Raw genomic sequence first — 57,671 nt, forward strand, 5'->3', positions numbered from 1 at the left:
CACCCGTCCACGCCTGGACGGCGCCAGGGCTTCGATCTGTGCGTCATCGATGACGGTCGCCTCGCTTTGCATGGCGCGCCGCAGAATCTGGTATAGCGCATGGCGCGCCAGCGGCCGGGCCTGTTGTATCAGCGGGGCGAGGGCGGCGGCTTCTTCGCTGGGCATGAAGCTGCCATAGGCGGTCACCAGCAGGATCGGTGCGTCAAAGGTTGGCCGCAGGTTGAACAGGCATTCCGGGCAGTCGGTAATCAGTACATCGGGTGTGAGCCCCAACAACCCGTCATCGATGGAGCGCTGCACATAATCCAGGCCCCATCCCGGCAACAGCATGCCCAGCAATTCGGCCAGGCCGCTGCTGCTGCCGGTGATGGCGACGACGTTGCCGCGCAACGGTTCGACCGGCGTTGCCGGGAGATGGCAGGGCAGGGGCAGGTCGGCACAGAACTGACTGCCAAAGCCGGCTTCGGAACTGATCGTCAACCGGCCCTGCATGGCTTCGCAGAGGTTGTAGGTCAGTGCCAGGCCCAGCCCGGTGCCACCGAACTGGCGGGTAATCCCGGCGCCGGCCTGGGTGAACGGTTGCAGGATTCTTGCCTGGGCTTCCTGAGGAATGCCGATACCCGTGTCGCAGATCTCGATGCGTACGCCGCCCTCGTAATGACTCAACTTCACGTCGACCCGGCCGAAGCGCGTGAATTTCAGTGCGTTGGACAGCAGGTTGCTGACGATCTGGCGCACCCGGGTCGGGTCGCCGAGTACTTGCGCCGGGAACTGCGGGTCGATCAGGCAGGCCAGTTCGACACTGGGGGCCGCGTTCTGGGAAAGCAGGTTGGCGGTATCCTCCACCAGGGAGCCGAGGTCGAACGGGATGTGTTCGAGCTCCAGTTGACCGGCGTCGAATTTCGACAGGTCGAGGATGTCGTTGAGCAGTTCGACCAATACCTTGCCCGAGTCATGGGCAATCGATAGCTGTTGCTGTTGTTCGGCCGTCAGGGGGCCGTCCAGGGACAGGGCGATCATTCCCAGCAGGCCGTTCAGCGGTGTGCGTATCTCGTGGCTCATGTTGGCGAGGAACGCAGAGCGGGCCTCGGCCATGTCCAGGGCCGTGCGCCGGGCCACTTCCAGTTCCTCGTTGGACTGGCTGAGGCGGGCGTTGCTGGCCTTGAGTTCGGCGGTGCGTGCCGAGACGATGTTTTCCAGTTGCGCGAGGTATTCGGTGAGGCGATTTTCGGCCGTGCGCCGCTGCTGGATTTCGGTGGAGATATTTTCGAACTGCTGGTTGGCGACGGATACCAGCACGCCAATTTCATCGGACTGGTGGCCGGTGGGGCATTCCAGGCGGCTCTGCTCGTTGCTGCTCGGGTCGCGGCTGCTCAGTTCGCGGATGACCCGCACCAAGGGCTTGGTCAGCATCACGTAGAACAGTGCCAGCAGCAGGCCCGTCAGGATCAGGCTGCGGGCGAAACCGTTGAGCAAGGTGACCTCGGCACGGCGCAGGAAACGACTGCCGAACGCAAAAGTGTCGACGTCCAGTCGCAGCATGCCCAGGGATTCGCTGGGCAAGTGATCCAGGTAGAGCCGGTCCTCGAACTGACGCTGGGCGCCGAACAGAAAGTCGCTGATGAACCGGTAGCTGCTTTGCAGCTCGGGCCGCTTGACGCTGGCGAGCACCGTATTGTTGTTGTCGATCAGCTCGGCCCCGATGATGGCCGGTGAGCGCAGCAGGCCCATGGACAGCTCTTGGGCGAGCTCGGCGTCGATGTTGTAGGCGATGCGCGAGGCCGGGTTATGGCTGATTTCCAGCAGCGAGAGGATTTCACGGTTGATCGACGCGTCTTCGCTGGCATAATCGATGCCGATCTGCATCAGGCTGAGCAAGGTGCCCAACACGAAGCCCACCAGGACGGTCAGGCGGGCCTGCTTATAGGAAAGCCGTTGGGTGAATCTGATGTCCATTGAGTGATGAACCACTTACGTTTCCCTTCGCCGGTCAAGCATAGCTGATCATCTCTGAAATCCGGTGCAGCCGGTGTGTATTGTGTGAAGTAGACCCGCCATTGGATACGGCGTTTCGTAGCTCGAGCGCCATCATTACTGTGAACCTGTCCGAGGAGAAGACGTGGACTCGCGATTGAATGCTTTTCTTGAGCGTGCCGATGCCGTGCTGGCCCGGATCGAACCTTTGCTGCCGGCGCCCCGGCCCACCATCGATTGGACCCAGACCCTGGCTGCCCGCTGGCAGCGTGACGGCCGTAGCGGCTACCTGCTGCCGCTGCAGGTCAGCCTCGACATGCGCCTGTCGGACCTGATCGGCGTGGACCGCCAGGTCGAACAACTGGGCCGTAACACCCGGCAGTTCATCGATGGCATGCCCGCCAACCATGCCTTGCTCTGGGGCTCGCGTGGCACCGGCAAATCGTCCCTGGTACGCGCCTTGTTGGCTGAACATGCCCCGCATGGCTTGCGCTTGATCGAGATCGAACGCGATCACCTGGCCGATTTGCCTCGGGTGGTCGAGCAGGTTGCGAAACTGCCCCAGCGCTTCGTGTTGTTCTGCGATGACTTGTCGTTCGAATCCGGTGAAGGCGATTACCGCGTGCTCAAGAGCGTGTTGGATGGATCCCTGGAGCAGGCGCCGGACAACGTGCTGCTGTATGCCACCTCCAACCGTCGTCACCTGGTGCCGGAAAAGGAAAGCGACAACGAGAATTGGAAACGGGTCGACGGCGAACTTCACCCCAGTGAAGCGGTAGAGGACAAGATCGCCTTGTCCGACCGCTTTGGCCTGTGGCTGTCGTTTTATCCGTTTACCCAGGAGCATTTCCTCAACGTGGTGGAGCACTGGATCGGCGAACTGGCGGCCAAGGCCGGGCTGGCCTGGCAGCGCGACGAAGCGCTGGATGTGCTGGCGGTGCGCTGGGCAACCGGTCGCGGCAACCGCAACGGACGTTGCGCCTATCAGTTTGCCCGTTATTGGGTAGGCCTGAAATTGTTGGAGCACAAGGCATGATCGATTTGAAGGACACCGGAGTCGGCCTTGACGGCTACGCGTTGTTATCGGCACAGCTGGAATCCTTGCTGGCCGATGAGCGTGACTTCATTGCCAACGCCGCGCAGTTCTCGGCTTTCCTGTCCAGTCAGCTGGATGATCTGAACTGGGCCGGTTTCTACCTCAATCGCAACGAAGAGTTGGTCCTGGGACCGTTCCAGGGCCAGATCGCCTGCGTGCGGATCCCCTTTGGCCGCGGCGTGTGCGGTACGGCGGCCGCGACCCGGCAGACCCAGCGCGTCGAAGACGTCCATGCCTTCGCCGGGCACATCGCCTGCGACAGCGCGTCGAACAGCGAGCTGGTAGTGCCGCTGGTCAAGGACGGGCGCCTGATCGGCGTGCTCGACCTGGACAGTCCGAAACCGGCGCGTTTTACCGAACATGATCAAGCCGGCATCGAGCAGTTGGCCGCGATATTCCTGCGCCTGACGGATTGCTGATCATACCTTCAACCCTGCCTTGACCAGCAGGCTGTGGGGATCGACTTCATCGATCTGGTGTGGGGCGAGGAACTGGTTGGCGTAGCTCTCGTAGATTTTTTCTTCGATGAACAACCCGAACAGCTCGGGATCGATATGGGCGTCACGGCACATGGTAGCCATGATGCCCAGGGCCTCGCTCAGTTTCTTCGCTTTCTTGTAGGGGCGGTCGGCTGCCGTCAGCGCTTCGAAAATGTCGGCAATGGCCATCATGCGTGCCGGCAGGCTCATCTCTTCACGTTTGAGGCGCTTGGGATAACCGCTGCCATCCATTTTCTCGTGATGACCGCCAGCGATCTCCGCGACATTGTCCAGGTGACTGGGGAAGGGCAGCTGACTGAGCATCATGATCGTCTGCACCATGTGATGGTTGATGACGTAGCGTTCCTCGCGGGTCAGCGTGCCTCGCGTGATGCTCAGGTTGTAGAGCTCGCCGCGGTTGTATTTCCAGGCCGGTACGTCGAGCTGGAAACCCCACGGGTTGTCCGCCGGGATCAGTTCGGCTTCGTGGTGTTCGAGCAGGTGCTCGGGCTTGTCTGCCAACAGCGGCTCAGTGACCGGTAGCGACGGCTTGGGTGTGCGATTCTGGCGTCGGTGCTCTTCCCAGGAAACCCCAAGGCGATCGTCGAGGGTCCGGGTCCATGGGCGTTGGGCAATCTGTTGCAAGCGTTGCAGATCGGCCTCGGCCATGGCTTCGCAGCCCAGGTTGCAGCGTGCGACGAAGGTAAAGTCGTCATCCAGGGCCGTCAATGTCGCGTCGCGCTGCTGTGCCAGGGATGACGGCTCGCCGCCGCTTGCCACGGCCTGCCAGTAATCGACCCAGGCGTCGCGCTTGAGCACTTCGAAGCGAGTGCGTATCTCGTGGATCCGGTCGTTCAGGGTTTCCAGCTTGGTGGCCTTGTCGACCACGTATTCGGGGGTGGTGACCTTGCCGCAATCGTGCAGCCAGGCGGCGATGTGCAGGGCTTCCCATTCATCCTCCGTTGGCCGGTAGGCGTCGAATGCCGGTGCCTGGCTGGCAGCGGCCGCCTGGGCGAGCATCAGGGTCAGGACCGGCACCCGCTGGCAATGGCCGCCGGTGTAGGGGCTCTTGGCATCAATCGCGCCGGCCAGCAATTGGATGAAGGCGTCCAGCAACTGCTTTTGCCTGTCTTGCAGGCGCTGGCCCTCGATGCTCACGGCGGCGGCACCGGACACGGCCTGCAGGAAGGCGATGCGGTCGGGCTGCAGTTTTTCCAGGTCGGCTTCGGTGCCGCTGTCTGTGATCAACAGTACCAATACGCCGACGGTTTCCTGGTGTCGATTGCGCAGGCGAATACCGATCAGATGGACCCGCGGCGAGTCCAGTGCCTGCAGGACGCTCTGCAGATCGGCCGCCTGTTCGAAGCCCAGGGAGGCCACGAGGTTGTCCGAGGTGGCCAGTTGCTGGAGCCATTGCGGACTGTCGCCAGCCTGTAGTTCATGACTGCGCAACTTGAAGGCGTCGAGGTCCCTGGGTGTTCCATTGATTATCAGCCCATACGGCTTGACCCGGTTTTCGTCGTTCTCGCGCAAATAGATCAGGCCGGCCTGGGCCTGGCCGATTTTCACGGTTTCAAATAACACCCGTTCCAGCAACGGGGCGAAGCGGGTTTCGGCGCGCAGGCTGGCGGTGATTTCAAAGAAACTCGCCAGGGTCTCTTTCATGCGCGCCATTGATACGCCCAACTGATCGACTTCCAGCACCGGGGAGCGACGGGACACTGGGTAGTTGAAGTCAAAGCTGCGAATGGCATCGGCCTCCTGCACCAGGTCGCCCAAGGGCTTGACCAGGATCCGGGACGTCAGCCAGCCCAGAGGCAGGCACAGCAGCAGGGTGGCGAGGGTGATGAGCGCGCCTTGCCAGCGCATGCGATAGGCATTGTCCAGCAGCTCATCTTCAGGGACCAGCAGCGCCAGTTCCAGGCCCTGGGGCCCACCTTCCTGCATGTGGCTGCGAGAAACGATCCACTGGCGTCCGGCCGCTTCCAGGCGCGTGGTGTCGGTGTTGTCGTCGAGCGCGGCGGCGATAGCCGGACTGAGGTCGCGGGCCTTGGTCAGGCGTGCCGACTGGGCGTCGGCGAGCAGCCGGCTGCTGTCGGGATAACCCACTGCGTTGCCCGTGGGATCGAGCAGGACGACTTCGGTGCCGGTGGTCACCTTATGCTTGGCCAGGGTCTGGGACAGGGCCGCCAGGGTCAGGTCGGCGCCGATGACCGCCTGCTCGCCACTGCGCCGGGCAAGGGTGGTGCCGACGTTATGGGTGGAGAAAAAAACGTAGGGCTCGGTGGTGATCTGCTCGGTGCTGCCGGCGGCGCTGCGAAACCAGCTGCGGCTGCGGGGGTCGTAGGTTTCGTCGGCAATGTCCCGGCGTCCGATGAGCGTCAGCGTCTCGTCGTAGAACAGCGACTGGGAATGAACCGGGCCTTGCTCGGTTGTCCGCTCCACCGTCCAGACCTGGTAGGCCGCGTCGGTCGGTGCCTGCAGGGCGGCTTTCAGGGCCGCGGTGCGCAATGGCCGGACCATCAGGAAGTTGCCCTGATGATCGCCCAGGTACAACGACGCCAGGTTCGGGTTGTCCCGCAGTGCCTGACTGAAGGGCACGAGCAGGGCCAGGCGCTGCGCCATCTGGGGCGTGCGCGTCGCTGGATAGTCGGCCAGCAGGCTCAACAGGTGACGGATGGGTTCGTAGGTGTCGTACAGATCCAGGCGCACATCCTGTTCAATACGGTTGAACAGCTTTTCACTGCTGGACAGGATGATTTGCGTGGTTTGCCGGTAATTGAAAATCCCCAGCACCACCCCGGTCAGCAACAGAAGCAGGGTAAACATCACGCTGATATGAACGTGCAGGGGGAACCGGCGTTTTTCCGGACGCGGTGCGCTGGGCATTGCAGTCACTCCAAGTGTCAGGGGGCGTTCTCGATGGGTATTCCCGCGTGCAGGGGAAACCGCTCGAGAACCCCCCAGGTACGCACTGCTGAGCGAATAGCATAGTAAACGCTGGATTATTTTGCCTTGGCGATCTCCGTTTCGAGGGCCTGCTCCAGTTCGCTCATGGCGCGGTCGAGGGCGTCGATGCAGTCGCTGATTCGCCCAGGTGCTTGCGGCTGATGACAAGCGCGCTCCAACGCCTCGCACCGCTGGATCAGCGAGGTCGCCTGGACGATGCGGGCGACGCCTTTTATCTTGTGCGCCATTTCGCTCAGCGCTTGCCGGTTTGCGCCGCGGGCGACGTCGAGCAACTCCTGGCGGTCCGAGCGGCTGCTGCTGAGCAATTCGGCCAACAGGCGCCGGTTGGACGAAGGGTCGCCGCCAGTCAACGCCTGCAGGCTTTGTACGCTGAAAACCGCTGGGCGGCCGGTGGGTTTGACCGCGTTGATCCATTGGCTCAACGCGCTCAGGCTGATCGGCTTGAACAGGCAGTCGTCCATCCCAGCGTCCTGGCAGCGCTGTTTTTCCTCCGGTTGGGCATTGGCAGTGAACCCCAGGAGGGTGCAGGGTGGCCGTTGCTGTTCGGATTCAGCGCGACGAACCGACCGGGCCAGTTCATAGCCGCTCATGATGGGCATGTTGCAATCGGCGATGACCAGATCGAAATGTTTCTTTTGCCAGACCTCGAGTCCGTGGGCACCATCATGGGCGACCTGATAGTGATGGCCCAGGTATTCCAATTGCTGCGACATCAGCAGGCGGTTGGCGGGATGATCGTCCACGATCAGGACGTTCAGGGGGCCAGGGCCGTTTCGATGACCGGCTCAGGTGGGGGGCGAACCGGGGCTGTCGACAGGACGGTCAGTTGCAGGCGTACCTGGACCTGGGTGCCGGTGCCGGATTGGCTGTTCATGTGCAGGCTGCCACCCATCATCTGGCACAAGTTGCGACTGATCACCAGCCCCAACCCCGCGCCGTTGCGGGCCATCCGGCTGGTGTTATCGACCTGGGCGAAAGGTTCGAACAACCGTTGCAGGTCCGCCGGGCCAATACCGATGCCGCTGTCGTTGACCTCCAGGTGCATCTGCAGAGCGTCGTCCCGGTCGGTTGGCGACAGCCGGACCTTGATCGCTACCTGGCCCTGCTCGGTAAATTTGAGGGCATTGCTGATCAGGTTCGACAGCACCTGTTTGAACCGCAACGGGTCCATCAACACGTCAGGGCTGCCCTCGGCAGCGTCGAACTGCAGGGACAGCGCCAGGTTTTTCTGCCGGGCCACGCCCTCGAATACTCGTATGACCGATTGCAGCAGGGCCCTGAGATTGACGCGTTCGGGGGCCAGGCTCAAATGGCCGGATTCGATACGGGCGATGTCCAGGATGTCGCCTATCAGTTCGAGCATGCCGGAGGCCGATTCGTACGCGACTTCGATAGTCGAGCGATCCACGTGGCCTTTGTCGGCGTGTTTCAGGGCCAGTTCAAGCATGCCGATCACCGCGTTCATGGGGGTGCGGATTTCATGGCTCATGGTTGCCAGGAACGTGCTTTTGGCGCGGTTCGCGTCGTCGGCCCGTTGCTTGGACGCGCGCAGTTCCTCGAACAGCTGGCGCCGCTCACTGATGTCGATCCAGCCGCCGATGATGCCTTGCACTTCGGCGGCGGAGTTTCGGTAGGGGAGGATCCAGTGGTAGATCGTCAGTTGCCTGTCCCCGATGTGCAGGGGCCGATCCACGATCAGGGCGGTGCCTTCGGCCATGACGCGTTGGTAGTCCGCCTGGTACTCCTGCGCTTCGAAGGCGTTGCTCATGGAACCTGGCATCAGGTTCTTGCCGATGACGTCTTCGCGTTTGACGTCGAACGTTTGCAGGTAGCTGTCGTTGCAGCTTTGCAGGATGCCGTTGCGATCTCTCACGTAGATGGGGTGAGGGGTGCCGTTGAGCAGCGAATGCATGAATTCGAGCTGATCATTGAGGGCCAGTTCCGCCCGTTGACGCTGCCTGATCTGGCGCTGCATGTAGGCATTCCACGCCAGGGAAAACAGCAGCAACAGGCCAATGCCCGCGCCGACCTGGAGGAACAGGCGGTTGTAGGTGCGCCAGGTGTGTTCCGAGGGCGAGACGTAACCGCGCCAGCGGTTGTTGATGACGCCAAGTTCGTCGGGGTCGATGCTGGTCAGGGCCTTGTCGAGGATGGCGTTCAACTCTGTGGCGTTTTTTACCGTGGCCAGCGCGAACATGGCCTGTTGGGTGCCCACCGTGCTGCTGATTTGCAACCTGTCGCGCCACGCATAGGAGGAGATGAAGTAGTTGGCCATCACTTGCGAGTTCACGCTGCCGTCGACCTGGCCATGGGCGAGCATTTCCACGGCGCGCAAGGGGCCGTCCGTTTCGATGATTTGAATGTTCGGGACTGGCTGCGTAGCCATTCAATGACCGGATTGCCTTTGGCGATTGCCAGGCTGGCGTGGCCGAACTGATCGAGTGTCGTGGGCGTGTCGGACTGTTTGCGGGTCAGCAGGACGAACGAACTGTCGACGTAGGGGCGGCTGAACTTCAACTGGAGTTGTCGTTCGCTGCTGGGCAAAAGTGCGGCAATCATGTCGGCTTGATCGTTGAGGACCGCAGCGATCATTTCGCTGTCGTTCTGGCGGCGCTGGATGTCCAGGCGCAGGCCGGTGCGCAGCCTAATCAGTTCCAGCAGGTCGGCACTGATGCCGCGAAAGTCCCCATCCGCATCGAAGAAGGTGAAGGGCGCGGAGGTTTCGTTCACCACCACCCGTACCACCGGATGCCTCGCCAGCCAGCGTTGCTCGCGGTCGGTCAGTTGTATCCTGTGGTCCGTGAGGTACAGGTCGCTGCCTGCACTCCAGCGCTTGGAGATGGCGGCTTGCTCGGCAATGGAGACCTGGTTCAGCGTAGCGTTGATGACCTCCAACAAACGGGTGTCGTTACGTCGTACGGCAAAACCGAACCCGTGGGATTCATGTTTGCCGAAGCTGGCCATGCGGATATTGCTCAAATAGCCCTTGTTGATCATGTAGTGGGTGGAGAGGGTATCGCCGAGAAATACATCGGCCTGACCGAAGGCGACGGCATTGATGGCGTTCTGGTAGGACGGGTAGGTGGTAATGAGTGCCTTGGGGTAGAGTTTTTCAATTTCCCGTAGCGGCAGGTAGTGATAGACCATGCTCAGCCGCAACCCCTCGAGATCGTCAGTCAGGGATCGGCTTTCATTCGTTCGGGTGACGAGAACGGGTTGGTCCACTGCATACGGTGTCGACAGTACAATGTCGGGGTTGCGCGCCTCGAAACCGTTGGCGGTGCCAAGCATATCGATTTGCCCATCCTTGAGTGCGGCCATGGCCGCCTCGCGGGAGTCGAAGCGCAGGACGCTCATGGGCAGGCCAGTGGCCTTGGCGATGATGTCGGCGTAATCGGCCGTCAGGCCTTCGTAGTCGCGTCCGCTGGTGGAGAGATCGAAGGGCGGGTAGTCCGGGGCTGAAGTTCCCAGGACCAGCGCTTGCCGATCCTGTAGCCAGGCGCGGTGAACATCATCCAGCTTGACCTCGGTATGGGCCATGGACGAGTGGCCCAGCAGGGTATATTGCTCGGGCGCATTCGCCGCCGCCGCGAGCATTCCTGTATATAACGCCGCACTGATCAGCAGGAGACATTCGGTTATGCGTCTGAGCATCCTGTTTTTCTCACACCAGCGCGTTGCGCTTCGCCATTTCAATCAGATCGACCAAGGACTTGACCTTGAGCTTCTGCATCAGCCGCTTCTTATAAGTACTGACGGTCTTATTGCTTAGAAACATTCCCTTGGCTATTTCCTTGTTGGTACGACCCTGGGCAAAAAGTTGCAGCACCATCAGTTCTCGATCATTGACACTTTTGAAAAGGTCCAGCTCGATACTGCGTGGATCATCCGGGCGTACCGGATTCAGCGCCTGGCTGGGAAAATAGTTATAGCCGGACAATACTGCTTTGATTGCGCTGACAAGTTCGCTGAGGTCTTCCTGTTTACAAACGTAACCAGAGGCACCCGACTGCATGCATCGAATGCCGAAAAGTGTCGGCGACTGGGCCGTGAGCACCAGCGTCTTGAGAGGAGTGGTCATGGCGTTGAAGCGCGAGAGGATTTCCAGCCCGTCGAGTTTGGGGATGCTGATGTCCAGGATAACCAGGTCTGGCATGCATTCGCGCACCATTTGCATCGCATCGACGCCGTTGTCAGTTTCACCTACGACCTTATAGCCTTCATGCTCCAGAAGCATGCGAACAGCGAGGCGGATGACCGGATGATCGTCGACAATGAAAACGGAGTTCATGAATAAATTACCCTGCGAACTTGAATAAAGCGCGCACCTTAGCCCACTTACAACCGGGGTCGTACGAAGAGACGGGCATGCAACTTCAATTTCAGAAGTTTCCTACAAAAAAAGAGGCAACGTATTACGATGTAATCGGTTTTTTAGTAGGCGGGTGGCAACAGGAGGGGGAAGAGTTGGCTGTGTGTGAAGGGATATTTCTTTGATAGTGTTGTTTGTGCAAACAAAAGAAGCGTTTTAATCGAGATTTTTTGTAAGCCATATAGTTATTTATCTACTTCAAACTCCTTGTGGCGCAGCGCTACAAAATTCACATTCACCGCCAATCCCTGTGGGAGCGAGCTTGCTCGCGATGACGGTGGCACATCCTGCATTGATGCGCACAGATCCACTGCCATCGCGAGCAAGCTCGCTCCCACAGGTTTTGTACCAGGTGCAGCACACCGTCGATCCAGGCCTTTTATTGGCGCGTGCGGCCGGTCATTTCCTGGGCCATTTCGCTGGCGTAGCTGTCAGTCATCCCGGCGATGAAATCGATCATTCGCAGGAAAGCGCTATGCAAAGGGCCATTGGGGTCCGGCGCGTTGTTCCCCAGCAGGTCGAGAATGCGGCGATTCTTGAACGAAGGCGTGCGGCCCCCGTGCTGTTCAAGGGCCGCTCCGCAAAATCCGTTGAGCAGGATTTCCAGCGTGGTGTAGGCGCCGATTTCGTGCAGGGTCTTGCGCTTGTCCTGGAAAATTTTCCGGCGCGCCATGTCCTTGGCATTCAACACGCAGCGTTTTGCCGGGCCGTGCATATGCTCCACCAGATCCCCGGGCAATGTGCCGGCAAGCAATGCTTCCTGCTGTTCGACAAAAGCCCGGGCGGCGGCGTTGGTCAGGTGTTCGATGGCCTTGCCTCGCAGGATCGCCAGTTTGCGTCGCCGCGAGTCCAACGGCCCCAACTGCCGGTAGGTGTCCGGAAGATCGTCGCCCACCAGGTCCAGGAGCAGCGATTCCACCTGGGGGTATTCCAGGAGATCCATCTCCACGCCGTCTTCCAGGTCGATCAGCGCGTAGCAGATGTCATCGGCGGCTTCCATCAGGTACACCAAGGGATGCCGTGCCCAGCGTTGATCCTCGATCTGTGGCAAGCCGAGCTTGTGGGCAATCTGCTCCAACAGCGGCAATTCGCTCTGGTAGCAACCGAACTTGTGCTTCTTGTAGCCCAGCGAGTCCGCGTGGCGGGCAGTCCAGGGGTATTTCAAATAGGTGCCGAGGGTGGCATAGGTCAGCCGCGTTCCTCCGTCGAACTGATGGTATTCAAGTTGAGTGAGGACGCGGAATCCTTGGGCGTTGCCTTCGAAGTTGAGGAAGTCGTTGCGCTCGGCTTCGCTCATTGCATCGAGCCACCCACGGCCGGCGGCCTGCTGGAACCAATAGCGGATAGCATCCTCGCCGGAGTGACCGAACGGCGGGTTGCCAATGTCGTGGGCCAGGCAGGCCGATTGCACCACCATGCCCAGGTCGCTTGGCTCGCACCAGTCAGGCAGGGCATTGCGGATGGTTTCTCCCACGCGCATGCCCAGGGAACGCCCGACGCAGCTGACTTCCAGGGAATGGGTCAGGCGCGTATGGATGTGGTCGTTGCTGGAGACCGGATGCACTTGTGTCTTGCGTCCGAGGCGGCGGAAGGCGCCGGAAAAGATGATGCGATCGTGGTCCTTGTGGAAAGGACTGCGGCCCAGCTCTTGCGGACTGTGCAGCGGTTTTCCGAGGCGTTCGCGAGTCAGCAGGGTGTGCCAATCCAAGGCCGGTTGCTCCGTTTGATGATGTCGGTGTCCTAGCTTCCCGGTTCGTGGGCTGCCCTGCAAGGCCTATGGGCGTGCACAGACCGGATACATAACCCTGTGGCGAGGGAGCTTGCTCCCGCTTGAGTGCGAAGCACTCACGGAAATAGGCCTATATCGCAGTCCAGCGGGAGCAAGCTCCCTCGCCACGGATGTCGTCCTCAGGGCTTGCGCAAGTCCTTGGCCAGCTTGACCAACGGCAGCAATGTCGTTGCCAGGCGGATCAGGCCAGTCAAGCCACCGCCACCGCCATTGCGGGTCCGTTTGCCGGTGATGAAACCGAGCAGGGACACCGCCGCCACGCCCCACAGTGGCGCGTGCTTGATGCCGAAGCCTTCGTGCCAGCTTTGCGTCAAGCCGCGCACCCGTTGCAAGGGCTGCAGCAACTGGCGCGTTTCCTGACGGATTTCCTGGCGATGCATTTCCATCCGCAGACGCACCAGCGCCTTGCGCATTTCCTGTCGTGTCCGGGCTTGAGGAATATCAGGCAGGCTCATGGCAACAGGCGCTCCCGGTCATTGGCCAGTTCTTCGAGGGTGGCATGGAAAGGAGAGGACTCGTCGTAGATCGCTGCCTTGAGCCGGAGCCCGCAGAACAGCGCCGCCAGCAGATAAAACAGGCACAGGCCGATAATGCCGGCCAGACGATAGGTGTCCCATACCAGGATCAGTACCAGTGCTGAAAGCCCGACCAACAGCAGCAGGCCGAACACCAGCGCAAGGCCGGCGAACAGCAGGAGGCTGACGGTGCGTGCCTTCTGTTCCTGCAACTCCATGCCGAACAATTCGACGTGGCTATGCAGCAAGCCAAGGAACGCCGCACCCAGGCGGCGTGCTGTAGGTTGTGTGCCCGCTTCGGACGAGCCGGATTCGTCGATGCCCATCATCAGCGCCGTGTCGCCAGCAGACCAATCAGAAAGCCAACGCCTGCCGCAATGCCCACGGATTGCCAAGGGTTGGCCTGTACGTATTCCTCGGTGGCGACCACCGCAGCCTGGCCGCGTTCGCGCATGGAGTCTTCCGTCAGCTTGAGCGTTTCGCGGGCGCGCAGGAGGGTTTCGTGAATCTGGCTGCGCAGTGCATCGGCTTGATCGCCTGCCAGCGTCGCGGTGTGATCGAGCAACCGTTCCGTGTCGCTGACCAGCGTCTGGAAATCTTCCATCAGGGTTTCTTGAGCAGTCTTTGCCTGGGTTCTGGCCATCAGTGAATCTCCGTAAGTGACGTCTGAAACGTTCGAGTATGAGCCTTGCTGGAAGGTTCAGTACAAGTGACTGGTACAACTTTTGCTCAGGCTTTTGCCATGTACTGGTGCATCAGCCTGCGCCAGTGCGCTGAAGCTGGGCGAAAGCCCGAAAAACCTTAACCCAAATAATCAAAACCCGCGAAGCACCTCCAAGCGGGATTTCGTTTTGACCATTCTTGCGCACCAAAGCGGTTCACCGGCCTGCGTCTGGCCAATGGGTCGTTTCAACTTGGTGCGTTCGCAAGGCAAGCGAACCGGTTTGGTGCTTTTTTCAACTTTTTCAGGTCTGCCAATACCATGGAAAATATGCAAAGTGCCGTGGACGGTCTGGTCCACAGCTCCAACACGCTGTTCATCCTGCTCGGCGCAGTCATGGTCCTGGCCATGCATGCCGGCTTTGCGTTTCTTGAAGTGGGAACGGTCCGGCAAAAGAACCAGGTCAATGCGCTGTCGAAAATCCTCAGCGATTTCGCGGTCTCGACCCTGGCCTATTTCTTTATAGGCTATTGGATTGCCTACGGTGTGACCTTCCTGCAACCGGCGGCGGTGCTCAGCACCGATCATGGCTATAGCCTGGTGAAGTTCTTCTTCCTGCTGACCTTTGCCGCCGCGATCCCGGCCATCATTTCCGGCGGTATTGCCGAACGTGCCCGGTTCGTACCGCAGTTGTGCGCCACGGTGCTGATCGTGGCGTTTGTCTATCCGTTTTTCGAAGGCATGGTCTGGAACGGCAATTTTGGCTTGCAGGCCTGGCTGCAAGCCCGGTTCGGCGCCAGCTTCCATGACTTCGCCGGCTCCGTGGTGGTGCATGCCATGGGCGGCTGGCTGGCGTTGGCTGCCGTGCTCTTGCTCGGCCCGCGTAACGGCCGCTACCGGGATGGCCGCCTGGTGGCGTTTGCGCCTTCGAGCATTCCTTTCCTGGCCCTGGGTTCGTGGATCCTGATTGTCGGCTGGTTCGGTTTCAACGTGATGAGTGCCCAGACCTTGCCCGGGGTGAGCGGGCTGGTGGCAGTCAATTCGTTGATGGCCATGGTGGGCGGTACCGTGGCGGCCTTGATTGTCGGGCGCAATGACCCAGGCTTCCTGCACAACGGCCCGCTGGCCGGTTTGGTGGCGGTCTGTGCCGGTTCCGACCTGATGCACCCGGTCGGTGCGCTGGTCACGGGGGCCATTGCCGGTGCCTTGTTTGTCTGGTGCTTCACCGCGGCCCAGGGCAAGTGGAAGATCGACGATGTGCTCGGCGTCTGGCCGCTGCATGGGCTGTGCGGGGTCTGGGGCGGCATCGCTTGTGGCGTCTTTGGCCAGAGCGCCCTGGGCGGCCTGGGTGGGGTCAGCCTGGTCAGCCAATTGATCGGCACGGCGCTGGGAATTGTCGTCGCCCTGGCCGGCGGGTTTGCGGTCTATGGCGTGATCAAGGCCGTGCTGGGGCTGCGCCTGACCCAGGAAGAAGAGTATTACGGCGCCGACCTGTCGATTCACAAGATCGGCGCGGTCAGCCAGGACTGAGCGTCGCACTATGGCTCCTTGTCCTGGTTGCCGGGATAAAAGCCGTGGAGCAGGCGATAGCGGTCATGACGAACCTGATCCACATGATGCCGGACCTGCTGCTCGGGCAGGCCGAGCATGATCAGGGCGTGGGAGGCCAGCATCAGGCTCGACTCCAGCAGCTCCGGGACCACTTCGCTGGCCCCGGCAGCCTGCAGCTCGGCCAGTTGGCTGTCGTCACGGGTGCGCACCAGGATCGGTACCTGGTGGTTGACCTGTCGGGCCGCCTTGAGCACGGTGATGGCGATGTCGGTCTTGTCCACTGCGATCACCAGCAACCTGGCGCGGCTCAAGCCAACGGCCGCAAGCAGGTCTCCTCGTCGCGAATCCCCATAATGCACGCAGTTTTCCCCGACGGTGGCTTCCTGGATGATCACTGGGTCGTCATCCAGGGCGACGAACGCCTGGCCTTCGCGACGCAGGAACCGTCCGATGGATTGACCGACGCGCCCATAGCCGCAAATGACCACATGGCCCGACAAGCCGGCATTGAGTGCGCTGATCTGGTCCAGTTGCGCCTCTTCGTTGGGTTTGCGATGCAGGCGCGCGGCGATGCGTGGCGCGGCGCGCAGCAACAGCGGGGTCAGTAGCATCGAGCAGAATGTCGCGGCCAGCAGCAGGCCGCTGATGTCGGCGGGCATGAGGCGGTTCTGCTGCATCAGGGCCATCAGGGCAAAGCAGAATTCACCGCCCTGGGCCAGCGCCAGGCCACTGCGCCAGGCGGTTTCAACGTCGCTGCCGCGCCATTTCACCAGGACGGCGACCACAAGGCCCTTGATGAGCATCAAGCCGAGGGTCAACCCCAGGATCAACAAGCCGTCATCGAGGAACAGCTGCAGGTCGATCAGCATGCCGATGCTGACGAAGAACAGCCCCAGCAGGATGTCGCGGAACGGACGAATGTCGGCTTCGATCTGGTGCCGGTAGTGGCTTTCCCCCAGCAGCATGCCCGCCAGGAAAGCGCCCAGGGCCGGCGACAAGCCGAGCAGGTGGGTCAGCCATGCCGTCAGCAACACGATCACCAGAGCCAGTAGCACGAACAGTTCTGCGGACCGGGACGCCGCCACCTCATGGAACAGCCGGGGCAACAGCAGCCGGCTGGCCAGCAGCAGGCCGCCGAACAGAACCAGGGTCTTGCCCAGGGTCAAGGGCAGCGCCCAGTACCACGGGTGGTCGCTGCTGCCCGCGAATACCGGCACCAGGGTCAACAACAGCACCGCGACAACGTCCTGGAACAACAACACGCCGATGGCGTTCTGGCCGTGGCTGCTGAAGATCTCTCCCAGGCTGGTCAATTCCTTGCTGACGATGGCAGTGGAGGACAAGGCCAGTCCTGCGCCGAGCAACAACGCGACGATCACAGGCGCGCCGGCCAACGCCAGCAATCCCGCCAGGACCGCCCCCGAGCACAGCACCTGCAGGCTGCCGAGACCGAACACGACCCGACGCAGTTCGAGCATTTTCGACAGGGAAAACTCCAGCCCCAACGAGAACAGCAGGAACACCACCCCGAGCTCGGCCAGGTCAGGCAGTTCTTCGCTGTCGTTGACCCAGTCCAGCGCGGTAGGCCCGACCGCCAGCCCGACGCAGAGATAACCCAGCACGGGTGGCAGGCGCAGCCGCCTGAACAAGGCGATGACCACCAGGGACGAGGCAAGGATGATCAGCAGGTTGGCAAACAAGGGGAACTCCGTTTCAAGGCTACAACGCACAGCGTAGAGGGGAAAATGCGACAAGCGTCGCTGGAAAAGCATTGGCGCTCAGTGATTTGCATCAGCGTTTTACCGAAACACCTTGAAGCGAGCCAGCGACTCGACGGTTTCCCGGGTCGGGCCTAGAATGACCGTCTATCTTTTTTGGGTCTACCCGCCATGCTTCCTGAATGCCAGTTGTTCGGCACCCTGGGGTGTCATCTATGCGAAGTTGCCGAAGGGGTGTTGATGCCTTTCGTCGAACATGGATTGTTGGTGGAACTGGTGGACATCGCCGAGAACGAGGCCTGGTTCGAAGCCTATGAGTTACGCATCCCGGTCCTGCGCAGGATCGATACCGGGGCGGAGCTGGAGTGGCCTTTCGATGACTCCGGCCGGGTGGCTGAATTTCTGCGTTGACCCATTTCCTGGCTTGCCTTCACGCGAGGCCATTGGCGAAAGTCGCATTCTTCGGTTACTGTATGTTTATACAGTTATCTGGAGTGCATCCCCTTGGTCAATGTCGAACAACTGAAAAGCAGCGTGAACAGGATGTCCGCGGACGTTGTGCGCGAGGCAGTCCTGGAGCTGCGCCTGGATGGCTTGGTCACCGAAGGCAAGACCCCCTTCAACAAACTGCATTTCAACACCTGTTTCGCCGAGATCGAAGCGTTGTTCCAGCGTGCCGGCTATCACAAACAATTGGATGTGGTGGGTTACCAGGGCCTGTTGTACGCGCTGTACGATCCAGGTCGCTGGGAGGCGGTGGAAGTGCTGCGCTGGTTGAAAGAGTTCACCGAAGCGGCGGCAAAATCGACGTCAGTCACCGCGTGAGCAATCATTGCTGGGCTGGCCTGTGCGACTGTCGGATAATACCGCCTCGCAACAATGCCTAAGAGTTTTCAATGTCCGGTTCATCGTTTTCCGCCGCTCATCATCAGGCCAGTACGCTGTACCTGCCGCCCGGTTCCTGGCAGACGGTGCTGGAGTGCCTGTGCGAGCATTTCAGCACCATCAGTCGCGAGCAGTGGCTGGACCGGATCGCTCGGGGCCGGGTATTGGACGGGGAGGGCAAGGCCATCCAGGTCGACTTGCCGTACCGTGAAGGCCTGCGCATCCACTATTTCCGTGAAGTGCCCGATGAGAAGCCGATCCCGGTGGTGGAGTCGATCCTGTATGCCGACGAGCACCTGGTGGTGGCAGACAAACCGCATTTTCTGCCTGTCACCCCGGCGGGCGAATACGTCGAGCAAACCTTGTTGCGACGGCTGATCCGGCGGCTGGACAATCCTCATCTGGTGCCCCTGCACCGCATCGACCGGCACACGGCCGGGCTGGTGTTGTTTTCGGCCAACCCGAACACCCGCTCGGCGTATCAGTCGTTATTCCCGACGCGGCAGATCGAAAAACGCTACCAGGCCATTGCCCGCGCATTGCCCGGGCTGACCTTTCCGTGGGTGCATAAAAGCCGGATGATCGATGGCGAACCGTTCTTCCGAATGCAGGAAGGGCCAGGCGAGCCCAATACCGAAACGGCCATCGAAGTGCTGGAAAGGAACGGCGAGTTGTGGCGCTATGGCTTGTATCCGGTTACGGGTAAGAAGCATCAGTTGCGGGTTCACATGAATGCCCTTGGGGCGGGGATCTGCAATGATCCGTTTTATCCTGATGTGCTTCGGGATGTTGAGGATGATTACTCGAATCCTTTGAAGCTGCTGGCTCAAGGGTTGCGTTTTGTTGATCCGGTTACTGGTCAGGACCGGGTGTTCGAGAGTGATATTGTGTTGCGGTGGTAGTTTTTTGTTCGGGGTATGGTGTGTATATCCGTTACCAAAAAAAACGGATATACACCCAAAACCAAGCCCAAAAAAAAACGGCGCTCCCCTCTTCAGGAAGCGCCGTTTTTTCTAGCGACTTAGGGCAGCAGCGTTACAGATTACAAATCCTTAACGGTACGAACCTGATCTTTGTTCACGCGAGTCTGCTTGCCATCCAGTTGCTCGAATTCGTAGAAGCCGCTTTCTTCATCGTAATGTGGGGTATCGACGGCCTGGATTTCGCGACCGTCATTCAAGGTGATCACTGTTGGCGAAGCGCACCCGGCAAGGGTGGCGAGGCCCAGAGCGAGCATGAACGTGGCGAGGGTCCGTTGTGTCATGGTGTTTCTCCGAAATGGATTCTTCAAGTTACTGACCTTCAGACGTATACATTGCGCGCAAGTTCCTGGCTAGTGTCAATCTGACACGCCTTTGTGTTGGGCCAGCAGTTCCGGGGTGTTCAGATTTGCCAGCCGCGGATCGTCGGCAGGGCATTGCAATGCAACCGCGTGCAGTGCGCGCATGATACGACCGGGGCTGCGTTCGCCTTCGCGCCAGGCTTGTTCGAAGCTTGATGCCAGGAACAACGGGATGACACACAACAGCGGCTCCCAATGCTCGCCGTGCCGCACCATCAGCGGCTTGTCGGGGTGCTGGCTGGCCGTCTTGCGCATGTTGTCGAGCAGGCTCGAGTCGATTTGCGGTACGTCGCACGGCAGCACCAGCAAATACGGATGCTTCGCAGCCTTGAGGCCTGCCCGGATACCTGCCAGTGGCCCGGGAAAGTCGCCTTCCTCGTCATGCACCAACTGATCGGCATACATCGCATAATGTTGCGGGTTGCGGTTGCAGGAGATGATCAGGTCATCGCTCATGGCCCGGGTCTGGCGATGCAGATGGGCAATCAGCGGTTCGCCCTGCCACGGCACCAGGCCTTTGTCCTGGCCGCCCATGCGTTGTCCGCGCCCGCCCGCCAAGAGCAGGATGGAGCAGGGTGGCAGTGACGTATTCGAGGTCATGGCGTGTCTCCGCACGGGCGAAAAAATGAAGCGCTGTGATATAACACCGGGCTGTTTCCTTCACAACTGGACTAGCCTATGAAAGCCAAGGCTGATGTACCTTTCGTGCCGCTCAATATCGCGGTACTGACTGTCAGTGATACCCGTACCCTGGAAACCGATACGTCCGGGCAGCTCTTCGTCGATCGGCTCACGGCGGCCGGCCACAACCTGGCGGAGCGGGTCCTGCTCAAAGATGATTTGTACAAGATCCGGGCGCAAGTCGCGACCTGGATTGCCGAGGACGTGGTGCAGGTGGTGCTGATCACCGGCGGCACCGGCTTCACGGGGCGTGACAGCACGCCGGAAGCCGTCACGTGCCTGCTGGACAAGCAGGTCGATGGCTTTGGCGAGTTGTTCCGACAGATATCCGTGGCCGACATCGGCACTTCCACCGTGCAGTCCCGCGCGCTGGCAGGCCTGGCCAATGGCACGCTGGTGTGTTGCCTGCCGGGTTCGACCAACGCGGTGCGTACCGGATGGGATGGCATCCTGGGCGAACAACTGGATGTGCGGCATCGGCCGTGCAACTTCGTGGCTCATTTGAAACAGGCAGCGCCTTGTGAATCTCGCGGGTAAACCGGGCAAGGCCGGCGCCTTGATGGCCGTTGAGGTCGCGTTGGAGCGACTGCTCGAGATGGCTGCGGCCACGCCGATCGTCCAGCGCGAGCATTTGCCTTTGGCCGCGGCGCTAGGGCGAGTGCTCGCCGAGGATCTGGTGTCGACCCTTGATTTGCCGCCATGGCCCAACAGCGCCATGGACGGTTATGCCTTGCGGCTGGCTGACTGGAACGGCGAGCCGTTGAAGGTCAGCCAGCGGATTTTTGCCGGGCAGGCCCCGGAGCCGCTGGCCGTTGGCACGTGCGCGCGGATCTTCACCGGGGCGCCAGTCCCTGCTGGCGCCGATTGCGTCGAGATGCAGGAAAATGCCGTGGTTGAAGACGACCAGCGGGTGCGGTTTACCGAGTCCATGGTCGGCGGACAGAACATTCGCCCCCAGGGGCAGGAAACCACCGTCGGCGAGCAGGTTCTCTCTGCCGGTACTCGCCTGGGGCCGATCGAGCTGGGGCTTGCGGCCTCCTTGGGCTGTGCATCGCTGGACGTGGTGCGCAAAGTCCGCGTCGCAGTCCTGTCCACGGGGGATGAGTTGGTCGAACCCGGTCAGGCCTTGGGCCCAGGCCAGATCTATAACAGCAACCGCGTGCTGCTGTGTGGCTGGCTGCAACGCATGGGTTGTGACGTGATTGACGCGGGTATCCTGCCCGACGATTTATCGGCCACCCGCGAGCGTCTGGCACAGCTGTCTGATGTCGATCTGATCCTGTCCACCGGTGGAGTATCGGTGGGAGAGGCGGACTTCCTGGGCATCGCCTTGCGCGAGGACGGCGAGCTGGCGCTATGGAAACTCGCCATCAAGCCGGGTAAGCCGCTGACGTTCGGGCATTACCGTGGCGTGCCGGTCATAGGCCTGCCTGGAAACCCTGCCTCGACCCTTGTGACTTTCGCACTGCTGGCGCGGCCCTACCTGTTAAGACGCCAGGGCGTTCTGTCGGTGGCGCCGCTCAAGTTCAAGGTGCCGGCCGGTTTCGCCTGGCCGAAGGCAGGCAGTCGACGAGAATACTTGCGAGGCCGCATGGAGAATGGTCGAGCGATCATCTACCGCAATCAAAGCTCGGGTGTCCTGCGCAGCGCCGCCTGGGCCGAAGGGTTGGTCGAAGTGCTCGAGGGACGGACGCTGGTGGAGGGCGATGAAGTGGGCTTCATTCCCTTGAGCGAAGTCCTGGGCTAACACTGTGGCAGGTGTTCTGCGGCCCGAGCCGGATCCTCGGGCCTTCACGCGCCTCACCTTCATCGTGTGAGCAGCATCACCACCTGATCGAATCGATTGTTCGCAATCCAGCCCAGCAGGCCGAGCACCACCGCTGCAGCGCCAGCCGAATAGGCCAGCCTGTGGCGGATCACCTTTACGTCGGTGCGAATTTCATCCATGTCTTTGCGGATGTATTTGAGGTGGGTTTCCAGTTCAACGACGCGCGGTTCCAAATCAATTCCTCCAACGGGATTACTGCAACTTTTGCATTCGTTCTGAGTATCGGCCCGCCCGCTTCCAAGGGGCGCGCGCTGCTGGGGCAACAGCTTGTATTCACGGTTATGCATGGGACGGATCATCCCCTTGGCCATAACTGTTCGAACGACTGATCCGGCCCCAGCGGGCCGTGACGTATCCATCCATGGGTAATTGCTTCCTTGTCTGATGAGGGTTTTAGCGTTCCAGCAAAACAGAAGACCAAGGTGTCTCAATACCGCTAGAGGGTCAATTGAGCTGATTCGCCAGATCTTGTAAGAAAACTCTTCGAATCAAGACGTCCCGGTCGAACGAGCTGCCCTGCGGGTTTTCTCCCGGGGGCAAGCCTTCCTGCTTTTTTAATAAATTGAGATGTTTCGGGCTTTTTCGCTCGAATGAGCGGTCCCATTTCCTGAACCTTCCAATGACGGAGACAACGATGAGCAAAGGCAAGGCGCTGTTGATTTTGCATGGCAAGCAAGCGCTCAACGAAGAGGTTCGCGCGGCAGTGATGCTCAAGCGCGAGCAGGGCTGGGACCTGGCGGTACGGTTGACCTGGGAGGCGGGTGATGCCCAACGATGCGTCGATGAGGCGCTGGAGGCCGGTTATACGCAACTGATCGCCGGCGGCGGTGATGGGACCTTGCGTGATATCGCCGAAGCGATCGTCCTCCATTCGAGTGATGCCAGCCTGGTACTGCTGCCGCTGGGCACTGCCAACGATTTCGCCCGGGCGGCCGGTGTTCCGTTGGAGCCTGCGCAGGCCCTGGATTTGCTCGACGTTGCGCCGCAGGTCGTGGATGTGGGTGAAGTCTGCGGTCGGATTTTCCTGAACATGGCCACCGGCGGATTCGGCAGCCAGGTGACGGCGAACACCTCCGAGGACCTGAAGAAAGTCCTGGGAGGTGCGGCCTACCTGTTCACCGGCCTGTCGCGATTCAGCGAGCTGAGTGCCGCCTACGGTGAGTTGCAAGGCCCCGATTTCCACTGGCAGGGCGATTTGCTCGCGCTGGGTATCGGCAATGGCCGGCAGGCAGGGGGGGCCACGTGCTGTGCCCGGAGGCGTTGGCCAATGATGGGTTGCTGGACATCAGCATCTTGCCGGCGCCTCAGGAAGTGGTCAGTACGTTGAAGGACTTGCTGGCGGGTGGCCTGGGCATCGACAACATGTTTGTCCGCGCGCGCTTGCCATGGGTGGAGATCAAGGTCGCGCAAGGCCTGGATATCAATCTCGATGGCGAGCCGTTGCAGGTAGACACCCTGCGCTTCACTGTCCACCCGAAAGCGCTGCACGTGCACCTGCCGCCCGATTCGCCGCTGTTGGGCGGCGCGACGGCGATCAATCGTCCAGGCTGATGATCTGTTCGCGCACCGCGAACAGCACAAGGCCGGCCACGTCATGGATCTGCAGGCGCTTCATGATTTGCGCCCGGTGGGTTTCCACGGTCTTGATGCTCAGGTTCAGGCCATTGGCTATTTCCCGGGTGGACTTGCCGCGCACGATCAGCCGCAGTATTTCCAGCTGGCGTGCCGTCAGGTTATGGGCCCGGGCAGGGTCCGACTGATGCTTCTGGACGCGGGTCAGCGCCTGGTTGATCACGGTATGGGCGATGGCCGGGCTCAGGTAGCGTTCGTTGTTGCGCAGCGCCTCCAAGGCGTGTTTCAGCTCATTGGCGGTGGTGTCCTTGAGCAGGTAGCCATGGGCGCCGGATTCCAGCGCCTGCATGATCAGCGCTGGATCCGTATGCATGGACAGGATCAGTACCTTGCTGTGGGGGCGTGCCCGCTTGAGCTGTTGCAAGGCGTCCAGGCCGCAGGTGTCCTTCATGGAAATGTCCAGCAGCACGATATCGGGGTTCAGCCGTTCGACCAGTTCGACCAATTGCGTGCCATCACTGGCTTCGCCAATGACGGCATAGCCCGGGATATCCATGACCAGCGCGCGTACGCCGGCCCTGATCAGGGAGTGGTCATCTACCAGAAGCAAATTACAAATCAAAGGAAAACCTTATTCTTACTGGCTCGTTCCAGGGCTCGCGGTGCCCAGGGGAAGCGTGCTTCGATGTGCGTGCCTTTTCCGGCCTCGCTGATGACCTTGAGGGTGCCGCCCAATTGTTCGACCCGCTCCGACATGCCGGCCATGCCCCGTTGACCTTCGCGAGCGGGGTGGGTGGCCGGGACAAACCCCTGGCCATCGTCGCTGATCAGCAGGGTCAGGCCGTCAGGCAGGCGTTGCAAGCGTACCAGCAGATTCGTCGCTCGGGCATGACGCAAGATGTTGGTGACCGCTTCCTGGGTGATCCGGAACACCGCGACCGACATTTCCTCCGGGATGCCAGCCATGCGCTGTTGGCAATCGAGGCTCCACTTCACCGGGGCATTGGCCAGCGTCTTGAGCAGGTGCGCCCGCAGGCTGGCCTCCAGTCCGAGGCTGGTCAGTTGCCGGGGGTTGAGGATCGCCGATACGTCGCGGACCTTGTTGAGGGTTTCGTCCAGGGTCTCGCAGAGTAGCGTGCATTGGCCTTGCAATTCTTCCGGCATCCGCCGCTTGAGCCATTCGCCTTGCAGTTTCGCCGCGGTCAGCAACTGGCCAATGTCGTCGTGCAATTCGCGGCTGAGGCGATGACGCTCGTTTTCCTGGACCTCAAGCAACCGGTCGGCCAGTTCCTGGGGCTGGAACTTGATGGATTTGCGTGACAACCGATGGTGGATCCAGACACAGGTCATGGCCGCCACATTCAGTGCCAGCAGGCTCAACGGCACCGTAGGGGCGAACAGGTAGGCCAGCAGGCAGCCGACGGCCGAGCAAATGCACAGTAATAATGTGAAGCGACGGGCGTTTTCTCGGGAGGGAGGCCAGGTGATGAGTGACTTGAGGCTGGCGTACATAGCGGATGGAGCCAATGAATGTTCGCTGCGGGCTGGCCGGTCAGCGCATCTGACAGGCCCGGTCGGGTAAACGTTTCAGGTCGAGGGCAGCTTCGGTCGGCGGCTTTTACGGCGCTGTCTTGAAGTGGCTGACGCGCGAGATAGTACCACTTCACCTATCGTTGGTCGCGCTCGGCATGGCGCGGTGTAAGCGCTACGTACCAGGGACGCGGCACTGAGCCGGCATCATCGTCTCAGGCTTGTTTCTGGGGGTAGGGTACCAACGCCAGCGGACGTGACGCTGCCGATGCCTGGTCGGGGCTCTGGCCTACCTGGAAAGCGAATGCCTCGATCAACAAGGTCTGTTCGCTGCTGTCCAGGCCCAACTGGCCGGTGGTGTGATCGACCAGTTCCAATTGCCAGGCCATCAGGGTCAAGCAATCCTTCAGGGCGTCCAAGGCCTGGTCATGCAACTCCATGTGGTTTTGCGCGTGACTGAGCAAGCCATGAATATGCAGTGAAAACTCCGAAACGGCTTCCAGTGCCAGGGCATTGGCCTTGTTCGACAGTTTCAGCAAGGTGCTGAGCATGCAATCGATGGCGTCCTTGTCGTTGTTGATCAATTGCAGATGGCTCAGGCATTCCTCCGACTTGGCCAACAGTGTCTCGGCCTCGATCAGAAGCTCGGGAAGACGCTGACTCCAGTTCCTACGATCGTTCGGCATGCTTATCTCCACAACATCATGTCAGGCGAAAGAAAACCGCTTATGGCGAACGGCTGGATCTCAAGGTCGACCGCGGTCGGACGCACAGCGACACTTCCCTGCCGTTTAGCGAAAGTGAATTCGCAAACAATTGCACGGATGGGATCGGCCGAAAGGCTGGAGGTCCGATGTCCTGTGGTCGCGCACAAAAGCCTGACTCCGTTCAGCAATGAGAATGGCGTCACATTAATGGCTATTGGATAACGGGAATATCAGGTTGGACCTGATTGTGCCTAGGGGAATCCCTTAGACAGGGGAACTTTGCACGCAAACCAGGGTCGCGCGGCAGAGAAAAATTGCAGATGAAGTCATGAAGCCAGTAAAGCATGATGTTAATGTGACATCAATGCCCCGCGCTTGTATTTTATCCGGGGGTCAAGATTCGGCTCATGCAGCCGATATCTCATTCATTGGATTCATCCGAACAAGCCCAGGAGTCATCGATGGCCGGCATTCTCGACACAGTAGATCAACGAACCCAACTGGTGGGTGAGAATCGCCTGGAAATTCTCATGTTCCGCCTGGCGGGTCGACAGTTGTTCGCCATTAACGTGTTCAAGGTCCAGGAAGTCCTGCAACTGCCGAAACTGACCCTGATGCCGCAGCGCCACCCGTTCGTGTGCGGCGTGGTCAATCTGCGGGGCCAGACGTTGCCGGTGATCGACCTGTCCCAGGCCATTGGCATGCGTCCGCTGGTGCCGGGCCCCAACAGCACCATTATCGTGACTGAATACAACCGCTCGGTTCAGGCATTTTTGGTGGGCGGCGTCGACCGCATCGTCAACATGAACTGGGAAGCCATCCTGCCACCGCCGACCAGCGCTGGCCGTGAGCACTACCTGACGGCCATCAGCAAGGTGGACGATCAGTTGGTGGAAATCATCGACGTGGAAAAAGTTCTGGCCGAAATCGTTCCGTACAACGCCAAGGTCTCCCGGGACAAGCTCGAAGACCCGGTGCTGGAGCGCGCCCGTGGTCGCGAAGTGTTGCTGGTGGACGACTCCAACGTCGCGCTCTCGCAACTGCGCGATACCCTGGGGCAACTGGGCGTGAAAATGCACATTGCCAGCGACGGCCTCAAAGCCCTGAACATGCTCAAGGCCTGGGCCGATACCGGCGAGGTGATGACCGATAAATTGCTGATGATCTTCACCGACGCGGAAATGCCGGAAATGGACGGCTACCGCCTGACCACCGAAATCCGCAACGACCCGCGCTTGCGTGGGCTCTATGTCGTACTGCACACCTCGCTGTCCGGCAGCTTCAACGATTCGATGGTCAAGAAGGTCGGTTGCGACAACTTCCTCTCCAAATTCCAGCCGGACAAGCTGGTCGATGTGGTGCGCCAGCGGCTGATGCTCGACTGAAACCGATGGTGGTTTGCTTCAATGGCCGGCTCGTATAAGGTGGCATTTTTTCGCCACCAGGGAAGTTGACCATGTTGCGGCTGAGCGCGCTGTATCGGTATCCGTTGAAGTCCGGCAAGGGCCAGCCCTTGCAAGGGATCGGCCTGGACAAGCTCGGGCTGGACGGTGACCGACGCTGGATGCTGGTGGATGAGGGCACGGGGCGTTTCCTGACCCAGCGCGCCGTGGCGAAGATGAGCCAGCTCTCAGCCTCGTGGAACGAAGCGGGCGGCCTGACGCTCAGCGCGCCGGGCCATGGCGCCATCGACGTGCCGCTACCACCAGTGGTGGAGGAACAGCGGCGCGGGGTGATCATCTGGCGTGACACCTTGCGTGTGCCGGATGCCGGTGACGAGGCCGCGGCCTGGGTCAGCGAATTCATCGGCAATCCTACCCGCCTGGTGCATGTGCCGGTGGATCTGGCGCGTACCACTGCCGCCGGTTATGGCAAGGATGACGACAAGGTTGCCTTTGCCGATGGTTTCCCCCTGCTGCTGATTGGCCAGGCGTCCTTGCAGGACCTGTCGAACCGGGTCGGTCGTTCGCTGGAAATGTTGCGCTTTCGCCCCAACCTGGTGGTCGAGGGCAGCGAGGCGTTTGCCGAGGACGGCTGGAAGCGCATTCGTATCGGCGAGGTTGAGTTCCGGCTGGTCAAGCCATGCTCACGTTGCATCATGACCACGGTCGATCCGCAAACCGGCGAACGCGATCCGAATCGCGAACCCTTTGCCACGTTGCAGCAATACCGTTCGACACCGGACGGTGCGATGTTCGGCCAGAACCTGGTCAACGACAGCAACGGTCGGCTTGAAGTCGGCATGCCGGTTGAAGTGCTCGAATAAAAAGATCCGTAAACAAAAATGCCCGTGTCACTGGACACGGGCATTTTTGTTTATCACGCAACCGCTTTTGTGATGAGGGCAGGCTTAGCCGCGGTACTCACACAGGTAAGCGGTATCGACGGCCACTTTGAGCTGGAACTTGCTGTTGGCCGGAACATTGAACTGGCTGCCGGCCTCGAAGATTTCCCAGTCGGTGCTGTCCGGCAGCTTCACGGTCAGCGCGCCGGAGACCACGTGCATGATTTCCCGTTGGGCCGTGCCGAACTCATATTCGCCCGGTGCCATGACGCCGATGGTCGCAGGGCCTTCGGCTGTGCCGAAAGCGATCGACTTGACGGTGCCGTCGAAGTACTCGTTGACTTTAAACATGGGCGATTCCTCGAAAAAGGGGCTGAAAAAGGCCGGCCAGTATGCACAAGGCTGCAACATTCGTCATCTGCCGCACTGGGAGGTGGCTTACGCTCAACCCGGAAGCACCAAGGGCAACAACCGCGCGGTATTGCGCGCGTCTTCCAGCGCACGGTGCTGTTGACCGCAGAATTGCAGGCCAGCCAGTTGCAGCGCGCCATTGAGCCCCAACGGTCGCTCCAGCCGACGGGCCTTGGCGAAGCGTTGCTTGAGGTTCATGTGCGGTACCTGGCCGAGGACACTGTGCAACTGCTGGTGCTGCCATTCCTGAAGCAGTTGCTTGCGGTCGTAATCGCCCCAACTGACCCAGCTTTCCAGCTTCGACTGATACGGCGTCAGCCAGCGCTCGAACGCCGGCCAGACCTCGGTCAAGGGCGCGGCACTGTCGATATTGGCCTGGGTGATGTGGGTCAGTTCGCGACAGAAGGGCGTGAGCAGCGGTCGCCTCAGGGGCCGCACGAAGCGCTGGAAATGATCCACTTCGCGGCCGTCACGATTCACCAGCGTGGCGCCGATTTCGATAATTTCCATTTCGGTTACCGGCCAGCCACCTTCATCGGTGGTGGCCTCCAGATCAATCACCAGCCAGTGAGGCATTGCAGGGTTCCCGGTATCGGCGTGCTGATGGGTTTGAGCGTAGTCAAACCCTCGGCATCCGACTAGTGGGCTGTTTCAACGCGCAACAAAACCTGGCGGTTTTTCACCTGGTCCCCCGCGTGACCTGCAATTGCCTGACCACGCCGTCGACGCCTGCCTTGAGTGGGTGCTCCATTTTCATGGCTTCAAGCACCATGAGCAGTTGGCCTTGGCGCACCGTGCTGCCTTCGCGGACCAGCAGCTCGATAATGGCGCCGTCCATGGGCGCCTTGAGCGTGCCGTCGCCGGGGCTGGTCTTGGCGGCGATGGGGGACAGGGTTCGATCTTGCAGGTGCAGGCCGCCAGGGCGGGTGAACAGCCAGAGATCGTTGCCATCGAGGCGCCAGGAATGCCGCCGGCGAATCCCATCGATCATCAGTGTCGCGCCATGGGGATCAGCGTCGAGCAGCCTCAGTTCGATCACGCGCCCGGCACTGCGGATATTGAGTGTGCCGTCGGCTTCGGCCACCAGGCTCAGCGTCCAGTCGTGCTCCCCGACGCCGATCCGGTAGTGCAGCGCCGCGCCGATGCTGTTGCGCCATCCGCCCAGGCCCGGTGCGCGTTGTGCTTGCGAGGCCAGATAAAACGCCGCCGTGGCGATGGCGAGTTGTTCGGCAGAGGGATCGAGGGGCTGGAGCGCCCCATGATTGGCAAAGTGCTGCCCGATGAATCCGTTGCCGAAGTCGCCGTCGATGAACCGCGGGTGTGCCAGCAACCCGACGAGCAATCGCTGGTTGCTCTGCACGCCAAGCAGTACGCAATTTTCCACCGCTCGCAACAATTTGCGTCGGGCCTCCTCGCGAGTGGCGCCGTGGACGATGAGCTTGCCCAGCATCGAATCGTAGAACGGCGTGATGGCCTGGCCCTCCAGCAGGCCGTGGTCAATTCGCACGCCGTCCCGTATGGGCGGCTCCCAACCGATCAACTGCCCGGTCTGAGGCAGGAAATCGGCCGCCGGGTCCTCGGCGTACAGCCGCACTTGCATGGCATGGCCGCTGAGCGTCACCTGCTCCTGGCGTAGGGGCAGCGGCCTGCCGGCGGCGACGTCCAATTGCCAGGCCACCAGATCCAGGCCGGTGATCAACTCGGTGACCGGGTGTTCGACCTGCAGGCGCGTGTTCATCTCCAGGAAGTAAAACCGACCGTCCGCAGCGAGCAGGAACTCCACGGTCCCGGCCCCGACATATTTCACTGCGCGCCCCACCTTGAGTGCCGCATCGCCCATGGCCTGGCGCAGGTCGGCGGTCATGACCGGGCAGGGCGCTTCCTCGATGACTTTCTGGTGGCGCCGCTGGATCGAGCAGTCCCGTTCGCCCAGATGGATCAGCTGACCGTGGTGGTCGCCGAAAATCTGCACTTCCACATGCCGCGGATCGATCAGGGCCTGTTCGAGGATCAACTCGTCGCTGCCAAAACCGTGCAGGGCTTCCGAGCGCGCGCTGCGCAACTGCTCCAGCAGGTCCTCGGCCCTCTGGACCAGGCGCATGCCTCGGCCCCCGCCACCGGCGCTGGCCTTTATCATCAACGGGTAGCCGATGCGCCCGGCTTCGCGCTGCAGCGTGTCGTCGTCCTGGGCGGCGCCCTGGTAACCGGCGATGCAGGGAACGCCGGCTTCAATCATGGCGATTTTTGCCCGGCGCTTGCTGCCCATCAGGTCGATGGCCTCGGGGCTGGGGCCGATGAACACGATGCTGGCCGCTTCGCAGGCCTTGGCGAACCCGGCATTTTCCGAAAGAAAGCCGTAGCCGGGATGGATCGCATCGGCACCGCAGCGCCGGGCTGCATCGAGAATCGCCGAGGGGTTGAGGTAGGACTGCTGCACCGCGGCCGGGCCGATCGGCACGGCTTCATCGGACATGCGCACGTGCAGTGCATCGGCGTCGGCCTCGCTGAACACCGCCACCGTGCGATAGCCCAGGGCCTGGGCGGTGCGCTGGATCCGGCAGGCGATTTCGCCACGGTTGGCGATGAGGATTTTGCTGAAGGCGGGCATGGGGTCATTCCTGGGTTTTTGCGGTGTCTGTCTGGGCCTCATCGCGAGCAAGCTTTGCTCCCACAATGCCCGGTGAGTGCATTCAGCTGTGGGAGCAAAGCTTGCTCGCGATGGCGGTCTGGCAGGCGATGTACTCAGTTTTTCTTCCCCGGCAAAATCCCCATGAGCTTGCAGATGATGCCCAGCATGATCTCGTCCGCACCGGCACCTATGGACACCAGCCGCACGTCGCGATACGCCCGGGCGACCGGGTTGTCCCACATGAAGCCCATGCCACCCCAGTATTGCAGGCAACTGTCGGTGGTTTCCCGGGCCAGGCGTCCGGCCTTGAGCTTGGCCATCGACGCCAGCCGCGTGACGTCCTGGCCGTTGATGTACTGCTCGGTGGCCTGGTAGACCAGCGCCCGCAGACATTCGATCTCGCTGGCCAGTTCCGCCAGGCGAAAGTGGATCACCTGGTTGTCGATCAGGGCCGTGCCGAAGGTCTTGCGTTCCTTGCAGTACGCGATGGTGCTGTCGATGCAATGCTCCAGGCCCTTGAGCATGTTGGCCGCGCCGAACAGGCGTTCTTCCTGGAACTGCAGCATCTGCATCATGAACCCGGCGCCTTCCTGGCCGATGCGATTGCGTTGTGGCACCCGCACGTCGTCGAAAAACACCTGGGCGGTTTCCGAGCTGCGCATGCCGAGTTTGTCCAGGTGCTGGCCGAGGCTGATGCCGGGGCTGTGCATCGGCACCATGATCAGCGATTTGTTGACGTGGGGCTTGTCGTCCGAGGTGTTGGCCAGCAGGCAAATGAAATCGGCGCTGGGTGCATTGGTGATCCACATCTTGCTGCCGTTGATGACGTAGTCGTCGCCGTCCTTGCGCGCCGTGGTCTTGAGGCCGGCGACGTCGGAGCCGGCGCCGACCTCCGAGACGCCGATGCAGCCGACCTGTTCGCCGCGGATGGCCGGGCGCAGGAATGCTTCACGCAACTCATCGGAGCCGAAGCGGGCCAGGGCCGGGGTGCACATGTCGGTCTGGACGCCGATGGACATGGGCACGCCGCCGCAATGAATGGTGCCGAATTCCTCGGCCGCGACGATCGAATAGCTGTAGTCCAGGCCCATGCCGCCGAAGGCAGCTGGTTTGGAAATGCCCAGCAGGCCCAGCTCGCCGGCCTTGCGGAAAACCTCGTGGATGGGGAAACGCCCGGCCTTCTCCCATTCGTCGACGTAGGGGTTGATATCATGCTCGACAAACTGGCGGACGGTGCGCCGCAGTGCTTCGTGTTCCTGGGTGAAGATCATTTCTAGTGTTCTCCTGTGAGCCGTGGAGCGTCCTCAGAAACGGGCCACGCCGAAGCTGTTGGCTTGCAGTGGCCGCTGCTCGGCCTCGTGACAGATGTCTAGCAGATAGCCCAGCAGTGTGCGGGTGTCGCGCGGGTCGATGAGCCCGTCGTCCCACAGGCTGGCGCTGCCGTAGAGAGCGGTGGACTGGCTGTCGAGTTTCTGCGCGGTGGTTTGCTCGAGCAGGTCCAGCATCTTCGGGTCGGGGGTCAGGCCGTTCTTGATCTGCGTGGCCTCGGTGACCATGCGCAGGACCTTGCCGGCCTGGGCGCCGCCCATCACTGCCGTATGGCTGTTGGGCCAGGCGAAGATGAAACGTGGGTCCAGCCCACGCCCGCACATGGCGTAATTGCCGGCGCCGTAGGAGCCGCCCACCACGACGGTCAGCTTGGGCACTCGGGCATTGGCCACGGCCTGGATCATCTTGGCGCCGTGCTTGATCACCCCTTGTCGCTCCGACTCGGTGCCGACCATGAACCCGGTGGTGTTGTGCAAAAACAGCAACGGCGTGCGGCTCTGGTCGCACAGCTGGATGAACTGCGCGGCCTTGCTGGCGCCTTGCGGCGTGATCGGTCCGTTGTTGCCGATCAGGCCGCAGGCGTGGCCGCGAATGTGCAAGTGGCCGCAAATCGTCTGGGCGTCGAACTCGCTTTTGAAGGCCAGGAAATTCGAGCCGTCGGCGATGCGGGCGATGATTTCCTGCACGTCATAGGGTTTCTTCGGGTCGTCGGGGACCAGTCCCAATAATTCGTCGGCGGGGTAGAGCGGCTCCGTCCACGTCCGTTCGAGCTGTGGCGGCAGTTGCGCATTCCAGGGCAGCAGGCTGAGGATCTCCCGGGCCAGGCGCACGCCGTCGGCGTCGTTCTCGGCCAGGTATTCGGCGGTGCCGGCCACCTGCGCATGCATCTGTGCACCGCCCAGTTCCTCCTCGCTGGCCACTTCGCCGGTCGCGGCCTTGAGCAACGGCGGCCCGGCCAGGAACAACCGCGCCTTGTCGCGTACCACCACCACGTAATCCGACAGCCCTGGCTGATAAGCCCCGCCTGCGGTGGCCGAGCCATGCACCACGGTGATCTGTGGCAGGCCCATGGCCGACATGCGTGCCTGGTTGGCGAAGCAGCGCGCGCCTTCGACGAAAATCTGCGCCGCGTAATTGAGATTGGCGCCGCCACTTTCGGCGAGGGTGATGACCGGCAGTTTGTTCTCCATGGCGATCTGTTGCAGGCGCAGGGTCTTGTACAAGCCGCTGGGGGAAATCGTGCCGCCCTTGATTGCGCTGTTGTTGGCCACCACCAGCGCCCGCACCCCGGACACGTAGCCGATCCCGGCGATCAGGCCGCCGCCGGCCTGGCTGCCGTCCTTGTCGTCATGGAGTTTGTAGCCGGCCAGGCTCGCCAGTTCGAGGAACGGCGCGCCAGGGTCCAGCAGCAGGTTCAGGCGCTGGCGCGGCAACAACTGGCCGCGCTGGTCGAACTTGCCCTGGGATTGGGCGGCTTTCTCCAGCACGGCCTGTTCGAGCTGGCGCAGCTGTTCGACACCAGCCAGCATCGCCGCGTGGTTGCGTGTGAAATCAGCACTGTGGGGATCAAGGTGCGATTCGATGACTGGCATTGGCGACCGTCCCTTAGTTGATCTGGTCGGCGATGCCTTGCGGCACCGGAATCTGAATCTCCAGCAACTGCTGGGCGAACGCCTTGCCCTGGGGATCGATGCGCAGGCTGGCGACACCGCCGCCGCCGAGGGCGTTTTCCAGCAGGAAATTCAAACTGTGGGTGCCCGGCAGGTACCAGCGTTCGACCCGGCCCAAGCGCGGGTCGAGCACGTGGCTCATCCAGTCGACCATCACCTCCGGTGTCAGCGCTTCGGCGATCCAGGGCAGGTATTCGGGTTCCCGGGCGATCACGCCAATGTTGCTGTGGTTGCCCTTGTCGCCGGAGCGCGCCACCGCCAGTTTGACCAACGGCACGCTGGCATCGGCCCGGCCCTGGGGTTTGGGCAGGTCCGGGGCAACGGGCAGATCGACGGTGTGCAACGGTTCGAACGCGGGCAGGGGGCAAGGGTGACGCTGGCCGTCGAGTTCGATGTCGAGCCGGCAAGTGGTTTTGTCGATCAGGAACGAGAACAGGCGAATCAACGGCGACACCGTCGGCCGGCCACCGACCAGCCCCGTCAGCCCTGGCGCCATGCCGGTGGCGGCTTGGGCGATCTCCCTGGAAAACAGCACCAGCGGCTGTTTGTCCGAGTGCCGTACCGCCAGCTTGATCACCACCTCACGGCTGTCCTGGCGTTGGCCGTGCTGGCCGTAAGTGGCTTCGCTGCCCAGCAGTTCGATGTCCACTTCGCTGTAGGGCGCCCAGCCACGCTGGCTGAACATCTGTGAGGTCTTGGCGACGATTGCCTGGCTGACCCGTTCAGCCTTGGCCACCGCATCAATGCCGGCGATCAGGCAGGTGGCGGTGCAGCGCCAGCCGTCCAGCCAGGTGGCGCTGACCTTGTATTGATCGGTGGGTGGCAAGCCCTTGGCGCCGTGGACGCGCACGGCGTGCTTGCCTTGCTGGATCAACCTGACCTGGCTGAAGTCACAGACCACGTCCGGCAACAGATAGCCTTGCGGGTCGCCGATTTCGTAGAGCAACTGCTCGCCGACGGTCAATGGCGTGACCAACCCGCCGCTGCCTTCGGCTTTGGTGACCGTGAACTGGCCGTCGGCGCTGACCTCGACGATGGGAAAGCCGATGTGCTCGTAATCCGGCACTTGCTGCCAGTCGGTGAAGTTGCCGCCCGTGCACTGGGCGCCGCACTCGATCAGGTGCCCAGCCAGTGCGGCCTGGGCCAATCGGTCGTAATCGTCCCAGGCCCAGCCGAACTCATGCACCAAGGCGGCGCTGACCACGGCGCTGTCCACTACGCGGCCGGTGATCACGATATCGGCCCCCAGGCGCAACGCCTCGACGATGCCGGGCGCGCCAAGGTAGGCGTTGATGGACACGCACGCGCAGGGCATTGGTTCGCCACTGAACATTTCGCGAATGCCCTGGGCGGCGAGTCGATCGAATTGCGGTTGCAGGTCATCGCCCAGCAGCACGGCGATCCTCAACGGCACGCCGGCCTGATCGCAGGCCGCTTGCAGGGCCTTCGCACAGGCTTGGGGGTTGACCCCGCCGGCGTTGCTGATGACACGGATGCCGTGGTCATGCAAACGCCGTAGCAGCGGTGTGAGGACCTCAATGAAGTCCGTGGCATAACCGCTCGAAGAATCCTTCAGGCGCGCCCCGGCCATGATCGATATCGTCACCTCGGCCAGGTAGTCGAACACCAGGTAATCCAGCGCCCCGCCCTCGACCAGTTGCGCTGCCGCTGTACAGGTATCGCCCCAGAAGGCGCTGGCGCAACCGATACGGATCGTTTTTGGCATGGCGTTCCCTCCGGCAAAGGTGGTTCGAGACTACCAAGCAAGCGCTTGGTTTGTAAACGACCGCTGGTTCTTCTGGCCGAGCGCTTGCTTGGCTGCCTCGGTCAGCTTAAATTGCCCGCGCCACTGATGGTTTGGTGTGCAATGCTCGCGCGTGGGTTGATCGACTGTAGGAGAGAATGGGTGGACGAGCAAAAAGCCCTGGGCGTGATGCGGGAGCTGGTCGACAACGGGCAACTGACCGACCCGGACAGTGCTCGCGGTAAACTGCTCCAGACCGCCGCCCACCTGTTTCGCAACAAAGGCTTCGAGCGCACCACGGTGCGTGACCTGGCCAGTGCCGTGGGCATTCAGTCGGGCAGCATCTTTCACCATTTCAAGAGCAAGGACGAAATCCTGCGGGCGGTGATGGAAGAAACCATCCGCTACAACACCGCATTGATGCGCGCCGCCCTGGCCGAGGCCGACAGCGTGCGTGAGCGGGTATTGGCGCTGATCCGCTGCGAATTGCAGTCGATCATGGGCGGCACCGGCGAGGCCATGGCGGTGCTGGTCTATGAATGGCGTTCGCTATCGCAGGATGGGCAGCGGCATGTGCTGGCCCTGCGTGATATTTATGAGGACTTGTGGCTCGAGGTCCTGGGCCAGGCCAAGGAGGCCGGGTATATTCGTGGAGACGTGTTCATTACCCGGCGGTTCCTCACGGGAGCGCTGTCCTGGACCACCACCTGGTTTCGCGCCGAAGGCAGCCTGAGCCTCGATGAGCTGGCCGAGCAAGCCCTGATCCTGGTGCTTGAAGAAAAACAATAATCGAGCAGTGCCTTGAATGACCGAGTGGCTGGCTAAGTGGCTGAAACCGCCTAGCTTGATTGTTATTGATGGGACTTTTGGGGAGTGGGTTATCTTGACGTTTTCGCCGATGGGGATGACCTCGCGTCTGGTGCTGGCTGCTCTGGCCGTTTTGCTGGCGTTGCCGACCGAGGCTGCGCAACTGGTACGGATCGGCGCGGCGCATTTTCCGCCTTATACCGTTCGTCCCGAGAACGGCGCCGACACCGGCCTGCTGCCGCAAATGGTGGAGGCCTTGAACCAGGCGCAAACCGACTATCAGTTCGTGCTGGTGCCGACATCGATCCCGCGCCGCTTCAATGATTTCAAGCAGGGCCGCGTCGACATGGCGATCTTCGAGAACCCGGCCTGGGGCTGGCAGGACGTGCCGCACACCTCGGTAGACATGGGGCTGGAGGATGCGGAAGTCTTCGTCGCCCAGCGCGAGCCGGATCGACAGCAAAGTTATTTCACCGACCTCAGGGGCAAGCGCCTGGCACTGTTCAGCGGTTATCACTATGCCTTTGCCGAATTCAACGCCGATCCCAAGTTCCTTACCGGCCAATACAACGCCACGCTGACGTACTCCCACGACAGCAACCTGCTGATGGTCTTGCGCGGGCGCGCGGATATCGCCCTGGTGACCCGTTCTTACCTCAACGATTACGTGTTGCGCAACCCCGAAGTCGGCCCGCAATTGCTGGTGTCTGAACGCATCGATCAGGTCTACCACCATTACGCGCTGATCCGCCCACAGGCGCCCATTTCCAGTGAGGCGTTTGCGCAGTTGCTGCAAATGTTGCGGGATAACGGTCAGTTGCTGAAGATTTTCCAGCCCTACCAGATTCATCTGGTGCCCATGCATTCCCATTGAATGCGCCACTAAATTTCCCTTCCTGGCTCACGTCCCACGTTGACTACCGACGAATACGCGAGCCCCTCCCATGTCCAACCTCAACCCCCCGACGACGTTGCCCTTGCCCGGCGGCCGTCGCCTCGGCGCCGATGAAACCGAACGCCACCTGAGCCTGATGCTCGAAGGTGCGCCGCTGATCCGGCTGCGCCTTGCGCGCGGTCCCGAGTTGCACGTGCACTTGCAGGAACTCGACGATCGACCGGTGGGCCCGGCGCTGTGGGCGGCCTGCTATTGGCTGTTTGCTCGCGACTCCGACTGCCAGCGCCTGACCTGGCACCTCGACGAGCGCCCAGGCGAAGCCTTGCTCAGCGGTTTGTTGACAGCCACTGAACGTGCCGGTGAATACATTTGCGAGCGCACGATGTTCTGGCAATTGCCGCAGCCCTGGCTGGGAGTGTCGTTCAACGGCAGTTATCCACAACACATGATCATCACCGATGGCCAGCGCCATCCACGCCGGCCCATCAAGCCTCGTGGCGAGGTGTACCGGCGTTTCGATGCGCGGCTGGGCGCCTGGGTGTCCTTGCGCACCTTGGAAATCGAGCAGGACCTTACGCGTTTCAACCGCTGGCAGAACAGCCCGCGAGTGGCGAGCTTCTGGCAGGAGGAGGGGAGCCTGGAACAGCATCGCGAGTACCTGGGCAAGCTGCAGGCCGATCCCCGGGTCTTGACCCTGATCGGCTGCTTCGATGACCAGCCGTTCGCTTATTTCGAAACCTATTGGGCCAAGGAAGATCGGATCGCGCCGTTCTATGACGCCGGCAACTACGATCGCGGCATCCACATGCTGGTGGGCGAAGAGCAACACCGGGGGCCGCACAAGGTGGCGAGCTGGTTGTCGGCGCTGGTGCATTACCTGTTCCTGGACGACCCGCGCACCCAGCGCGTGGTCGCCGAGCCCCGGGCCGACAATGCCCGGATGATCGGGCACCTGCACAACCAGTGCTTCCATTGTGAAAAGGAATTCGATTTCCCCCACAAGCGCGCGGCGCTGATGATTCTGGGGCGTGAGCGGTTTTTTGATCGGTGTGGATTGATGTGAGGTTTGGCATGGGGCAGGTAGTGGTCATCAGGCCGCCATCGCGGGCAAGCCTTGCTCCCACAGGCTCCGGGCTTCACACACTATTTGCCCGCCAGAAAAACCAGTGGGAGCAAGGCTGCTCCCACAGGCTCCGGGCTTCACACACTATTTGCCTGCCAGAAAAACCAGTGGGAGCAAGGCTGCTCCCACAGGCTCCGGGCTTCACACACTATTTGCCCGCCAGAAAAACCAGTGGGAGCAAGGCTTGCTCCCACAGGCTCCGGGCTTCACACACTATTTGCCCGCCAGAAAAACCAGTGGGAGCAAGGCTTGCTCCCACAGGCTCCGGGCTTCACACACTATTTGCCCGCCAGAAAAACCAGTGGGAGCAAGGCTGCTCCCACAGGCTTCGGGCTTCACACACTATTTGCCCGCTAGAAAAACCAGTGGGAGCAAGGCTGCTCCCACTGGCTCCGGGCTTCACACACTATTTGCCTGCCAGAAAAACCTGTGGGAGCAAGGCTTGCCCGCGATGGGGCCGGAACTGACACCTCATATCACCGCCGGGCGAAGGTATCCCCCGAACCCCCGACACCTTGCGGCAATGCACCAGGGCATCGCGGATCATGAAGTTCACCAGGGTCGGCGAGACACCCAGCTCCTTGGCGATGTCCTTCTGCGGCACGCCATGCAGGCGATACATCTCGAAGGCATAGCGGGTGCGGCTGGGCAGTTCGGTCAGCGCGTCGGCGATGTGCTCCAGCGTGGAAAAGTTGATATGGGAGGTTTCTGGCGAAGCACCCTGGATCACCACGTTCAACCCTTCCTCTTCCGGCCCCGAGTATTTCAGTTCCAGCGCCTGCTTGCGGTAGTGGTCGATCGCCAGGTTGCGCACGATCTGGAACAGATAGCTGAGCTGCGCCTTGAACGAGGAGGTGATCTGGGGCGCCGATTGCAGCCGGAAAAACGCGTCCTGCACCACATCTTCGGCACGGGATCGGCAGCCGGTAATGCGTGCCGCGATCTTGACCAGGATCAATCGGTTGTCCACGAATGCCTGGAGTAACGGTGAGTCGCACCTGCTTGTGGATACTTGTTCCGTCATGGAATTCACCTTGCTGCAAAAAGTTAGCAGGACGTCCGGATGCCGCACTCGTCCTACACATCGAGCGCCAAATTAGGATTAATGATAATGATTGTCAATTGAGAAGAAGAATTATTGATGATGCAGCGTCCAGCCTTGATGCTGCGACTCATTGCCGCGGCGCGTGGCTGGCGGATGCTTCGGTTCGATGCCTCGGTGAGTAGGCTCCTCGACTAATTATTTGTCGGGACTATCCGTTCCCATGGGTGACAACTTGCAAGCCGAATCCAGGCAGGAAACCCCCATGACCGACGCGTTCGAACTCCCCATCACCCTGGCTCATGCCCTCCAGCGCCGCGCCGCGTTGACGCCGGACCGGGTGGCCCTGCGCTTCCTCGCCGACACCCCAGGGCAGGGTGTGGTATTGAGTTATCGCGACCTGGACCTGCGTGCCCGGACCATCGCCGCCACCTTGCAGGCCGAGGCCGCGCTGGGGGATCGCGCCGTGCTGCTGTTCCCCAGCGGCCCGGATTACGTCGCGGCGTTCTTTGGCTGCCTCTATGCCGGGGTGATTGCCGTGCCGGCCTATCCGCCGGAGTCCGCTCGTCGCCATCATCAAGAGCGCTTGCTGTCGATCCTCAAAGACGCCGAACCGCGCCTGCTGCTCACCAGCAGCGATCTGCGCGAGCCGTTGCAAGCCATCGAATCGGCGCCGCCAGTGTTGTGCGTTGATACCCTCGACCCGGCCCGCGCCGGACAATGGCGGATGCCGACGCTGCAGGACGATGACATTGCCTTCCTGCAATACACCTCCGGCTCCACCGCGTTGCCCAAGGGCGTGCAGGTCAGCCACGGCAACCTGGTCGCTAACGAACTGCTGATCCGTCATGGCTTCGGCATCGACCTGAACCCCGATGACGTCATCGTCAGCTGGCTGCCGCTGTACCACGACATGGGGCTGATTGGCGGCTTGCTGCAGCCGGTGTTCAGCGGCGTCCCCTGCGTATTGATGTCGCCGGCCTACTTCCTGGCCCGGCCCCTGCGTTGGCTCGAAGCAATCAGCGAATACGGCGGCACTATCAGCGGTGGCCCGGATTTCGCCTATCGGCTGTGCAGCGAACGGGTCAGTGACTCGGCCCTGCAGCGTCTCGACCTGAGCGGCTGGCGCGTGGCCTATTCCGGTTCCGAGCCGATCCGTCTCGACACGCTGGAGCGGTTTGCCGAGAAGTTCGCCCCGTGCGGCTTCACGCCGGACAATTTCATGGCCTCCTACGGCCTGGCAGAAGCGACCCTGTTCGTCGCCGGTACGCCACGCCGCCACGGCATTCCTTCGCTGCGGGTGGATGATGCGGCACTGACGCAAAACCGTGCCGAGCCGGGGCAGGGCAGTGCGGTGATGAGTTGCGGTGTCAGCCAGCCCGGGCACGCGGTGCTGATCGTCGAGCCCGCCACGTTGCAGCCGCTGGCCGACAATCAGGTCGGTGAAGTCTGGGCTGCTGGCCCGAGCATCGCCCTGGGTTACTGGCGCAACCCTGAAGCCAGCGCCAAGACCTTTGTCCAGCACGACGGGCGGACCTGGCTGCGTACCGGTGACCTGGGTTTCCTGCGCGGCGGCGAACTGTTCATCACCGGCCGTCTGAAAGACCTGCTGATCGTGCGCGGGCATAACCTCTATCCCCAGGACATCGAGCAAACCATCGAGCGCGAAGTGGAGGTGGTGCGCAAGGGCCGCGTGGCCGCGTTCGCGGTCAACGATGGCGGCGAGGAAGGCATCGGTATCGCTGCGGAAATCAGCCGCAGCGTGCAGAAAATCCTCCCGCCCGAAGCCTTGATCAAAGCCATTCGCCAGGCCGTGGCCGAGGCCTGCCAGCAAGCCCCGAGCGTGGTGGTGCTGCTCAATCCCGGCGCGTTGCCCAAGACCTCCAGCGGCAAGTTGCAGCGCTCGGCGTGCCGCAGTCGATTGGCCGACGGCAGCTTGGACAGTTATGTACAGTTCCCGTCAGCCGAGGCAGAAGTCGCTGACGAATCTGCGCCGTCATCCGAGCTGCAAACGCTCATCGGCCAAATCTGGCGCGAGCAACTGCAGGTCGAACAGGTCCAGGCTGACGATCATTTCTTCCTGCTGGGCGGTAATTCCATCGCCGCCACCCAGGTGATCGCACGACTACGGGAAACCCTGGGGCTGGAACTGAACCTGCGCCTGCTGTTCGAAGCGCCAACCCTGGCCGCGTTCGCCGCAGCGGTGGCGAACCAGCAACAGGACGGCGGCCAGCCTCAAGGCGCGATCAGCGCATTGTCGCGCGACGATGCGTTGCCGCAATCCCTGGCCCAGAACCGTTTGTGGTTTACCTGGCAGCTCGATCCGACGAGCCATGCCTACAACATTCCTGGCGCCTTGCACCTGCGCGGCGAGCTGGACGAAGACGCGTTGCGCGCCAGTTTCCAGCAATTGATCGAGCGTCATGAGTCCCTGCGCACGCGGTTCCTGGAGCGGGATGGCGTGGCCCTGCAACAGGTCGATCCGGCCGGTGAATTCAAGCTGCATGTCATCGATCTCGGCGACCTGCCTGCCGACTTGCGCGAAGCCCGGGCGCGGCAGGTTCGAGAAGACGAAGCGGCCACGCCGTTCGATCTGGAGAAGGGGCCGCTGCTGCGGGTCAGCCTGTTGCGTCTCGACGAGGATGACCATCAGTTGCTGGTGACACTGCACCACATCACCGCCGACGGCTGGTCGATGAATGTGTTGATTGAAGAATTCTCCCGCTTGTACGCCGCCGCCTCCCAAGGTCAGCTCGCCGAGCTGGCGCCGTTGCCCTTGCAATACGCCGACTACGGCAGTTGGCAGCGCCAGTGGCTCGCCCAAGGCGAGGCCGAGCACCAACTGCGCTTCTGGAAGCAGCAACTGGGCGCGGAACCTTCGGCCCTGGTGCTGGCCACGGATCATCCACGCAGCGCTCAACGCCAGCGCAGTGCCGCGCGGCATAGCCTGCGCCTGGACAAGGGCCTCTGCGATACCTTGCGCCACGTGGCCCAGGCACACGACGCAACGCCGTTCATGCTGTTGCTGGCAGCCTTCCAGGCGCTGTTGCAGCGTTACACCGGCCAATCCGATATCCGCATCGGTGTGCCCAACGCCAACCGTCCGCGCCTGGAAACCCAGGGGCTGATCGGCTTCTTCATCAACACCCAGGTGCTGCGCGGGCAGGTCGATTCACGTCAGCCATTCGCTGCGCTGCTGGCCCAGGCCCGGGAAGCCACACTCGGTGCCCAGGTCCACCAGGACCTGCCGTTCGAACAACTGCTCGAAGCGTTTCCCGAGGCGCGTGAACAAGGCCTGTTCCAGGTGATGTTCAACCACCAGCAGCGTGACTTGAGTGCCTTGCGGCGCCTGCCGGGGTTGCTGGCCGAGGAGTTGCCGTGGCACAGCCGCGAAGCCAAGTTCGACCTGCAACTGCACAGCGAAGAAGATCGCAACGGCCGCTTGACGCTGTCGTTCGACTACGCCGACGAACTGTTCGAGGCGGCGACCATCGAGCGGCTGGCGGCGCATTACTGCAACCTGTTGCGGGCGGTCTGCGCCGATCCGCAACAAACCATCGGCGATGTGCCGTTATTGGCCGCCGATGAACACAGCCAACAGCAGCAATGGAGCGCGGCCCCGTGCGCGCCGGCCAGCCAATGGCTGCCGGAGCTGTTGAACGAACAGGCCCGGTGCACGCCGCAACGCACTGCGTTGCGCTGGGACGGTGGTCAACTCGATTATGCCGAGCTGCACACCCAGGCCAATCGCCTGGCCCATTACCTGCGGGACAAGGGCGTTGGCCCGGACGTGTGCGTGGCGATTGCCGCCGAGCGCTCGCCGCAGCTGCTCATCGGTGTGCTGGCCGTCATCAAGGCCGGCGGTGCCTATGTGCCGCTGGATGCGGACTACCCGGCCGAACGCCTGGCCTACATGCTCCACGACAGTGGCGTCGACTTGCTGCTGACCCAAACCGAGCTGCTCGAACGTTTGCCGGTGTGCGACGGCGTCAGTGTCATCGCCATGGACGCCCTGCATCTGGAGCAATGGCCAAGCAATCCGCCGGGCCTGCACCTGCACGGCGACCATCTGGCCTACGTGATCTACACCTCCGGCTCCACCGGCCAGCCCAAAGGCGTCGGCAATACCCACGCGGCCCTGGCCGAGCGCCTGCAATGGATGCAAGCGACCTACGGGCTGGATGCCACCGATGTGCTGATGCAAAAAGCGCCGATCAGTTTCGACGTGTCGGTCTGGGAATGCTTCTGGCCTCTGATCACCGGCAGCGAATTGGTACTGGCCGGCCCCGGCGAACACCGTGACCCGCACCGCATCGCCCAATTGGTGCAGCAGTTTGGCGTCACCACGCTGCACTTCGTGCCGCCGTTGCTCAGCCTGTTTGTCGATGAGCCGTTGAGCGCCCGCTGCAGCAGCCTGCGTCGGCTGTTCTCCGGTGGCGAAGCCTTGCCCGCCGAACTGCGCAACCGGGTGTTGGCGCAACTGCCGGCGGTGCAATTGCACAACCGCTACGGCCCGACCGAAACCGCGATCAACGTCACCCATTGGCATTGCACCGAGGCCGATGGCGAGCGCTCGCCGATCGGCCGGCCCCTGGGCAACGTCCTGTGCCGGGTACTCGACAGCGACCTCAATCCCGTGCCGGCCGGCGTGCCCGGCGAGCTGTGCATCGGCGGCCTGGGCCTGGCCCGGGGTTACCTCGGTCGTCCGGGCCTGAGCGCCGAGCGTTTTGTCGCTGACCCTCTGGGGCCGGCCGGTGCGCGGTTGTACCGTACCGGCGACCGCGCGCGTTGGAACGCCGACGGCGTGATCGAGTACCTCGGCCGCCTCGACCAGCAGGTCAAGCTGCGCGGTTTTCGGGTCGAGCCGCAGGAAATCGAAGCGCGCCTGCTGGCCCAGGACGGCATCGCCCAAGTGGCAGTGCTGGTGCGCGACACCTCGACCGGCCCGCAGTTGATCGGCTATTACACCGCCCCGGATGTCGCCCAGGACCAGGACGCGTTGAACATTCGACTCAAAGCCGCCCTGGCCGCCGAACTGCCGGACTACATGGTGCCCACCCAACTGCTGCGCCTGGACGCCATGCCCCTGGGCCCGAGCGGCAAGCTCGACCGCCGCGCCTTGCCCGAGCCGCAATGGCAGGTGCGCGAGCACGTCGAGCCGGCCAGCGCCCTCGAGCAGCAAATCGCCGGCATCTGGCGCGAGGTGCTGGGCCTTGCGCGCATCGGCCTGCGGGACGATTTCTTTGCCCTCGGCGGTCATTCGCTGCTGGCGACCCAGATCATTTCCCGCACCCGCCAGGCCTGCGACGTCGAACTGCCGCTGCGCACTCTGTTCGAGGCCAGCGAGCTGGGCGCCTTCGCCGAACAGGTGCGCTTGATCCAGGCCAGCGGCCAGGCCAACCGTCAGCCACCGATCGAGAAAGTCGACCGTAGCCAACCGGTGCCGCTGTCCTATTCCCAGCAGCGCATGTGGTTCCTCTGGCAGATGGAGCCGGACAGCCCGGCCTACAACGTCGGTGGCATGGCGCGGTTGCGCGGGGTGCTGGATGTCGGGCGTTTCGAGGCGGCCTTGCAGGCGTTGATCCTGCGCCACGAAACCCTGCGCACCACGTTCCCGAGCGTCGACGGCGTGGCTCGCCAGCAAGTGCACGGTGAGACGGGCTTGCGCATGGGTTGGAAGGATTTCTCGAAGCTGGCTGCTGACGTCCGCGAACAGCGGGTGCAGCAACTGGCCGACAGCGAGGCCCACCAGCCCTTTGACCTGGAAACCGGGCCGCTGCTGCGGGCCTGCCTGGTCAAGACCGCCGAGCATGAGCATTACTTTGTCCTGACGTTACACCACATCGTCACCGAAGGCTGGGCGATGGACATCTTCGCCCGTGAACTGAGCGCGCTGTACGAAGCCTTTATCGACGATCGCGAATCGCCCCTGGAACCCTTGCCGGTGCAGTACCTGGACTACAGCGTCTGGCAGCGTCAGTGGCTGGAGTCCGGCGAGCGTCAGCGACAACTCGACTATTGGACCGCGCAACTGGGCCGCGAACATCCGCTGCTGGAACTGCCCGGCGACCGCCCGCGTCCATCGGTACAAAGTCATCGCGGTGAATTGTTCCGTTTCGACCTCAGTGATGATTTGGCGGCGCGGGTCCGTGCCTTCAACGCGCAACAGGGCCTGACCCTGTTCATGACCATGACCGCCGCCCTGGCCGTGCTGCTCTATCGCTACAGTGGCCAGACCGACCTGCGCATCGGCGCGCCGGTGGCGAACCGCATCCGCCCGGAAAGCGAAGGGCTGATTGGGGCGTTCCTCAACACCCAGGTCCTGCGCTGCCAACTCGACGGGCAGATGTCGGTGGGCGAACTGTTCGAGCAGGTGCGCCACACCGTGATTGAAGGCCAGTCCCATCAGGATTTGCCTTTCGATCACCTGGTGGAAGCCCTGCAGCCGCCGCGCAGTGCGGCCTACAACCCGCTGTTCCAGGTGATGTGCAACGTGCAGCGCTGGGAGTTCCAGCAGAGCCGCACGCTGGCCGGCATGACTGTTGAATACCTGGTCAACGACGCCCGGGCCACCAAGTTCGACCTCAACCTGGAAGTCACCGACCTGGATCAGCGCCTGGGTTGCTGCCTGACCTACAGCACCGACCTGTTCGACGAACCGCGCATCGCGCGCATGGCTGGGCACTGGCGCAATCTGCTGGAAGCGTTGCTGGTCGATCCGGCCCGACGCCTGAGCGAACTGCCGTTGCTGGACACCCGCGAGCAGCAACAGCTGCTCGACAGCCTGGGCGTCGAGCCCGGTGAGCATCGCCTGGACCAATGCCTCCACGAACTGTTCTACGAACAGGCGCGGATGCGTCCCGATGCGCCGGCCCTGACTTTCGCCGGGCAGCCCCTGACGTATGCGCAACTGAACAGCCGCGCCAATCGCCTGGCCTGGATGCTGCGTGAGCGAGGCGTCGGGCCGCAGGTGCGGGTCGGCCTGGCCCTGGAGCGTTCGCTGGAAATGGTCATCGGCCTGCTGGCGATCCTCAAGGCTGGCGGTGCCTATGTACCCCTGGACCCGGAATACCCGCTGGACCGCTTGAGCTACATGATCGAGGACAGCGGCGTCAGCCTGCTGCTCAGTGACAGGGCGATGTTCCACGCCCTCGGTGCATTGCCCGAGGGCGTGGGCTGCTGGTGCCTGGAAGATGATTCGGCCGCCCTGGCCCAATACCCGGATCAGCCGCTGCCGCTGATCAACCTGCCGCAACACCAGGCGTACCTGATCTACACCTCCGGCTCCACCGGCAAGCCCAAGGGTGTGGTGGTGTCCCACGGTGAAATCGCCATGCATTGCCAGGCAGTGATCCAGCGTTTCGGCATGCGCCCGGACGATTGCGAGCTGCATTTCTATTCCATCAACTTCGACGCCGCCACCGAACGCCTGCTGGTGCCATTGCTCAGCGGCGCCCACGTGGTGCTGCGGGCCCAGGGCCAATGGGACGCCGAGGAAATCTGCGGGCTGATTCGCCAGCATCGCATCAACATTCTTGGCTTCACCCCCAGCTACGGCAGCCAGTTGGCCCAGTGGTTGGCGACCCAGGGCCAGACCTTGCCGGTGCGCATGTGCATCACCGGCGGCGAAGCCCTGACCGGCGAACACTTGCAACGCATTCGCGCGGCGTTCAACCCGAGCCTGTTCTTCAACGCCTATGGCCCGACCGAAACCGTGGTCATGCCATTGGCGAGCCTGGCTCCGGAGCGACTGGAAGAGGGCGCGGCCAGTGTGCCGATTGGCAGCGTGATTGGCGCCCGCGTGGCGTACATCCTCGACGCCGACCTGGCGTTGGTGCCGCAAGGCGCCACGGGAGAGTTGTATGTGGGCGGCGCCGGTCTGGCCCAGGGTTATCACCAGCGTCCGGGGATGACCGCCGAGCGTTTCGTCGCCGACCCGTTCGCCAACGAGGGTGGACGCCTGTATCGCACCGGCGACCTGGTGCGCCAGCGTGCCGACGGTCTGGTGGAATACCTGGGACGGATCGACCATCAGGTGAAAATCCGCGGCTTCCGCATCGAGCTGGGGGAAATCGAAACCCGCCTGCTGGAACATGACGCGGTGCGCGAGGCCGTGGTACTGGCCCTCGACACGCCCGGCGGCAAGCAACTGGCCGGCTACTTGGTGAGCGACCTCGCCAGCCAGGACGGCGAGCAACAAGCGACCCTGCGCGAAGCCTTGAAAAACCACCTCAAGGCCCAGCTGCCGGACTACATGGTGCCCGCGCACCTGATCCTGCTGGCGAGCATGCCGCTGACCGCCAACGGCAAGCTCGACCGCCGTGCCTTGCCGTTGCCCGATCCCGAACTCAATCGCCAACACTACGTGGCGCCAAGCAATGCCCTGGAGCAGACCCTGGCTGCGATCTGGTGCGACGTGCTGAACGTCGGGCAAGTGGGTCTTAACGATAACTTCTTCGAGCTGGGCGGTGATTCGATCCTGTCCATCCAGGTGGTCAGCCGCGCCCGGCAGCAGGGCATTCACTTCACGCCCCGGGACCTGTTCCAGCACCAGACCGTGCAGACCTTGGCCGCGGTTGCCACGCGCAGCCAGCAGGTGCTTGCCGAGCAGGGCCTGTTGCAGGGGGAGTCCGGGTTGACGCCAATCCAGCACTGGTTCTTCGAGCGCCAGATCCCCAACCAGCACCACTGGAACCAGGCGCTGGTGCTGGCGCCGACCACGGCCCTGGAACCGCAACCTCTGGAACAGGCGCTGCGCAGCGTCTTCCAGCACCACGATGCCTTGCGCCTGGGCTTCGGCGAAACCGCCGGGCACTGGCGTGCCGAGCACCAGCCGTTGTCTGACGCGGCGTTGTTGCAGCACATATCCGTGGCCACCGCGCAGGATTGCGAAGCGTTGTTTGCCCAGACGCAGAGCCGTTTCAATCTATCAACCGGGCCATTGCTGCGCGCAGTACTGGCGCAGTTACCCTACGGCCAGCAACGTTTGCTGATCGTCATCCATCACCTGGTGGTCGACGGCGTGTCGTGGCGGGTGCTGATGGACGATTTGCAAACCGTCTACCGCCAGCTCACCACCGGGCAGCAGGTGCAGTTGCCGGCCAAGACCAGCCCATTGCGCGACTGGGCCGCGCGCTTGCAGGCTTACGCCGGCAGCGAATCCCTGCGCGAAGAACTGGAGTGGTGGCAAGTGCAGTTGAGTGGCGCGCAGCTGCAGTTGCCCAGCGCGAATCCCGAGGGCGGGCTGCAGGAACGTCATGCTGAAACCGTCAGCGTGCGCCTGGACGCCGAGCGCACCCGGCAACTGTTGCAACAGGCGCCGAGCGCCTACCGCACCCAGGTCAACGACCTGCTGCTTACCGCGCTGACCCGGGTGCTGTGCCGTTGGAGCGGGCATGCCTCGGCCTTGGTCCAGCTCGAAGGCCACGGCCGCGAAGCGCTGTTCGACGACATCGACCTGACCCGCACCGTCGGCTGGTTCACCAGCGTCTATCCCGTGCGCCTGAGCCCGGCGGACGAAGGCTTCGGTGCCTCGATCAAGGCCATCAAGGAGCAATTGCGCGCGGTGCCCCACAAGGGCCTAGGCCATGGCGTATTGCGCTACATGGCCGACGCGGCGACTCGCCAGACGATGGCCAACCTGCCGCGCGCGGCGATCACCTTCAACTACCTGGGCCAGCTCGACCAGACCCTGGGTCAGGATGCGCTGTTCCAGCCGCTGGATGCGCCGCTGGGCGCGATCCACGATCCCGATGCGCCGCTGCCCAATGAGCTGAGCGTCGACAGCCAGGTCAGCGGTGGCGAGTTGGTGCTGCGCTGGACGTTCAGCCGCGAACGGCATGATCGTCAGGCTATCGCCACCCTGGCCGAGGCCTACCTCGATGAGTTACAACGCCTGATCGAGCACTGCCTGACGGACGAGGCGGGCGGCCTGACGCCATCGGACTTCCCCCTGGCGAAGATGACCCAGGGCCAACTCGACAGCCTGCCGGTACCGGCCGGGCAGATCGAAGATGTCTACCCGCTGACACCGATGCAGGAAGGCATGCTGTTGCACACCTTGCTGGAACCGGGCACAGGCCTGTACTACATGCAGGATCGCTATCGCATCAACAGCGAACTGGACCCGCAGCGTTTTGCCCAGGCCTGGCAAGCGGTCATCGCCCGGCATGAAGCCTTGCGGGCGTCGTTCTGCTGGAACGTCGGCGAAGACATGCTGCAAATCATCCACAAGCCGGGCCGCACACCGGTGGACTATCTCGACTTGTCCGAGGTGCCCGAAGACGCCCAGGAAGCCAAGCTCCAGGCGCTGCTCAAGAACGAGCGCCAAGCCGGTTTCGATCTGTTGAACCAGGCGCCGTTTCATCTGCGACTGATTCGGGTCGGCGCGGCACGCTACTGGTTCATGATGAGTAACCACCACATCCTCATCGATGCGTGGTGCCGTTCGCTGCTGATGGACGACTTCTTCGAGATCTACACCGCCCTGGGTGAAAACCGCGAACCGCAGTTGACCGTGCCACCGCGCTATCGCGACTACATCGGCTGGTTGCAGCACCAGAGCCTGGCCGAGGCCCGGCAGTGGTGGCAGCGCAACCTGAAAGGCTTCGAGCGAACCACCCCGATCCCTGGCGACCGGCCGTTTCTGCGCGAGCACGCCGGTGACAGCGGCGGCATGATCGTCGGCGACTGCTACACCCGTCTCGATGTCGAGGATGGCGCACGGCTACGGGAACTGGCCCAGGCCCATCAACTGACGGTCAACACGTTCGCCCAGGCGGCGTGGGCCCTGGTGCTGCGGCGGGTCAGCGGCGACCGCGACGTGCTGTTCGGCGTCACTGTGGCCGGGCGTCCGGTGGAGCTGCCGCAGATGCAACGCACCGTGGGGCTGTTCATCAACAGCATCGCCTTGCGCGTGCAGATGCCTGAAGACCATCAGCGCTGCAGCGTGCGCCAGTGGCTCAGCGATTTGCTGGACAGCAACATGCAACTGCGCGAGTACGAATACCTGCCACTGGTGAGCATCCAGGAAGTCAGTGAACTGCCCAAGGGCCAGCCTCTGTTCGACAGTTTGTTCGTGTTCGAGAATGCCCCGGTGGAGGTCTCGGTGCTGGACCGCGCCCAAAGTCTCAATGCCACTTCGGACTCGGGCCGGACCCACACCAATTTCCCGCTGACGGCGGTCTGCTACCCGGGGGATGACCTGGGGCTGCACCTTTCATACGACCAGCGCTACTTCGATGAAAGCACCGTCCAGGGGCTGCTGGGCGAGTTCAAGCGGTTGCTGCTGGCATTGATGGCGGGCTTGCACGGCGACATGAGCGAGCTGCCGCTGATCGGTGCCGAAGAACAGGACTTCCTCATCGAGGGCTGCAACCAGAGCGAGCATGCCTATCCGCTGGAGCAGAGTTACGTCGAGCTGTTCGAGGCCCGAGTCGCGGCCCATCCGCAGCGCCCTGCGGTCAGTTGCCTGGACGCGAGCTACAGCTACGCCGAGCTGAATGCGCGCAGCAACCGCCTCGGTCATGCCCTGATCGCGTCCGGTGTCGGCCTGGATCAGCCCGTGGCGCTGCTGGCCGAACGGGATGCCGAGCTGCTGGGCATGATCGTCGGCAGCTTCAAGGCCGGTGCCGGCTACCTGCCGCTGGACCCGGGCCTGCCGAGCCAGCGCCTGAGCCGCATCATCGAATTGAGTCGCACGCCGTTGTTGGTTTGCACCCAGGCCTGCGAGGCCCAGGCGCAGGCTTTGCTGGACGAGTTCGCCTGTTCCGGGCGGCCGAAGTTGCTGGTGTGGGAAGCCGTCCAGGCCAGCGCTCTTTCGCTGGAAAACCCAGGGATCTACAGCGGGCCGGATAACCTGGCCTACGTGATCTACACCTCCGGTTCCACCGGCCTGCCCAAAGGCGTGATGGTGGAACAGCGGGGCATGCTCAACAACCAACTGAGCAAGGTGCCGTACCTGGCGCTGAGCGAGGCGGATGTGATCGCCCAGACGGCGTCCCAGAGCTTCGATATTTCGGTCTGGCAGTTCCTGGCCGCGCCGTTGTTCGGTGCCCGGGTCGACATCGTGCCCAACGCCATTGCCCACGACCCGCAAGGGTTGCTGGAGCATGTACAGCAGCAGGGCATTAGCGTGCTGGAAAGCGTGCCGTCGTTGATCCAGGGCATGCTCGCCCAGGAACGCATCGGTCTGGACGGCTTGCGCTGGATGCTGCCCACCGGCGAAGCGATGCCGCCGGAACTGGCCCACCAGTGGTTGTTGCGTTACCCGGACACTGGTCTGGTCAATGCCTACGGCCCGGCGGAATGCTCCGACGACGTGGCGTTCTTCCGGGTCGACCTGGCCTCGACCCGTGGTACGTATCTGCCGATTGGCACGCCCACCGACAACAATCGTCTGTACCTGCTCGACGGTGCGCTGGACCTGGTGCCGCTGGGTGCGGTGGGGGAGTTGTGCGTGGCGGGCACCGGGGTCGGGCGTGGTTATGTAAGCGATCCGTTGCGCACCGCCCCGGTCTTTGTGCCGAACCCGTTCGGCGCGCCGGGGGAGCGGCTGTACCGCACCGGCGACCTGGCACGGCAGCGCAGCGATGGGGTGTTGGAGTATGTCGGGCGCATCGACCATCAGGTAAAGATCCGCGGCTACCGCATCGAACTGGGGGAAATCGAAGCACGCTTGCATGAACAGCCGGAAGTGCGCGATGGGGCGGTGGGTGTGCAGGAGGGCGCCAATGGCAAGCATCTGGTGGGCTACCTCGTGGCCACCGACTCGGCGCTCAAATCCGCCGAACGACTGGAGCGCATCAAGCAGCGCCTGCGGGCCGAACTGCCGGAATACATGGTGCCGCTGCACTGGCTGTGGCTCGAGCGCCTCCCCCTCAACGCCAACGGCAAACTCGATCGCAAGGCCTTGCCGACCCTGGAGATCGGTCAGTTGCAAAGCCAGGACTACCAAGCCCCCGGCAATGAACTGGAACAGACCCTGGCAGACATCTGGGCCCAGGTGCTGAAAGTCGAGCGGGTGGGGGTGCGGGACAACTTCTTCGAACTGGGCGGGCATTCCCTGCTGGCGACGCAGATCGCCTCACGGGTGCAAAAGGCCCTGCAACGCAACGTACCGCTGCGGGCGATGTTCGAATGCAGCACGGTGCAGGAACTGGCCGACTACATCGATGGGCTGGCGGCCAGCGAAATCACTGAGGAGAAGGTGGATCGGTTGAATGATTTGATGGCGGAGTTGGAAGGAATGTAGTTTTGCGGCGTCTATAAGGACCCCTTCGCGGGCAAGCCTTGCTCCCACAGGGATCAGCTGTGAACAGAGTATTTGTGTTCGAGCATCAACCCTGTGGGAGCAAGGCTTGCCCGCGATGAGGGCAGCATAGGCACTGCCGGCTCAAAGGTTGACTGCTCAGCCTGCACAGCTCAGTCTCCCAAGGCTTTTTCCAGACACAAACAAGGAGGTCACCCATGCCCTTTTCAATCATTGACGGACAACCGCTTCACTACCTGGACCAAGGCCAGGGCCCGGTGGTGCTGCTGGGCAGCAGCTATCTGTGGGACCACACCATGTGGGCGCCGCAGATCGAGGTGTTGTCCCAACATTACCGGGTCATCGCCCTGGACTTGTGGGGGCACGGCCAGTCCGGGCGTTTGCCTGAGGGCATGACCTCCCTGGACGACCTGGCTCGTCAGGCATTGGCATTGATGGATCACCTGGGCATCGACTGTTTCAACCTGCTCGGGCTCTCGGTGGGCGGGATGTGGGGGCACGGCTGGCGCTGGCGGCGCCTGAGCGCGTGCTGTCGCTGGTATTGATGGACACCTACGTCGGTGTCGAGCCGGAACCGACCCGCCAGTACTACTTCTCGTTGTTCGACAAGATCGAAGCCAGCGGCAGCGTTCCCGAGCCGTTGCTGGACATCATCGTGCCAATCTTCTTCCGGCCGGGGATCGACCCGCAGTCGGCGCTCTATCAGCAGTTTCGCGCCGCGCTGGCCGCGTTGCCGACCGATCGCCTGCGCGACAGTATCGTGCCGCTGGGGCGGATCATTTTCGGTCGGGACGACATCCTGCCGCGCCTGCATGAACTGGATGCCAAGCGCACGGTGGTGATGTGTGGCGACCAGGACAAACCGCGTCCGCCGTCCGAGTCCATGGAGATGGCCGAGTTGATCGGTTGCCCACATATACTGATTCCGGAGGCGGGGCACATCTCCAACCTGGAGAACCCTGAATTCGTGAATCGGACATTGCTGGGGTTATTGCGCAACTGATCCGCCGTCATCGCGAACAGGGATTTTGTGACCGATGCAAAGCCCCTGTGGGAGCGAGCTTGCTCGCGATTGCGGTGTGTCTGTCATATCAATGCTGACTGATCTGCCGCTATCGCGAGCAAGCTCGCTCCCACAAGGGGTCTGCAGTGGAGGCCAGTCACTTGGGCCCGAGAATCTTCGCCAGTTTGTCCGGTGACGGCGCGCCTTGCTGTTGTTGCAGTTCGCCTTTTTCATCCAGATAGAAAATTGCCGGGGTGGCGGACAGTTCCAGTTCGTCCATCAACTGCTGGTTGGCGTCCAGTTTCGCCTGGATGGCCGGCGGTATGTCCTTGAGCGGTTTGAGCGGGCTGCCCTTGCCGGCCTTTTCATGCTCGGCCAGGGCTTTTTCCGGGTCCTTGGCCGCCAGCAAGGCAGCGGATTTACCCGGGCTGTCTTCGCGGATGATGCCCACCATGATGTGACGCAACTGCACCTTGCCGGCCTTGACCCAAGGCCGTGCCTGTTCCCAGAACATGTTGCAGTACGGGCAGTTCGGATCGCTGAACAGGTACACCGTGCGCGGTGCGTCCTTGTTGCCGTCGGCGATCCAGTTGCTGCCCTCCATCTTCGCCCAGATGGCCTTGGCCATCGGTGCATAAACCAGTTTTTGCAGTGGCTCGGCGCTCAGGTCCTTGCCGTCGGCGTCGTACAGGTTGCCCAGCAGGACGTGTTGCCCATCCGGGGTCAGGTACAGCGCCATGCCACGGTTCTGGTATTGCGCCGCGTAACCGCGCAAGCCGTCCGGCGCGTCGAAGGTGCCAACGATTTTTGCGCCCTTGGCTTCGATCTTCTTGATGGCTGCGGGCAATTCTTCGGCCTGGAGCAGCGGGGCCTGCGACAGTGCGGCGGCAACGGCCAGGGTCAGCAGGTGGCGGAGGCGGGGCATGGCGTTTTCCTTGTGGCGGAGTGGGGCGTCGTGGACGAGTCCGGCGTTTCGAAGTTTTCCAGGGCGCGAGCCAGGCTCGCTTCCGACAATTCCCCCAGGTGGCTGCCCAGCAGGCGGCCATCGGCGCTGTAGAACAGGGTCGTCGGCAGGGCCATGGAGCCGACAGCCTGGCCGAGACGACCGCTGCCATCGAACAACACGTTGTCCAGGCTCAGGCCTTGGGTGGCGAGGTAGGTGCTGACGCTTTGCATGCTTTCGGCCTGATTGACGAACAGGAAGGTCAGGTCTGGACGTTGTTGCTGGGCTTCTTCGAGCACCGGCATTTCACGCCGGCAGGGCGGGCACCAGGTGGCCCATAGATTGATCACCAGGGGGCCGCCCTGGTAATCGGTGAGTTTCACGGTCGCGCCGTCGGCGGTGCGCAGGGTGATGCCCGGCAGCCGGGTGCCTTGTTCATAAATCGTCAATGACAAGGTCGCCACCAGCCAGAACAGCAAGCCGCTGCCGACGCCAAAGCCCAATGGCCGGCGCAGGGGCGGACGGCGCCGGGCCCACAACAAGGCGCCAATCAGCAGCGCCACGATGCCCGGCCAGGCCAGGAAGCCACCGTCGCGCAGGTCGACGATCTGCCACGGGTCGTCCCGGTAATGTTGCCAATAGGCGACGACGAAGCCGATCCGTGCGGCCAGCAGGCCCAGTAGAAACAGCACGAACAGCACCGACTCGGGGTTTTCGCCACCGCGCTTGGCCACTCGCCAGCCCACGAAGGTCGCCAGCGCCAGGGCGCTGATGAGCAACAGGTGGTTGAGGGCGATGGCAAAGGTGCCCAAGGTAAACGTCAGCATCAGCGCGCGTCCCGGGTGAGGTTCCAGCGCTCCAGGAACGCCTTGGCGTCGACTTCCCCGGTGATCCGCTGGCTGCGGCGCTCTTCACCGTCGGCGCCGATCCACAGCAGGCTCGGCGGCCCCGGCACTTGGTAACGGCCCAGCAGTTCGCGGCTGGCAGGGCTGTCGGCGGTGACGTCCAGGCGCAGCAGGCGCACACCGCTCAGGGCGTCGAGCACTTCGCTGCGGCCGAAGACCTGTTTTTCCATGATCTTGCAGGACACGCACCAATCGGCGTAGTAGTCCAGCAGCACCCACTGGCCCTGGGCCTTGGCGGCGTCCAGTTCCCGTTGCAGGGTGGCGGGCTCGTTGACCGTGACGAACGCATCGTGGGCACTGACGGTCGCGCGGCCTTCGGTGCCGGCATAGACCTTCAGGGGCTGGAAGAAGTCATCGCCGCCGCCTGCTGCGCCAATCACCAGCAGGCTGCCCCACAGGCCGAACAGCAACGAGGCGCTGCCGCAGACATAGGCGATGCGGCCGAACCCTTCGGTCTGGCGCCAGGCGCTGTAGGCGGCAATCAACATCAGCACGCCCCACAGGCCGACCCACAACGAACCGTCGATGATCGGACGAATCATCAGCAGCGCGGTGCCCAGGAACAGGAAGCCGAACACGCCCTTGAGCAGGTCCATCCAGGCACCGGGCTTGGGCAGGAAGCGGTTGCCCACGGTCACCAACAGCAACAGTGGCAGGCCCATGCCGATGCCCATGGTGAACAGGATCAGCCCGCCGTGCAGCGCATTGCCGCTCTGGGCGATATACAACAGCGCGCCAGCCAGCGGCGCGGTCATGCACGGGCCCACCAACAGGCCGGACAGCGCCCCGAGAATACCGGCGCCTACCAGGCTGCCACCGCGCTGCTGGCGCCCGGCGTTTTCCAGGCGGTCACGCAGGGCGGCCGGCAATTGCAATTCGAAGAAGCCGAACATCGGCAGTGCCAGCAACACGAACACGGCCGCGAAGCTGCCCAGCAGCCACGGTTGTTGCAGCAGCGCCTGAAGATTGGCCCCCAACAGCGCGGCGAGCACACCCATGGCGGCGTACACCAGGGCCATGCTGATCACGTAGCTGCCGGCCAAGGCCAGGCCGCGTCTCGGCCCGGCACCGCTGCCCACCACCAGCCCGGCCAAAATCGGCAGCATCGGCAGCGAACAGGGGGTGAACGCCAGCAGCAGACCCAGGCCGAAGAACACCAGCAGGCTCCAGCCCAAGGCCCGTTGTTGCAGGCCGCTGGCCAGGGCCTGGTCCGGCGCCTCGCCGCTGGCCGCCACCGGTGCGCTGCCCCCCAGGTCGACCACTTGGGTCTGGGGTGGATAGCACAGGCCGGCGTCGGCGCAGCCTTGGAAGCCGACCTTGATCTTGCCCGTGGCACCGGCCGGAATCTTCAGCTCCAGCGCCTGGCGATAGACCTGCTGGTCGCCGAAAAACTCGTCGCTGTGGGCTTCACCCTCCGGCAGCTTGGGTTTCTGCGCCTCGGCCAGGCCATCGAACTTGAGGCGCTGCTGATACAGGTAGTACCCATCGGCGATCTGCCAGAACAGCTGGGTTTCACCGGAGTCCAGGCGTTCGGAGGTAAACACGAACGCCTTTTCCACCGGCAGGAAATCGGGTTTGGTCTCGAAGGGATTGGCGGCCTGGGCCAGGCCCGAGATCAGGAACAGCCACAGCAAAAACAATCGACGCATGGATAAAGCCTTAGAACGAAGCAAGTGGAAAACACAATGGCGGCTGGCGATTAACCGTCGATTAACCCGACGACGGCCGGCAGGCGCCAATGATCGCCCATGTTGGCCGTACTCGTCGCATAATGTCGGCTTAATCGGCCGGCGGCCTAATGTACCTTTTTCCACGGGGCTTACCATGCGCGTACTGGTCTGCGAAGACGATGAGTTGATTGCCAGCGGGATCGTTGCCGGCCTTACGGCGCAGGGCCTGACCGTCGAGCACGTCGCCACTGCATCGGCGGCGCGGGCGATGGTCGG

Annotated in this window: 38 protein-coding genes and 4 pseudogenes (2 of these 42 only partly in view); 17 read left to right on the forward strand and 25 right to left on the reverse strand. The window is 62.4% G+C overall.

Translation table 11 applies throughout. The features are described from left to right. A protein-coding gene (locus tag KI235_RS08900; protein ID WP_003199420.1) for a response regulator crosses the window boundary here: on the reverse strand, nucleotides 1-1,956 show its 5' portion. It extends 366 nt beyond the left edge of the window; only the first 1,956 of its 2,322 coding nucleotides appear in the window; its start codon is at nucleotides 1,954-1,956; its stop codon lies off the left edge, out of view. Between the two features lie 163 nt (nucleotides 1,957-2,119). Between KI235_RS08900 and KI235_RS08905 the strand changes: the two genes are divergently transcribed. Both KI235_RS08905 and KI235_RS08910 read left to right on the forward strand, forming a co-directional pair. Next, the gene (locus KI235_RS08905; RefSeq protein ID WP_003199422.1) at nucleotides 2,120-3,010 is read left to right on the forward strand and encodes an ATP-binding protein; all 891 of its coding nucleotides are present in this window, start codon (nucleotides 2,120-2,122) and stop codon (nucleotides 3,008-3,010) included. Next, nucleotides 3,007-3,489 carry a GAF domain-containing protein gene (locus KI235_RS08910; RefSeq protein ID WP_003199423.1) on the forward strand — a complete coding sequence of 161 codons (483 nt, stop codon included), beginning with the start codon at nucleotides 3,007-3,009 and terminating at the stop codon, nucleotides 3,487-3,489. The genes KI235_RS08905 and KI235_RS08910 overlap by 4 nt, the downstream gene beginning before the upstream one ends. Here KI235_RS08910 and KI235_RS08915 read toward each other — a convergent pair whose 3' ends face one another. From KI235_RS08915 to KI235_RS08945, 7 genes and pseudogenes are all read right to left on the reverse strand, one after another. Further along, entirely contained in the window at nucleotides 3,490-6,438 is a 2,949-nt protein-coding gene (locus KI235_RS08915) for an HD domain-containing phosphohydrolase (protein ID WP_003199425.1), read from the reverse strand. A 116-nt stretch (nucleotides 6,439-6,554) separates the two neighbouring features. After that, a pseudogene (locus KI235_RS08920) lies at nucleotides 6,555-10,173 on the reverse strand (transporter substrate-binding domain-containing protein). Between the two features lie 10 nt (nucleotides 10,174-10,183). Next, nucleotides 10,184-10,810, reverse strand: a complete 627-nt coding sequence (locus KI235_RS08925; protein WP_003199430.1) for a response regulator transcription factor — start codon at nucleotides 10,808-10,810, stop codon at nucleotides 10,184-10,186. A gap of 460 nt (nucleotides 10,811-11,270) precedes the next feature. Next, nucleotides 11,271-12,599, reverse strand: coding sequence for a deoxyguanosinetriphosphate triphosphohydrolase (locus KI235_RS08930; RefSeq protein ID WP_003199435.1), 1,329 nt, complete (start codon nucleotides 12,597-12,599; stop codon nucleotides 11,271-11,273). A 200-nt stretch (nucleotides 12,600-12,799) separates the two neighbouring features. Then, the gene (locus tag KI235_RS08935) at nucleotides 12,800-13,135 is read right to left on the reverse strand and encodes a hypothetical protein (protein ID WP_003199437.1); all 336 of its coding nucleotides are present in this window, start codon (nucleotides 13,133-13,135) and stop codon (nucleotides 12,800-12,802) included. Further along, a complete protein-coding gene (locus tag KI235_RS08940; RefSeq protein ID WP_003199439.1) occupies nucleotides 13,132-13,521 on the reverse strand; it encodes a phage holin family protein in 390 nt (129 codons plus the stop codon). The genes KI235_RS08935 and KI235_RS08940 overlap by 4 nt, the downstream gene beginning before the upstream one ends. Before the next feature lie 2 nt (nucleotides 13,522-13,523). Then, nucleotides 13,524-13,838, reverse strand: coding sequence for a YqjD family protein (locus KI235_RS08945; RefSeq protein WP_003199441.1), 315 nt, complete (start codon nucleotides 13,836-13,838; stop codon nucleotides 13,524-13,526). 339 nt (nucleotides 13,839-14,177) lie between these two features. Here KI235_RS08945 and KI235_RS08950 point away from each other — a divergent pair, with 339 nt between their 5' ends. Next, nucleotides 14,178-15,386: an ammonium transporter gene (locus KI235_RS08950; protein ID WP_003199444.1), complete on the forward strand. Its 1,209-nt coding sequence runs from the start codon at nucleotides 14,178-14,180 to the stop codon at nucleotides 15,384-15,386. Nucleotides 15,387-15,394: 8 nt separating this feature from the next. On the opposite strand, the gene KI235_RS08955 is transcribed toward KI235_RS08950, so the two are convergent. After that, nucleotides 15,395-17,107 carry a monovalent cation:proton antiporter-2 (CPA2) family protein gene (locus tag KI235_RS08955; RefSeq protein WP_003199447.1) on the reverse strand — a complete coding sequence of 571 codons (1,713 nt, stop codon included), beginning with the start codon at nucleotides 17,105-17,107 and terminating at the stop codon, nucleotides 15,395-15,397. Between the two features lie 189 nt (nucleotides 17,108-17,296). Here KI235_RS08955 and KI235_RS08960 point away from each other — a divergent pair, with 189 nt between their 5' ends. From KI235_RS08960 to KI235_RS08970, 3 genes are all read left to right on the forward strand, one after another. Beyond that, nucleotides 17,297-17,536, forward strand: coding sequence for a glutaredoxin family protein (locus KI235_RS08960; protein ID WP_003199449.1), 240 nt, complete (start codon nucleotides 17,297-17,299; stop codon nucleotides 17,534-17,536). Nucleotides 17,537-17,629: 93 nt separating this feature from the next. Continuing rightward, nucleotides 17,630-17,950, forward strand: a complete 321-nt coding sequence (locus KI235_RS08965) for a hypothetical protein (RefSeq protein WP_003199451.1) — start codon at nucleotides 17,630-17,632, stop codon at nucleotides 17,948-17,950. 71 nt (nucleotides 17,951-18,021) lie between these two features. Further along, the gene (locus tag KI235_RS08970; protein ID WP_060613535.1) at nucleotides 18,022-18,912 is read left to right on the forward strand and encodes a pseudouridine synthase; all 891 of its coding nucleotides are present in this window, start codon (nucleotides 18,022-18,024) and stop codon (nucleotides 18,910-18,912) included. Nucleotides 18,913-19,052: 140 nt separating this feature from the next. On the opposite strand, the gene KI235_RS08975 is transcribed toward KI235_RS08970, so the two are convergent. Beyond that, a complete protein-coding gene (locus KI235_RS08975; RefSeq protein ID WP_003199454.1) occupies nucleotides 19,053-19,274 on the reverse strand; it encodes a YgdI/YgdR family lipoprotein in 222 nt (73 codons plus the stop codon). Between the two features lie 75 nt (nucleotides 19,275-19,349). Next, complete coding sequence (gene mobA, locus KI235_RS08980) at nucleotides 19,350-19,952, reverse strand: molybdenum cofactor guanylyltransferase MobA (protein WP_003199456.1); 603 nt, start codon at nucleotides 19,950-19,952, stop codon at nucleotides 19,350-19,352. A gap of 78 nt (nucleotides 19,953-20,030) precedes the next feature. Here mobA and moaB point away from each other — a divergent pair, with 78 nt between their 5' ends. Together moaB and glp are read left to right on the forward strand one after the other, a co-directional pair. Next, nucleotides 20,031-20,570 (forward strand): molybdenum cofactor biosynthesis protein B, encoded by a 540-nt coding sequence (gene moaB / locus KI235_RS08985; RefSeq protein WP_003199458.1) that lies wholly within the window; start codon nucleotides 20,031-20,033, stop codon nucleotides 20,568-20,570. Nucleotides 20,571-20,592: 22 nt separating this feature from the next. After that, nucleotides 20,593-21,780, forward strand: coding sequence for a gephyrin-like molybdotransferase Glp (glp, locus tag KI235_RS08990; protein WP_172681398.1), 1,188 nt, complete (start codon nucleotides 20,593-20,595; stop codon nucleotides 21,778-21,780). A gap of 59 nt (nucleotides 21,781-21,839) precedes the next feature. On the opposite strand, the gene KI235_RS30355 is transcribed toward glp, so the two are convergent. After that, nucleotides 21,840-22,148, reverse strand: coding sequence for a hypothetical protein (locus KI235_RS30355; protein ID WP_223524573.1), 309 nt, complete (start codon nucleotides 22,146-22,148; stop codon nucleotides 21,840-21,842). A gap of 347 nt (nucleotides 22,149-22,495) precedes the next feature. On the opposite strand from KI235_RS30355, the pseudogene yegS reads away from it, so the two are divergent. Beyond that, nucleotides 22,496-23,412: pseudogene (gene yegS, locus KI235_RS09000) on the forward strand (lipid kinase YegS). Here yegS and KI235_RS09005 read toward each other — a convergent pair. The 3 genes from KI235_RS09005 to KI235_RS09015 form a co-directional block, all read right to left on the reverse strand. Further along, on the reverse strand, nucleotides 23,396-24,055 hold the full coding sequence (locus KI235_RS09005) for a response regulator transcription factor (protein WP_003199464.1): 660 nt from the start codon (nucleotides 24,053-24,055) through the stop codon (nucleotides 23,396-23,398). The pseudogene yegS and the gene KI235_RS09005 overlap by 17 nt on opposite strands. Further along, entirely contained in the window at nucleotides 24,052-24,945 is an 894-nt protein-coding gene (locus tag KI235_RS09010; protein ID WP_003199467.1) for a sensor histidine kinase, read from the reverse strand. Before KI235_RS09010 ends, KI235_RS09005 begins: the two co-directional genes overlap by 4 nt. 233 nt (nucleotides 24,946-25,178) lie before the next feature. Next, entirely contained in the window at nucleotides 25,179-25,649 is a 471-nt protein-coding gene (locus tag KI235_RS09015; RefSeq protein WP_003199471.1) for a hypothetical protein, read from the reverse strand. 482 nt (nucleotides 25,650-26,131) lie between these two features. On the opposite strand from KI235_RS09015, the gene KI235_RS09020 reads away from it, so the two are divergent. Together KI235_RS09020 and KI235_RS09025 are read left to right on the forward strand one after the other, a co-directional pair. Beyond that, the gene (locus KI235_RS09020; RefSeq protein ID WP_003183670.1) at nucleotides 26,132-27,055 is read left to right on the forward strand and encodes a chemotaxis protein CheV; all 924 of its coding nucleotides are present in this window, start codon (nucleotides 26,132-26,134) and stop codon (nucleotides 27,053-27,055) included. Between the two features lie 71 nt (nucleotides 27,056-27,126). Further along, entirely contained in the window at nucleotides 27,127-27,936 is an 810-nt protein-coding gene (locus KI235_RS09025) for an MOSC domain-containing protein (RefSeq protein ID WP_003199473.1), read from the forward strand. An 84-nt stretch (nucleotides 27,937-28,020) separates the two neighbouring features. Here the strand turns inward: KI235_RS09025 and KI235_RS09030 are convergent, their stop codons facing one another. From KI235_RS09030 to KI235_RS09055, 6 genes and pseudogenes are all read right to left on the reverse strand, one after another. Further along, nucleotides 28,021-28,305: a pyrimidine/purine nucleoside phosphorylase gene (locus tag KI235_RS09030; protein WP_003199475.1), complete on the reverse strand. Its 285-nt coding sequence runs from the start codon at nucleotides 28,303-28,305 to the stop codon at nucleotides 28,021-28,023. Nucleotides 28,306-28,398: 93 nt separating this feature from the next. After that, nucleotides 28,399-28,941: an exonuclease domain-containing protein gene (locus KI235_RS09035; RefSeq protein WP_003199477.1), complete on the reverse strand. Its 543-nt coding sequence runs from the start codon at nucleotides 28,939-28,941 to the stop codon at nucleotides 28,399-28,401. Between the two features lie 62 nt (nucleotides 28,942-29,003). Continuing rightward, nucleotides 29,004-30,973, reverse strand: a pseudogene (locus KI235_RS09040) (acetyl/propionyl/methylcrotonyl-CoA carboxylase subunit alpha). Between the two features lie 134 nt (nucleotides 30,974-31,107). After that, complete coding sequence (gene atuD, locus KI235_RS09045; protein WP_013692596.1) at nucleotides 31,108-32,265, reverse strand: citronellyl-CoA dehydrogenase; 1,158 nt, start codon at nucleotides 32,263-32,265, stop codon at nucleotides 31,108-31,110. Between the two features lie 33 nt (nucleotides 32,266-32,298). Beyond that, on the reverse strand, nucleotides 32,299-33,915 hold the full coding sequence (atuC, locus tag KI235_RS09050; protein WP_013692597.1) for a geranyl-CoA carboxylase subunit beta: 1,617 nt from the start codon (nucleotides 33,913-33,915) through the stop codon (nucleotides 32,299-32,301). 13 nt (nucleotides 33,916-33,928) lie between these two features. Next, nucleotides 33,929-35,719 carry an acyclic terpene utilization AtuA family protein gene (locus KI235_RS09055; protein WP_212795644.1) on the reverse strand — a complete coding sequence of 597 codons (1,791 nt, stop codon included), beginning with the start codon at nucleotides 35,717-35,719 and terminating at the stop codon, nucleotides 33,929-33,931. Between the two features lie 180 nt (nucleotides 35,720-35,899). Between KI235_RS09055 and KI235_RS09060 the strand changes: the two genes are divergently transcribed. The 3 genes from KI235_RS09060 (at nucleotide 35,900) to KI235_RS09070 (ending at nucleotide 38,502) form a co-directional block, all read left to right on the forward strand. Next, nucleotides 35,900-36,526 carry a TetR/AcrR family transcriptional regulator gene (locus KI235_RS09060; protein WP_003199486.1) on the forward strand — a complete coding sequence of 209 codons (627 nt, stop codon included), beginning with the start codon at nucleotides 35,900-35,902 and terminating at the stop codon, nucleotides 36,524-36,526. Between the two features lie 115 nt (nucleotides 36,527-36,641). Then, on the forward strand, nucleotides 36,642-37,418 hold the full coding sequence (locus KI235_RS09065) for a transporter substrate-binding domain-containing protein (protein ID WP_027912685.1): 777 nt from the start codon (nucleotides 36,642-36,644) through the stop codon (nucleotides 37,416-37,418). 70 nt (nucleotides 37,419-37,488) lie between these two features. Further along, a complete protein-coding gene (locus KI235_RS09070) occupies nucleotides 37,489-38,502 on the forward strand; it encodes a GNAT family N-acetyltransferase (RefSeq protein ID WP_003199490.1) in 1,014 nt (337 codons plus the stop codon). Nucleotides 38,503-38,968: 466 nt separating this feature from the next. Here the strand turns inward: KI235_RS09070 and KI235_RS09075 are convergent, their stop codons facing one another. After that, on the reverse strand, nucleotides 38,969-39,586 hold the full coding sequence (locus tag KI235_RS09075; protein WP_244864290.1) for an RNA polymerase factor sigma-70: 618 nt from the start codon (nucleotides 39,584-39,586) through the stop codon (nucleotides 38,969-38,971). Between the two features lie 283 nt (nucleotides 39,587-39,869). On the opposite strand from KI235_RS09075, the gene KI235_RS09080 reads away from it, so the two are divergent. Next, the gene (locus tag KI235_RS09080; RefSeq protein ID WP_212795645.1) at nucleotides 39,870-52,856 is read left to right on the forward strand and encodes a non-ribosomal peptide synthetase; all 12,987 of its coding nucleotides are present in this window, start codon (nucleotides 39,870-39,872) and stop codon (nucleotides 52,854-52,856) included. A 215-nt stretch (nucleotides 52,857-53,071) separates the two neighbouring features. Next, nucleotides 53,072-53,877 (forward strand): annotated as a pseudogene (locus KI235_RS09085) (alpha/beta fold hydrolase). A gap of 157 nt (nucleotides 53,878-54,034) precedes the next feature. Here KI235_RS09085 and dsbG read toward each other — a convergent pair. The 3 genes from dsbG to dsbD are packed head-to-tail and all read right to left on the reverse strand — an operon-like array spanning nucleotide 54,035 to nucleotide 57,374. Then, complete coding sequence (gene dsbG, locus KI235_RS09090; RefSeq protein WP_003199498.1) at nucleotides 54,035-54,802, reverse strand: thiol:disulfide interchange protein DsbG; 768 nt, start codon at nucleotides 54,800-54,802, stop codon at nucleotides 54,035-54,037. Then, entirely contained in the window at nucleotides 54,778-55,647 is an 870-nt protein-coding gene (locus KI235_RS09095) for a TlpA disulfide reductase family protein (RefSeq protein ID WP_013692600.1), read from the reverse strand. Before KI235_RS09095 ends, dsbG begins: the two co-directional genes overlap by 25 nt. Beyond that, entirely contained in the window at nucleotides 55,647-57,374 is a 1,728-nt protein-coding gene (gene dsbD / locus KI235_RS09100; protein WP_003199501.1) for a protein-disulfide reductase DsbD, read from the reverse strand. Before dsbD ends, KI235_RS09095 begins: the two co-directional genes overlap by 1 nt. A gap of 175 nt (nucleotides 57,375-57,549) precedes the next feature. Here dsbD and KI235_RS09105 point away from each other — a divergent pair, with 175 nt between their 5' ends. Further along, on the forward strand, nucleotides 57,550-57,671 hold the beginning of the coding sequence (locus KI235_RS09105) for a response regulator (RefSeq protein WP_013692602.1). The gene runs 559 nt beyond the window's last position; the window shows 122 of its 681 coding nt (coding positions 1-122); it begins with the start codon at nucleotides 57,550-57,552; its stop codon lies off the right edge, out of view.

Source organism: Pseudomonas sp. St386 (assembly GCF_018325865.1).
In the GTDB taxonomy this organism is placed as follows: domain Bacteria; phylum Pseudomonadota; class Gammaproteobacteria; order Pseudomonadales; family Pseudomonadaceae; genus Aquipseudomonas; species Aquipseudomonas brassicacearum.

Excerpts from the sequence above, each read along its gene's own strand:
- KI235_RS08910 (WP_003199423.1), top strand. The coding sequence starts at position 3,007 with ATGATCGATTTGAAGGACACCGGAGTCGGCCTTGACGGCTACGCGTTG.
- KI235_RS08915 (WP_003199425.1), bottom strand. The coding sequence starts at position 6,438 with ATGCCCAGCGCACCGCGTCCGGAAAAACGCCGGTTCCCCCTGCACGTT.
- KI235_RS08925 (WP_003199430.1), bottom strand. The coding sequence starts at position 10,810 with ATGAACTCCGTTTTCATTGTCGACGATCATCCGGTCATCCGCCTCGCT.
- KI235_RS08935 (WP_003199437.1), bottom strand. The coding sequence starts at position 13,135 with ATGAGCCTGCCTGATATTCCTCAAGCCCGGACACGACAGGAAATGCGC.
- KI235_RS08940 (WP_003199439.1), bottom strand. The coding sequence starts at position 13,521 with ATGGGCATCGACGAATCCGGCTCGTCCGAAGCGGGCACACAACCTACA.
- KI235_RS08945 (WP_003199441.1), bottom strand. The coding sequence starts at position 13,838 with ATGGCCAGAACCCAGGCAAAGACTGCTCAAGAAACCCTGATGGAAGAT.
- KI235_RS08950 (WP_003199444.1), top strand. The coding sequence starts at position 14,178 with ATGGAAAATATGCAAAGTGCCGTGGACGGTCTGGTCCACAGCTCCAAC.
- KI235_RS08960 (WP_003199449.1), top strand. The coding sequence starts at position 17,297 with ATGCTTCCTGAATGCCAGTTGTTCGGCACCCTGGGGTGTCATCTATGC.
- KI235_RS08970 (WP_060613535.1), top strand. The coding sequence starts at position 18,022 with ATGTCCGGTTCATCGTTTTCCGCCGCTCATCATCAGGCCAGTACGCTG.
- KI235_RS08975 (WP_003199454.1), bottom strand. The coding sequence starts at position 19,274 with ATGACACAACGGACCCTCGCCACGTTCATGCTCGCTCTGGGCCTCGCC.
- mobA (WP_003199456.1), bottom strand. The coding sequence starts at position 19,952 with ATGACCTCGAATACGTCACTGCCACCCTGCTCCATCCTGCTCTTGGCG.
- moaB (WP_003199458.1), top strand. The coding sequence starts at position 20,031 with ATGAAAGCCAAGGCTGATGTACCTTTCGTGCCGCTCAATATCGCGGTA.
- glp (WP_172681398.1), top strand. The coding sequence starts at position 20,593 with ATGGCCGTTGAGGTCGCGTTGGAGCGACTGCTCGAGATGGCTGCGGCC.
- KI235_RS30355 (WP_223524573.1), bottom strand. The coding sequence starts at position 22,148 with ATGCATAACCGTGAATACAAGCTGTTGCCCCAGCAGCGCGCGCCCCTT.
- KI235_RS09010 (WP_003199467.1), bottom strand. The coding sequence starts at position 24,945 with ATGTACGCCAGCCTCAAGTCACTCATCACCTGGCCTCCCTCCCGAGAA.
- KI235_RS09015 (WP_003199471.1), bottom strand. The coding sequence starts at position 25,649 with ATGCCGAACGATCGTAGGAACTGGAGTCAGCGTCTTCCCGAGCTTCTG.
- KI235_RS09020 (WP_003183670.1), top strand. The coding sequence starts at position 26,132 with ATGGCCGGCATTCTCGACACAGTAGATCAACGAACCCAACTGGTGGGT.
- KI235_RS09025 (WP_003199473.1), top strand. The coding sequence starts at position 27,127 with ATGTTGCGGCTGAGCGCGCTGTATCGGTATCCGTTGAAGTCCGGCAAG.
- KI235_RS09030 (WP_003199475.1), bottom strand. The coding sequence starts at position 28,305 with ATGTTTAAAGTCAACGAGTACTTCGACGGCACCGTCAAGTCGATCGCT.
- KI235_RS09035 (WP_003199477.1), bottom strand. The coding sequence starts at position 28,941 with ATGCCTCACTGGCTGGTGATTGATCTGGAGGCCACCACCGATGAAGGT.
- atuD (WP_013692596.1), bottom strand. The coding sequence starts at position 32,265 with ATGATCTTCACCCAGGAACACGAAGCACTGCGGCGCACCGTCCGCCAG.
- atuC (WP_013692597.1), bottom strand. The coding sequence starts at position 33,915 with ATGCCAGTCATCGAATCGCACCTTGATCCCCACAGTGCTGATTTCACA.
- KI235_RS09055 (WP_212795644.1), bottom strand. The coding sequence starts at position 35,719 with ATGCCAAAAACGATCCGTATCGGTTGCGCCAGCGCCTTCTGGGGCGAT.
- KI235_RS09065 (WP_027912685.1), top strand. The coding sequence starts at position 36,642 with ATGACCTCGCGTCTGGTGCTGGCTGCTCTGGCCGTTTTGCTGGCGTTG.
- KI235_RS09070 (WP_003199490.1), top strand. The coding sequence starts at position 37,489 with ATGTCCAACCTCAACCCCCCGACGACGTTGCCCTTGCCCGGCGGCCGT.
- KI235_RS09075 (WP_244864290.1), bottom strand. The coding sequence starts at position 39,586 with ATGACGGAACAAGTATCCACAAGCAGGTGCGACTCACCGTTACTCCAG.
- KI235_RS09080 (WP_212795645.1), top strand. The coding sequence starts at position 39,870 with ATGACCGACGCGTTCGAACTCCCCATCACCCTGGCTCATGCCCTCCAG.
- dsbG (WP_003199498.1), bottom strand. The coding sequence starts at position 54,802 with ATGCCCCGCCTCCGCCACCTGCTGACCCTGGCCGTTGCCGCCGCACTG.
- KI235_RS09095 (WP_013692600.1), bottom strand. The coding sequence starts at position 55,647 with ATGCTGACGTTTACCTTGGGCACCTTTGCCATCGCCCTCAACCACCTG.
- dsbD (WP_003199501.1), bottom strand. The coding sequence starts at position 57,374 with ATGCGTCGATTGTTTTTGCTGTGGCTGTTCCTGATCTCGGGCCTGGCC.